Here is a 56723-nt window from a genome sequence, read left to right as displayed (position 1 = left end):
TCGCGGGCGGTGGCGGCGGAGGCGACCAGGACCGCGGGGTCGCCGGCCCGGCGCGGGGCGACGACCTCGGGGATGGGGTGGCCGGTGACCTGGCGGACGGTCTCGATGACCTCGCGGACGGAGAAGCCGTTGCCGTTGCCGAGGTTGCAGATCAGGTGCTCGCCGGGCCGCGCGGCGGCGACGGCGAGCAGGTGGGCCTCGGCGAGGTCGGCGACGTGGATGTAGTCGCGGATGCAGGTGCCGTCCGGGGTGGGGTAGTCGTCGCCGAAGACGGAGATGGCGTCGCGGCGGCCCTGGGCGACCTGGAGGACGAGGGGGATCAGGTGGGACTCGGGGTCGTGGCGCTCGCCCTGCGCGCCGTAGGCGCCGGCCACGTTGAAGTAGCGCAGGGAGACCGCGCCGAGGCCGTGGGCGGCCGCCTCACCGGTGATCATGTGGTCGACGGCGAGCTTCGAGGCGCCGTAGGGGGAGGTGGGGGCGGTCGGGTCGGTCTCGGTGATCGGGGTGTCGACCGGCTCGCCGTAGGTGGCGGCGGTGGAGGAGAAGACGAGCTTGCGCACGCCCGCGTCGCGCATCGCGCCGAGCAGCGCCATGGTGCCGCCGACGTTGTTGTCCCAGTACTTCTCCGGCTTCACCACCGACTCGCCGACCTGGGAGAAGGCGGCGAAGTGCAGGACCGCGTCGTAGGAGGAGTCCAGCCACTTGGCGGCGTCGCGGATGTCGCCCTCGACGAACGCGGCGCTGGCCGGGACGCCCTCGCGGAAGCCGGTCGAGAGGTTATCGAGGACGGTGACCTCGTGGCCGGCCTCCAGCAGGTGCTGGGCGACCACGCTGCCGACGTATCCCGCGCCACCCGTGACCAGGTACTTACCGCTCATGAACTCGCTACCTCTCGCAGTCGCTCGGCCGCGCGCTCCGGCGGCACGTCGTTGATGAACACGTTCATGCCGGACTCGGAACCCGCGAGAAACTTCAGCTTGCCGGAAGTGCGGCGGATGGTGAAAAGCTCGAGGTGGAGCGCGAAATCGTCGCGGCTGACCCCGTCGAACTCCTCCAGCGCGCCGAACGGCGCCTGGTGCCAGGCGGCGATGTAGGGCGTGGGAGGTTCACCTTCGCCGAAGATCCGGTCGAAGCGCCTCAAGACTTCCAGATAGACCTGGGGAAACTCTGTGCGTGCCGGCTCGCCGAGGGCGAGCAGATCGGGGACGCGGCGCTTGGGGTACAGGTGGACCTCGTAGGGCCAGTGCGCGGCGTACGGCACGAAGGCCACCCAGTGTTCACCCTCGAGGACGACCCGCCCGCCGGTGAGTTCCCGTTCCAGGACGGCGTCGAAGAGGTTCTCGCCGCCCGTCGCCTCCTTGTGTGCCGCCACTTGGCGCAGCATCAGGGCGGTGCGGGGGGTGACGAAGGGGTACGCGTAGATCTGCCCGTGCGGGTGGCCGAGGGTCACCCCGATCTCGGCTCCGCGGTTCTCGAAGCAGAACACCTGTTCCACGGAGGGCAGATGCGACAGCTCGGACGTCCGGTCGGTCCACGCGTCCAGCACCAGGCGTGCCTGCTCCTCGTCGAGGTCGGCGAAGGACGACCGGTGGTCGGAGGTGAAGCAGACGACCTCGCAGCGGCCGGAGTCGCCCGCCAGGGAGGGGAAGCGGTTCTCGAAGACGACCACGTCGTAGGTCGAGTCCGGGATCTCGCTGAGCCGGTCGCCCTGTGAGGGGCACAGCGGGCACTCGTCGGCAGGGGGGTGGTAGGTGCGGCCCTGGCGGTGCGAGGCGACGGCGACGGAGTCGCCGAGCAGGGGATCCGCGCGCACCTCCGAGGTGGTGACCGTGGGCTCCAGCGGGCGACGGTCCGCCGCGTCGCGCACCGCGTCGTCCCGCAGGTCGTAGTAGATCAGCTCACGACCGTCGGCCAGTCGGGTCGAGGTCTTCTTCACCGCGCACTCCATCCGTACACCTAGCGAAGCTTCAAACAGAACCAAACACATCGAACCATAAGACCCCACGCAGGTCACCCCCATAATCAAACAAAGAACACCAGGCAAGGTGAGTTCTGGATGCAAACCCCCACATATCTGGCAGCGGGGCTGCGGCTGCCCGTCAATGCGCTCGACTACGCGATCATGGCGATCTACTTCGCCGTCGTCCTGGGCATCGGTTTCGCGGCCCGCCGCTCGGTGCGCACCAGCCTCGACTTCTTCCTCTCCGGAAGATCGCTGCCTGCCTGGATCACCGGCCTGGCCTTCGTCTCGGCCAACCTCGCGGCCACCGAGATCCTGGGCATGGCCGCCAACAGCGCCCAGTACGGCGCGTACACCGTGCACTGGTACTGGATCGGCGCCATCCCGGCCATGGTGTTCCTGGGCCTGGTGATGATGCCGTTCTACTACGGCTCCAAGGTCCGCTCGGTCCCCGAGATGCTGCTGCTGCGCTTCGACAGGTCGGCGCACCTGCTGAGTTCGATCCTGTTCGCCTGCGCCGCGATCCTGATCGCCGGGGTGAACCTCTACGCCCTCGCGATCGTCGTCGAGGCGCTGCTCGGCTGGCCGCAGTGGGTGGCCATCGTCGTCGCGGGCTTCTTCGTGCTCGCCTACATCACCCTCGGCGGCCTCTCCTCCGCGATCTACAACGAGGTGCTCCAGTTCTTCGTGATCCTCGCGGCGCTCATCCCGCTGTCCGTGCTCGGCCTGAAGAAGGTCGGCGGCTGGGGCGGGCTGACCGACAGGCTCACCGCGCAGCACGGCCACCACTTCGTCACCGCGTGGGGCGGCACCGGCATCGGCAGCGCCAACCCGCTCGGCGCCAACTGGCTGACCATCGTGCTCGGTCTGGGCTTCGTGCTGTCCTTCGGCTACTGGACGACCAACTTCGCCGAGGTGCAGCGCGCGCTGTCCGCGAAGAACCTCTCCGCCGCCCGGCGCACCCCGCTGATCGCGGCCTACCCGAAGATCTTCATCGTCTTCCTGGTGATGATCCCCGGCCTGGTCGCGGCGGCGCTCGTGCCGGGGATCGGCACCTCCGGCTCGGACCTCCAGTACAACGACGCCATCCCCTACCTGATGCAGGAGCTGCTGCCCAACGGCGTGCTCGGCATCGCGGTGACCGGCCTGCTGGCGGCCTTCATGGCGGGCATGGCGGCCAACGTGTCGTCCTTCAACACGGTCTTCACCACCGACATCTGGGCCAAGTACGTCGCCCGGGGCCGCGAGGACGCCCACTACGTGCGCTTCGGCCGCCTGATCACCGCCATCGGGGTGCTCGCGTCGATCGGCACGGCCTTCCTGGCCTCGTCGTTCTCGAACATCATGAGCTACCTCCAGACGCTGTTCTCCTTCTTCAACGTGCCGATGTTCGTGGTCTTCATCGTGGGCATGTTCTGGAAGCGGGCGTCGGCGAAGTCGGGCTTCTGGGGGCTGCTCGCGGGCACCGTGACCGCGATGGTCAACTACTTCGTGCTCTACAAGCGGGACATCATCTCCGTCCCCACCGACCAGGGCGCCAACTTCGTCTCCGCCATCGCGGGCTTCGTCGCGGGCGCGGTCGTCATGGTGATCGTGTCGCTGTTCACCGCCCCCAAGCCGGAGCGCGAGCTCCAGGGCCTCGTCTACGGCACCACGTCCCCCGGCACGGCCGAGCCGCCGGCCGCCGGTGACGACGCCTGGTACCGCAGCCCGGCCCTGCTGGGCTGGGGCGCGGTGATCCTGGCCGCCGCCTGCTACGTCCCGTTCTCGATCTGACCGCGCAACGATGGAGGGACCATGTCCGACCACTCCGAGGAAAGCGTCCGGCGCGAGGTCACCGAACTGGAGGGCAGGTCCGCCACCGCCGCGCGGATCTTCGACCTGCGCCGGATCATCGGCGGACTGTTCGTCGTCTACGGCGTCATCGTGACGGCCGCCGGGATCTCGCCGTCCGAGGCCTCCCTGGACAAGTCCGAGGGCGTCGACATCAACCTGTGGACCGGTCTCGGCATGCTGGCGCTGGGCGTGTTCTTCCTGGTCTGGCTGAAACTCCGCCCGGCCGGCCCGCCGCGGGCACCCGAGCGGGAGGAGCGGCCCGATTAGCCCTCCCGCGCACAGGTTGCATAATCATGCGGATCGATGAATACTCTTCCTATGTCCAAGGTTCTCACCTCCCTGCCCACCGGCGAGCGCGTCGGCATCGCTTTCTCGGGCGGCCTCGACACCTCCGTCGCGGTCGCATGGATGCGCGACAAGGGTGCCGTCCCGTGCACCTACACCGCCGACATCGGCCAGTACGACGAGCCCGACATCGCCTCGGTGCCCGGCCGCGCGAAGACCTACGGCGCCGAGATCGCGCGCCTGGTCGACTGCCGGGCGGCACTGGTCGAGGAGGGCCTGGCCGCGCTCGCCTGCGGCGCGTTCCACATCCGCTCGGGCGGTCGCGCCTACTTCAACACCACCCCGCTCGGCCGCGCCGTCACCGGCACGCTGCTGGTGCGGGCGATGCTGGAGGACGACGTCCAGATCTGGGGCGACGGCTCGACGTTCAAGGGCAACGACATCGAGCGGTTCTACCGCTACGGCCTGCTCGCCAACCCGCACCTGCGCATCTACAAGCCGTGGCTCGACGCCGACTTCGTCTCCGAGCTGGGCGGCCGCAAGGAGATGTCGGAGTGGCTGGTGGCCCACGGGCTGCCGTACCGCGACAGCACCGAGAAGGCGTACTCCACCGACGCCAACATCTGGGGCGCCACCCACGAGGCCAAGACGCTGGAGCACCTCGACACCGGCGTGGAGACCGTCGAACCGATCATGGGCGTGCGGTTCTGGGACCCCGAGGTCGACATCGCCGCGGAGGACGTGACGATCGGCTTCGACCAGGGCCGCCCGGTGAGCGTCAACGGCAAGGAGTTCGCCTCCCCGGTCGACCTGGTGATGGAGGCCAACGCCATCGGCGGCCGCCACGGCCTGGGCATGTCGGACCAGATCGAGAACCGGATCATCGAGGCGAAGAGCCGCGGTATCTACGAGGCGCCGGGCATGGCGCTGCTGCACGCCGCCTACGAGCGTCTCGTCAACGCGATCCACAACGAGGACACCCTCGCCACCTACCACAACGAGGGCCGGCGCCTGGGCCGGCTGATGTACGAGGGCCGCTGGCTGGACCCGCAGGCGCTGATGGTGCGCGAGTCGATCCAGCGCTGGGTCGGCTCGGCGGTCACCGGCGAGGTCACCCTGCGGCTGCGGCGCGGCGAGGACTACTCGCTCCTCGACACCACCGGCCCGGCGTTCAGCTACCACCCGGACAAGCTGTCGATGGAGCGCACCGAGGACTCCGCGTTCGGCCCGGTGGACCGGATCGGCCAGCTCACCATGCGCAACCTCGACATCGCCGACTCCCGCGCCCGGCTGGAGCAGTACGCCGGCCTCGGCATCGTCGGCACGACCCACCCCGAACTGATCGGCATCGCCCCGGCGGCGGCGTCCGGTCTGATCGAGACCATGCCGGAGGGCGGCGCCGAGGCCATCGCCTCCCGCGGCGAGGCGTCCGGCGACGACCAGCTGCTGGACCGTGCCGCGATGGAGTTCGGCACCGACTGAGCGCACGCGCCGAAGACAGGCGCAAAGGTCCGCGAACGGCGCGGCCGGTCCGGGGCGATGCCCGGACCGGCCGCGCCGTTCGCGTCACGGCCCCCGCTCGGAACTTCGGAACCACGGCTCCACGCCCGGGTCTACGGCTCCACGCCCGCGCTCTGCGGCGGCAGCGGTCCCGCCCGGTCCAGCAGGCCCGTGCGGGCCGCCAGGGCCGCCGCCTCCAGCCGCGAGCCGACGCCCAGTTTCATCAGGACACGCTGGACATGGGTGCGGGCGGTGGACGGGGCGATGCCCATGCCGGCCGCGATCAGCCGGGTGTCCTCGCCGTCGGCGACCCGGACCAGGACCTCGATCTCCCTCGGGGTGAGCATCTGCAACAGCCGCTGGCCCTCGTCGTCGGGCTGGGCGGCCGGGTTGAGCAGTTCGCTGAACGCCCCCTGGAGAAGCTGGGGGGCCACCGCCGCCTCGCCCGCCCGCGCCTTCATGATGGCCCGCTCCACGCCCTCGATGCGCTCGTCGTGCCGTACGTAGCCCGAGGCGCCCGCGGCGAAGGCCGCCGCGATCCCGCGCGGACTGGGTACCGGGCCGAGAACCAGGACCGCGACCTGCGGACGCTCCCGTTTGATCCGTATCACCGGGTCGAAGATGCCCGGTTCGGCCGGTGCCGCCGTGCCCAGCAGGCACACCTCGGGCGCGCGGGTGATCACCAGTTCCGCCGCACCGGCGGCCGGTGCCGCCGCGGCCAGTACCCGGTGACCCCGCAGCTTCAACGCCGAGGCCAACGCCTCGGCGAGCAGTCGGTGGTCGTCGACCACCATCAGCCGCACTCCCACAGAGCAACCCCCAGTCCCCCCAATGGGTCCCCCTGGGGATGCCCACTGGTCCGCATGGCCGAAGGGCCCCCCGGCTCCCCCGTCCTTCATGCCCCCGGAAGCTACACGCTTGTTCGACGTTGCGCTCCCCCTACTGGTGAGAAGTGCCCCGGATCGTCGAAATTCCTCACATTCGAGGGTGATGAGCGGTACGCGCACGGCCCCGCCCCTGAGCAGGGACGGGGCCGTGCGCTCGGGCCCGGGCGCGCCGGGTCAGCCGCCGGTGCCGAACGCGACCGCCAGGACCTCCTTGCCGCCCAGACCGGACAGGGCCTTGCTGGCGAAGACCTGGGACATGTACAGACGGCCTCCCGTGTAGAGGATCTCGGCGTACTCGGGGAGCATGCTCTGCTCCACGGTGTGCACCTGCGACGTCGCCGGGTTCTCCATCAGCGTCGTCTCCTTGAAGCTGCCGCCGTCGATGCTCACGACCTGGCCGCCCTTGTCGTAGGGCGGGCGCTTGTAGGCGAGCAGGGCGGTGCCGTCCATGCGCAGCGGGGTGATCGTGTAGCCGTCGCCCGCGTCGGCGCGCTGGCCGGTCTGCTTGCCGGTGGCGAGGTCGAAGGCGACGATCTCGTTGGACCGGCTGCCCGACCCGCCGCCCTCGTGCTCCTCGGTCGGCACGTAGATCCGGTCGGCGGCCACGACGACGCCCTTGCAGTACTCGATCCTGCTGATGCCCTCGCACTTCGCCGCGTACTGGTCGCCCGGCGCGGAGATGCGGGTGCGCAGCGCGCCGGTCTTGTTGTCGATGGAGAAGAAGTCCGAGATGCCGCTGCCGTCGCCCGCGCTGTCGCCGACGTCGGCGGCGACGACCAGCGGATCCGTCGACACGACGCTGGCGTACTCGATGCCCTTGGTCATCTTGTACTCCGAGATCACCTTCCCGCTGACCGGGTCGATGGTCTGGATGCTGAGCTGGTGGTTGTCGTAGTCGCCGCACTTGCGGACCGCGACCAGCTTCGCGCCGCCGCCGTAGCCCGCGTCGTAGCAGGTGTCGCCGACCTTGGGGGACCACAGCAGTTTGCCCGAGTCGATGTCGAAGGCGGCGCCGCCCTCGGTGGCGCCCAGGGCGGCCGTGTGGGCGCTGACGGTGACGTTGTCGAAGGTGATCGGCTGGTCACCGGTGTTGACGGTCTTCGTCCACAGCTTCCTGCCCGCGTCGAGGTCGATCGCGGCGACCTGGCTGCATCCGTGCGAGGGATCGGCCTTGGTCGGCATCGCGGGCTCGTAGAGGATCGCCGTGCGGTTGTCCTCGGTGCTGTGGCGGGCGGCCTCGCACACCGGGCCGGGCAGCTTGATCGTCCACAGCCGGGTGCCCTTGGCGGGGTCGTAGCCGACGACCTCGGCGGCGCCGGTCTTGACGTACGTCTTGTCGGTGAGCCAGGAGCCCTGGGTGCTCATGGTGGCGGCGACCGAGGGCATGGGGACCTGGAAGAGCACCTTGGACGCGGTGTCGGCGGGCGCCTTCTCCGTGCCGCCGGAGCCGCCCCCGGTGGTGTCCTTGCCGTCCTTGCCCCCGGTGCCGCCGCTGGAGCCGGCGGTGCCGTGCTTGCCGTCGCCGCCCTTGCCGGACGAGGAGTACCAGATGCCGCCGCCGACGATCAGCGCGATCGCGACCACGGCCGCGACGATGATGAGCAGTTGGGCGTTGGGCTTGCGCCCGCCGCCGGCCGGTCCGCCGGGCTGCTGCCCGTAGCCGTACGGACCCGGCTGGGGGGCGCCCGGGTAGCCGTAACCGGGCTGCGGGACGGTCGGCGGCTGCGGGTAGCCGTAACCCGGCTGTGGCGGCGGAGGTGCCTGCGGGTAGCCGTAGCCGGGCTGCGGCGGCGGGGGCGCCTGCGGGTAGCCGTAGCCGGGCTGCGGGGTGTCCTGCGGCTGCGGCGGCCGGGGCGGGCCGAAGCCGCCCTGCGGCTGCGGGGGCTCGTTCGGGGGCGGGGGCGGCGGCTGGCTCATGGTCTGACTACCTCGGGAACGCGACTGGGACGGGAACGGGGACGGGGACCGGCACCGGTACGGGAACGACGGGAGCGGACGAGGACGGGGGCGGGCGGGAGAAGTCGGGACCGGGGCGGCCGGTCCGGCTCACTTGCCGAAGGCGAGCATCAGCTTCTCCTTCGCGTCGTCCTTCCCGGTCAGATGGGTGGTGGAGAGGTAGAAGCGCCCGTCCACCCAGGCGATCGACTTCGAGAAGAAGCCCGACTCGATCCGGGCGGTGCCCTGCGGGTTCTGGAGCAGCTTCGCCGGGGTGTGGGCCGCGCCCGCGGTCGGGATCGCGACGACCTGCCCGCCCGTGTCGTACGACGGCTCGACATAGGCGACGAGCCGGCCGCCCTCGACCCGGATCGGCTGCATCGAGGTGTCCGCCGGGGACTTCACGCGCCACTTCTCCTTGCCGGTGGAGAGGTCGACGGCGACGATCTCGTTGGCTCCGGTGGTGGCCTTGGTGGGCAGGTAGAGGGTGTTCGCGTCGGCCGCGACGCCCTGGCAGCCCTGGAGGTCCCGGTCGAGCAGGGCCCAGCCGCACTCGGGGGCGAAGTCCTCGTCGACGCCGACCTCCGAGCGGAAGGTGCCGTCGCTCTTGATGGTGGAGATGTTCCAGGCGTTCTTGCCCTCGTTGGTCAGGTAGAGGACGAGCGGGTCGACCGAGTACGCCCGCTGCACCGACCAGCCCTTGTCGAGCTTCTGCGTCCACCGGACGCCGCCGGTCCGCGGGTCGAGACCCTGCACTTCCTCGTGCTCGTCGGCGCCGCCGGCGCCGCAGGACGCCACCGAGACCAACTGCCGCTCGTCACCGGCGAACGCGGTGGGGAAGCAGGCGGTGCCGTACTTCTTCTTGTCGAACAGCTTCTTGCCGCTCTTCAGGTCGTACGCCGTGCCGGACTGCGAGCGGCCGACCATCAGCGTGTCGCCGGCCAGCGTCAGGTCGACGGATATCACGCTGTCGAACAGCGCGCCGTCGGCGACCTGGGCGGTCCAGCCCTTCGCGCCCGTGTTCAGGTCGATCTGCTGGAGCTGGTTGCACTTGGCGCGGCTGCTGCTGCCGCTCATGTACGCCACGACGACCTTGTCGTCGGACGACTTGACGGGCGTGACCGCGCAGATCTTCTGCGGGAAGGTGATCGGGTCCCAGGCCGGCTTCCCGTCCGCGACGCCGTAGGCGACGAGTTCGTTGTAGGCCGCCTTCACCGCGGTCGTGCCGGTGATCCACATGCCGGGGGCGTCGGCTCCGGAGGCGGGCGCGTCGGGTGCCTCCTTGTACCAGAGCACCTTGGCCTCGCCGGGCTTGCGGCCCGCGTTGAGGTCCTGGGACTCCGCGTTGCCGCCGCTGCCGTCGCCCGGGTTGACCGGGGCGTCGGTGCCGGGGCTGTCACTGCCGGACGCGACCGGCTTGCCGCCCTTGCCGTCCTTGCCCGCCTGGTCGTCACCGCCGCCACCGGTCGTGAGCGCCACCACGACGGCGCCGACGACGAGCAGCGCGACGACCGCCGCCCCGGCGGCGAGCGCGGGCCGCCGCTTGAAGGGGTTGCGGGAACCGGCGGACGGCGCGCCCGGGCCGATCGGGTACGGGGACTGCGGCGGGTAGCCGTAGCCGGGCTGCGGGCCGTAGGGACCCGGCTGCTGCGGCTGGCCGTACGGTCCCGCCTGCGGGGACTGACCGTACGGGCCGGGCTGCTGGGCGTACGGGCCCGGCTGCGGCGGCTGACCGTACGGGCCCGGCTGCTGCGGAGCGCCGAAGCCGGGCTGCGGGGCCTGCGGCGGCGGGGGCGGCACGGGAGCGCCGAAGCCCGGGCCGCCGGACGGCGGCTGGTCCTGCGGCGGGCCGAAGCCGCCCTGCGCGGACGGCTGGTCGGGCGGTTGCGTCATCGGTGTGTCTCCCCCTGGCTCACTGATTTCCCGCCACGCCCCGAGCTGTGCGAGGGACGCGGAGACGTCCCGGCGAGATATCAGACGCTCTGTTCTATCACCCGGCACCGACGGCGCACGGGCCTGCGGTCCCCCCTGTTCCCAAGGGAGAACCGGCCCGTGACGCCCTCGTTATGCGCCGTCACGCCCCCTTCACACGACCCGCGCGCCGTACGCCCCTACCGGACCGGGGATCAGACGTCCTCGGCGAGTTCCAGCCAGCGCAGCTCCAGTTCGTCCCGTTCACCCGACAAGTCCCTGAGCTGGGAGTCGAGTTCGGCCACCTTCGCGAAGTCCGTGGCGTTGTCGGCGATCTGGGCGTGCAGCTTGGACTCCTTTTCGGTGATCTTGTCCAACTGCCGCTCGATCTTCTGGAGTTCCTTCTTCGCGGCACGCTGGTCGGCGGCGCTCTTCTCGGTCGCGGCCCGGGCCGGGGCCGCGGGCCCGGCGGCGGCCGCGGCCGCCTCCTCCATGCGCCGGCGCCGCTCCAGGTACTCGTCGATGCCACGCGGCAGCATCCGCAGGGTGGCGTCGCCGAGCAGGGCGAACACCCGGTCGGTGGTGCGCTCGACGAAGAACCGGTCGTGGGAGATGACGATCATCGAGCCGGGCCAGCCGTCGAGGACGTCCTCGAGCTGGGTGAGGGTCTCGATGTCGAGGTCGTTGGTGGGCTCGTCGAGGAAGAGGACGTTGGGTTCGTCCATCAGCAGGCGCAGCAGTTGCAGCCGACGGCGCTCGCCGCCGGACAGGTCGCCCACCGGCGTCCACTGCTTCTCCTTGCCGAAGCCGAACGTCTCGCACAGCTGCCCGGCGGTCATCTCGCGGCCCTTGCCGAGGTCGACGCGCTCGCGCACCTGCTGGACGGCCTCCAGGACCCGGGTGGCGGGGTTCAGCTCGGCGACCTCCTGGGAGAGGTAGGCGAGCTTGACGGTCTTGCCGACGTTGACGCGTCCGCCGGCGGGCTGCGTCTCGCCCTGGCTGCGGGCGGCCTCGGCCATGGCCCGCAGCAGGGAGGTCTTCCCGGCGCCGTTGACGCCGACCAGGCCGATGCGGTCGCCGGGGCCGAGCTGCCAGGTGACGTGCTTGAGCAGCACCTTGGGGCCGGCCTGGACGGTGACGTCCTCCAGGTCGAAGACGGTCTTGCCGAGCCGGGACGAGGCGAACTTCATCAGCTCGCTGGTGTCGCGCGGCGGCGGCACGTCGGCGATCAGCTCGTTGGCGGCCTCGATCCGGAAGCGCGGCTTGGAGGTGCGGGCGGGCGCGCCGCGGCGCAGCCAGGCCAGCTCCTTGCGGACCAGGTTCTGCCGCTTGACCTCCTCGGTCGCGGCGATCCGCTCGCGCTCGGCGCGGGCGAAGACGTAGTCGGAGTAGCCGCCCTCGTACTCGTGCACGTCGCCGCGCTGCACGTCCCACATGCGGGTGCAGACCTGGTCGAGGAACCAGCGGTCGTGGGTGACGCAGACGAGCGCGGAGCGGCGCTCGCGCAGGTGCTGGGCGAGCCAGGCGATGCCCTCGACGTCGAGGTGGTTGGTCGGCTCGTCGAGGACGATCAGGTCCTGCTCGTCGATGAGGAGCTTGGCGAGCGCGATACGGCGGCGCTCGCCGCCGGAGAGCGGGCCGATGACGGTGTCCAGGCCCTGCGGGAAGCCGGGCAGGTCGAGCCCGCCGAACAGGCCGGTCAGCACGTCCCGGATCTTGGCGTTGCCCGCCCACTCGTGGTCGGCGAGGTCGCGGATGACCTCGTGCCGGACGGTGGCGGTCGGGTCGAGGGAGTCGTGCTGGGTGAGCACGCCCATCCGCAGCCCGCCGTTGTGGGTGACGCGGCCGGAGTCGGCCTCCTCCAGCTTGGCGAGCATCCGGATCAGGGTGGTCTTGCCGTCGCCGTTGCGGCCGACCACCCCGATCCGATCGCCCTCGGACACGCCGAGCGAGATGCCGTCGAGGAGGGTACGGGTGCCGTACACCTTGCTGACGTTCTCGACATTGACCAGGTTGACGGCCATTTCACTCCTGCGCAGGGGGGTCGGTCAGCCTTCTAGCCTAGGCCCTGCGGGGTTGCGGCGGCGCGCGAGGAGGCGGTCACTCTTTGTGATGACGTGTTCGGGATATGACGACTACTGTGGAAGGGCAGGCTCCAAGATCTTGCTCCATGGGAGGAACCTTGACTGCCGAGCCGATCTCCGAGGCCGCAGAGCCCGTCGCCGAGCCGACCTCGCGGTGGCCGGTGCCTCCGGCGGACGGCTGGAGCGTGGACGACCTCTTCACCTTGCCTGACCTCCCGCGACACACCGAATTGATCGACGGGAGCCTGGTCTTCGTGAGCCCGCAGCGTCGTTTCCATGCCAACGTGATCGACCTGTTGGTCACCGGCCTGCGCCAGAACCTGCCGAGCGAGTTCAAAGTCACTCGGGAGATGACCGTCGTTCTCGACAAGCGCAATGGTCCCGAACCCGATGTCAGCGTGGTCCTCTCCGAGAACGTCTCGGGTCCGGACCAGACGAGCTTCGAGGCCAGGGACGTGGTTCTGGCCATTGAGGTGGTCTCCCCGGAGTCGGAATCCCGCGACCGCACGACCAAGCCCCACAAATACGCCGCTGCTGGCATCAAGAACTTCTGGCGCGTCGAAGAGGACGGCCGCACCGGCAAGCCCGTCGTCCACGTCTACGAACTCGACCCTGTCACCCGGGCCTACGTCCACGCAGGCATGCACCGCAACCGCGTCAAGGTCGAGAAGCCGTACCCCATCGACATCGACCTGACCGCGATCGACGAGCTCTGAGGGAACCCGCCCTCAGCAGACCACCGTCGCCCCCGCCACCGGCCCCGCCGCCGTCCGTACCGTGCGGCAGGTACCGGAGGCCCCGAGCGCCTCCGCCACCTTCTCCGCCGATTCCGCGTCACGGGTCAGGAAGGCCGTCGTGGGGCCTGAGCCGGAGACCAGCGCGGCGAGCGCGCCCGCCCCGCGTCCCGCCGCCAGCGTGTCGGCCAGTTCCGGGAAGAGGGACAGCGCGGCAGGCTGGAGGTCGTTGGAGACGGCCGCCGCCAGCGCCTCGGGGTCGCCCTTCGCGAGCGCCGCCAGCAGCTCGGCCGAGGCCACCGGCTCCGGGATGTCCCGGCCCTCGGCCAGCCGGTCGAACTCGCGGAAGACCGCCGGGGTCGACAGGCCGCGGGCGGCCATCGCGAACACCCAGTGGAAGGTCCCGCCGACCTCCAGGGCGGTCAGCCTCTCCCCGCGCCCGACGCCGAGCGCCGCCCCGCCGACCAGGCTGAACGGCACGTCGCTGCCGAGCTCGGCGCAGATCTCCAGCAGTTCCTCGCGGGAGGCGCCCGTGCCCCACAGCGTGTCGCAGGCGAGCAGCGCGCCCGCGCCGTCCGCGCTGCCGCCCGCCATGCCGCCGGCGACCGGGATGTCCTTGGCGATGTGGATGTGCACGGCCGCGTCGAGGCCCCGCCGCCCGGCCAGCGCGATCGCCGCGCGCGCGGCGAGGTTGGTGCGGTCCAGCGGGACCTGGGCGGCGTCCGGGCCCGCGCAGGTGACCCGCAGCTCGTCGGACGGGGTCACGGTGACCTCGTCGTACAGCCCGACGGCGAGGAAGACGTTGGCCAGGTCGTGGAAGCCGTCCGGCCGGGCGGCCCCGACCGCGAGCTGGACGTTGACCTTGGCCGGAACCCGTACCGTGACGCTCACTCGCCCGTCCCCTCGGAAGCGTCCTTGTGCTCGGCGATGCGCGCGAACTCCTCGACCGTCAGCGACTCCCCGCGCGCCTGCGGCGAGACACCAGCGGCGACCAGGGCCGCCTCGGCGGCCGCCGCGGACCCCGCCCAGCCGGCGAGCGCCGCGCGCAGCGTCTTGCGGCGCTGCGCGAACGCCGCGTCGACGACCGCGAAGACCTCCGTGCGGGAGGCCGTGGTCTTGATCGGCTCGGTCCGCCGGACCAGGGAGACCAGCCCGCTGTCGACGTTCGGCGCGGGCCAGAAGACATTGCGGCCGATCGCTCCGGCCCGCTTGACCTCGGCGTACCAGTTGGCCTTGACCGAGGGCACGCCGTAGACCTTCGAGCCGGGCGCGGCGGCCAGCCGGTCGGCGACCTCCGCCTGCACCATCACCAGGGTGCGCTCGATGCTCGGGAAGGTCTGGAGCATGTGCAGCAGCACGGGGACGGCGACGTTGTACGGGAGGTTCGCGACCAGCGCGGTCGGGGCCGGACCGGGCAGCGCGCCGACGTGCATCGCGTCGGAGTGCACGAGCGCGAACCGGTCGGCGCGCTGCGGCATCCGCGCGGCGACGGTCGCGGGCAGCGCGGCGGCCAGCACGTCGTCGATCTCCACCGCGGTGACCCGGTCGGCCGCCTCCAGCAGGGCGAGGGTGAGGGAGCCGAGCCCCGGACCGACCTCGACGACCACGTCGTCGGGGCGGACCCCGGCGGTACGCACGATACGGCGGACCGTGTTCGCGTCGATCACGAAGTTCTGGCCGCGCTGCTTGGTCGGGCGCACCCCGAGGGCGGCCGCCAGTTCGCGGATGTCGGCGGGGCCCAGCAGGGCGTCAGGGGTGGGGCTGCTCACGGCACCAGGGTACGGGGCCGCGGGCGGCCCCTCGTCCGGTCACCGGCCGCGCCCGGCACGCGCCCTGCCCCGCCCCGGTCTGCTCACCCGTGCAGCCGTGCCCCGCAGTGCGGCCAGGGGGTCGCCCCCCGCCGTACGTACAGCCGCTTGGCCCGCCGTGTCTGCTCCGCGGCCGGCGCGTCCTGCGGCCGTCCGCTCCCGCCGAGGCTGCGCCAGGTGTGCGTGTCCATCTGGTAGAGCCCGCCGTACGTCCCCGACCGGTCGACGGCGTCCGGCCGTCCGCCGGACTCGCAGGCCGCGAGGCCCTTCCAGTCGAGGTGGTCGGCGCCGCGGACCGACGGCGGCAGCGGCTTCGTGCCCACCCGCACCAGCTGGGACCGGGGCTCCCGGACCCGCTCGGAGCGCTCGCGCCGCGGCTTCTGCCGGACGCCGTTGACGGTCCGCAGGGCGTACGTGATGCGCCGCAGCCCCGGCCGTCCCACCCGTTCGACGACCTCCGTGCCCCGGAACAGCGAGGCGTCGGCGGTGCGCCGCACCTCGAACGGGATCGCCTCCTCCCGCACCTCCCTGCCGCCGGTGATCCGCAGCACGGTCACCGTCTGCCCGTCGCGCGGGAAGCTCCCGGCCGGGACCGAGATCTCGTCCTGGCCGCGCAGGGTGATCCCGGCCTGCTCGACGGCCTCGCCCACGGTCGCGGCGTTGGTGCGCACGGTGCGGGCCCGGCCGTCCGCCATGACCGTGACGGCGCGTTCGGTACGCACGTCCAGCGCGAGCCCCTCCCGCCCGATGCGCCGGTGACGCGCGTCGGACAGATACGCGCCCTCCACCCGCACCCCGAGCTGTTCCAGCGCCTCCTGCACCGTGTGCGCCGTCGTCCACACCTCGGTCCGCCGGCCGTCGACGGTGAGCCGCACCGGCCGTCCGTAGCGCACCGCGACCTCCTGGCCCGAGGCCAGGGGCGTGCCGGGGGCGGGCGCCACCGTGTCGTGCGCTCCGACCCGGACGCCCTCCTTCGCGAGCAGCTCGGTCACGTCGTCGGCGAAGGTGTGCAGGGTGCGCGGTCTGCCGTCGACGTCCAGCTCGACGGCCTTGTCCTTGGCGACGAAGGCGGTGGTGCCGCCGGCCAGGACGGCGACGACCAGCGCCCGCGGCAGCAGCCGGCGCATCCGACCGTCCGTCCGTCCGGCGTACCCGAGCCTGCGCCGGCGCGGGGAACGCCGGTCCGCCGTGACGCGCTCGACGAGCGTGGGCGCCTCCGCACCCGGCGGGCGCAGCGTCTGACGCGGAAGCGTGGCGTCCTCCGCCCCGTACACACCGGGGGACCCGTAGGACCCGTATCCCCCGTACGGTCCGTACGCCTCGTGCGCGTCGTACGCCTCGTGCGCCGTGCCCGCCTCGCGCGATCCGCGCGCCTCGTCGGCCCGGTACACGTCGTGGACCTCGTACGTCCCGGGCCCCTCGTCCGCCCCGTACGGGCCGTACGCGCCGTACAGCTCACGCTCGTCGCGCGTGTCGCTCGTCCCGTGCGCCTCGGGCGTCTCGTAGGCGGGCCGGTACGTGTCCTGGTACACGTCCTGGTACGTGTCCTGGTACATCCCGAAGGGCTCGTACGCCCCCGGCGCCGCGTACACGCCGTACGCCAGCGTCTGGGCGGTGTGGAGGTCGAAGCCGCCACCGGTGTCCGCCTCCGGGGCGGGCGGGGCCGGCGGGCCGGGGTCGGGGCCGCCGTACCCCTCGTACCCCCCGTAGGGCTCGTACGCCTGATACGTCTCGTACTGCGAGTTGCTCACGCCGACACGCTCCACAGGGCCAGACGGGTCCGGATCGGGCCCCCAGAACCTAGCGGAGCATCCGTCACTCTCCAAAGCCGTGCGACTACGCACAGTCGTGCCCAGAGTGAGTGCCGAGCGCCGCGATCACGGCCCGTCGGTCACGGGTCGGTCACATGGCGTAGCCGAAGGCGCGCGCCGTGTTCGCCGCGAGGGCTCCCGCCAGCGCGTCCTCGTCGATGCCCCGCACGGCGGCCAGGGCGCGGACCGTGACCGGAATGAGATACGGGGCGTTGGGCCGTCCGCGGTACGGGGCCGGGGTCAGGAAGGGCGCGTCGGTCTCCACCAGGAGCAGTTCCAGCGGGGCGACGGCGACGGCGTCCCGCAGGTTCTGGGCGTTCTTGAAGGTGACGTTGCCGGCGAAGGACATGAAGTACCCGGCGCGGGCGCAGGTCCGCGCCATGTCGGCGTCGCCGGAGTAGCAGTGGAAGACGGTCCGCTCCGGGGCGCCCTCCTCCTTCAGCACGCGCAGCACGTCGGCGTGGGCGTCGCGGTCGTGGATGACCAGCGCCTTGCCGTGCCGCTTGGCGATCTCGATGTGGGCGCGGAAGGACCGCTCCTGCGCCTCCTTGCCCTCGGGGCCGGTGCGGAAGTAGTCGAGTCCCGTCTCGCCGACGGCCTTGACCTGGGGCAGCCCGGCCAGCCGGTCGATCTCGGCGAGCGCCTCGTCGAGCGCGGCGGTGCCGCCCGGGGTGCGCGCGCCCTGCCGGGACCAGCCGTCGGGGTCGCCGTGGACGATGCGCGGGGCCTCGTTGGGGTGCAGGGCGACGGTCGCGTGGACGCTGTCGTGGGCGGCCGCGGTCTCGGCGGCCCAGCGCGAGCCCTTGATGTCGCAGCCGACCTGGACGACCGTCGTGACCCCCACCGACGCGGCCTTCGCGAGGCCTTCCTCGACGGTGCCGGACTGCATGTCGAGGTGGGTGTGGGAGTCGGCGACCGGCACCCTGAGGGGTTCCGGGAGCGGCGGTGCCGCGTTCTTGTCGTCGTTCGAAGGCATGCCCCGATCCTACGAAAGGGGCATGCCGTCCCGGGCCGTGCGGGGCGTCAGCCCACCCTGCGCTGGAACGGGTGCAGGAGATCGGACAGGTGCCAGTGGTGCCCCTCGGGCTCCGGCACCCCCCGCTGCTCCTGCGTGCCGGGCGCCGCCGGGGGCGGCTGCCGGTGCAGCAGGTCCTGCACGAAGGACACCTGGCCCGCGCGCATGATCCGTACGACGTTGCCGTCGCAGTTCACGCAGGCGGGGCGGCTCAGCGGGGACGGCACGACCCGGCCGCCCGCCACGTAGAGCACGAACTCGTGGCCGTCGGCGTCCGTGTGGTGCTCGATCTCGTACGACTGTTCCCAGCCGTGCCCGCACCTCATGCAGGCGAAGGAATAGGACTCGTTGACGACGGACGTCGCTCCGTCGCGAAGACCGGTCTGCCCTGCGATCTCACTCATGCCAGCTCCCGCTGTCCGCTGGACGAGCGCCCCCGGCGAGGGAGTTCCCCCCGGAACCCCGGTGGAGGCGAGGGACGGGTGCGTCCCTGTATCCAGTGGACGCCTCCACCGGCCCGAATGCATCAGGGCTGTCGAGTGTTGGACCCGATTTGGACCGGTCTTGCCGAAACGGCCTCGGCGGGCGGGCTGGGCTTTGCCTGGCGCGTGCACCCTTTGCCCGCGCATGGGGCGCCCGCTCATGGGAGAAGCGCCCTGCTCAGAGGGTGTACGGCAGCCCGCGTACGCCGTCTCAGCGACCGGCGTTCTTCGCCGCGACCACCGCGTCGAACACCTCACGCTTGGGCAGACCGGCCTCCGCGGCCACCGACGCGATCGCCTCCTTGCGGGGCTCCCCCGCCTCCTCGCGCACCCGCACCCGGCGCACCAGCTCCTCGGCGTCGAGCTCCTGCCCGCCCCGCTCGGGCGCCCCCTCGACGACGACGGTGATCTCGCCCCGCACCCCCTCGGCGGCCCACGCGGCCAGCTCGGCGAGGCCGCCGCGCCGGACCTCCTCGTACGTCTTGGTCAGCTCACGGCAGACGGCGGCGCGCCGGTCGGCGCCGAAGACCTCGGCCATGGCGGCGAGGGTGTCGTCGAGCCGGTGGGGGGCCTCGAAGTACACCAGGGTGCGGCGCTCCTCGGCGACCTCCCGCAGCCGGGACAGCCGCTCGCCCGCCTTGCGCGGCAGGAAGCCCTCGAAGCAGAAGCGGTCGACGGGCAGCCCGGACAGCGCCAGCGCGGTCAGCACGGCGGACGGTCCGGGTACGGCGGTGACCTTGACGTCCTTCTCGACGGCCGCGGCGACCAGCCGGTAGCCGGGGTCGGACACGGACGGCATGCCCGCGTCGGTGACCAGCAGCACCCGGGCGCCGCCCACCAGCGCCTCGACCAGTTCGGGCGTGCGGGCCGCCTCGTTGCCCTCGAAGTACGACACCACCCGGCCCTTGGGCGTCACACCCAGGGCCTGGGTCAGGCGCCGCAGCCGCCGGGTGTCCTCGGCGGCGACGACGTCGGCGTCGGCCAGTTCCGCGGCGAGCCGGGGCGGAGCGTCCTGAATGTCGCCGATGGGGGTGCCTGCCAAGACAAGGGTTCCAGTCACGTCACCATCCTCCCAGGGGCCGGACCGGGGGGACGCATCCGGACCGGTACCGCCCTTGCACGGGACTCGCACAGAAGGGTTCCCTACGATGGCGCGGTGACCAGTACCGCGTCCTCCACGGACATCCGGCAGGGCCGGGCCCCGCACGACCAGCAGCCGTCGTGGCAGCAGCGGCTGCGGCGATTCGGCTACTCGGCGCAGGCGTCGGGACCCGCGAGCGACGTCCGCGAACGGCTCGTGCCGCCGTACGCCGAGCCCAGCCCCCGGCTGTGGGCGGCGCTCGGCCTCCCACCCACCCTCGTCGACCGCCTGAGGCGCTGGTCGGGCTGGGGTGGTCCGCTGCTGGTCACCCTGTTCGCGGGGGTGCTGCGGTTCTGGAACCTGGGCAGCCCGAAGGCGGTGATATTCGACGAGACGTACTACGCGAAGGACGCGTGGGCGCTCGTCCACCGCGGGTTCGAGGTCAACTGGGACAAGAACGCCAACGACCTCGTGCTGTCCTCCGGCGGGCATCTGACCGTCCCGGTGGACGCGGCCTACGTCGTGCACCCTCCGGTCGGCAAGTACGTCATCGGGCTGGGCGAGCTGATCTTCGGGTTCGACCCGTTCGGCTGGCGGTTCATGACGGCGCTGCTCGGCACGCTGAGCGTGCTCGTCCTGTGCCGGGTCGGCCGCCGGATCTTCCGCTCCACCTTCCTGGGCTGTCTGGCGGGCGCGCTGATGGCGGTCGACGGACTGCACTTCGTGATGAGCCGCACCGCGCTGCTCGACGGCGTGCTGATGTTCTTCGTCCTGGCCGCGTTCGCCTGTCTGGTCGTCGACCGCGACCGGGCGCGCGCGAGACTCGCGGCGGCGCTCCCCGAGGACGCGGACGGCCTGGCCCGGCCGGACGCGCACGTCGCCGAGACCACCCGGCTGGGCCTGCGGCCCTGGCGCTGGGCGGCCGGTCTGCTGCTCGGCCTGGCCATCGGCACCAAGTGGAACGGCCTGTACATCATGGCGGCGTTCTGCGTCATGACGCTGCTCTGGGACGTCGGCTCCCGCAAGGTCGCCGGCGCGCGCAACGCGTACACGACGGTCCTCAAGCGCGACACGGGCCTGGCGTTCCTCGCCACCGTGCCGGTCGCGCTCGTCACGTACATCGCGTCCTGGACCGGCTGGATCCTCTCCGCGGACGACGGCTCCGGCGGCTACTACCGCAACTGGGCCGTCACCGACGGCAGGGGCAGCAGCTGGTCCTGGCTGTTCCCGGACTGGTGGCGCAGCCTGTGGCACTACGAGCACGAGGTCTACAACTTCCACGTGCACCTGTCCTCGCCGCACACCTACCAGTCGAACCCGTGGAGCTGGCTCGTGCTGGGCCGCCCGGTCTCGTACTTCTACGAGTCCCCGCTGCCCGGCACCGACGGCTGCCCTTCCGACGCGAGCGAGAAGTGCGCGCGCGAGGTGCTGGCGATCGGCACGCCGATGCTGTGGTGGGTGGGCTGCTTCGCGCTGCTGTACGTGCTGTGGCGCTGGTTCTTCCGCCGTGACTGGCGCGCGGGCGCGATCGCCTGCGGGATCGTGGCCGGATACCTGCCCTGGTTCATGTACCAGGAGCGGACGATCTTCCTCTTCTACGCCGTCGTCTTCGTGCCGTTCCTGTGTCTGGCGGTGGCGATGCTGCTCGGCGCGGTCGTCGGGCCACCGGGCTCGACCGAGACCCGCCGGGTCGCGGGCGCGACCGGCGCGGGCGTCCTGGTCCTGCTGATCGCCTGGAACTTCATCTACTTCTGGCCCCTGTACACCGGCCAGGCCGTCCCGATCGACGACTGGCGGTCGAGGATGTGGCTGGACACCTGGGTCTGAGGACCTGACGGACCTGACGGGAGGGCGCGGCGGACCGCCGCGCCCTCCCGGTCGTTCTCGGCCGTCGCCGCCCGGCCGGCCCGGCTCTCGATTCCGTCAACTCCCGTCACAGCTGTCTCTTTTGGCTTTATGGTGTAACCGGTCGAACGTTCTGAACGCGTTCAGAAAATGCCCCGGAGGGGGCGCGACGGGGAGGGAATCGCACATGCGCAAGGGGGCAAAGTCCGCCGTGGTGGCCACGGTGTTCACCGTGATGGTGGGCGGAGCGGGATACGGCGCCTACAACTTCGTGTCCGCGCTGAACGAGAGCGCGGAAGGCGGGGTGTCGGCGAAGGCGGGCGAGGCGACCCCCGTGCGGACCGGCCCGCCGAGCGGAGCCGAGGTGAAGGAGACCACCGCGGCCTTCTTCGCGGCCTGGGAGAAGGGGGACGCGGCCAAGGCGGCGGGGTTCACGAACAACGACACCAAGGCCGAACCGCTGCTGACCTCGTACGGCCAGGACGCCCACATCACGGGGGTGCGGATCACGCCGGGCACCGCGAGCGGCGCCACGGTCCCCTTCAGGGTCAGGGCGACGGTGTCGTACGACGGGAAGTCCGAGCCGCTCGACTACGGCAGCAGGCTGACGGTGGTGCGCGGGGTCACCACCGGGCGGGCACTGGTCGACTGGCAGCCCTCGGTCGTGCACCCGCAACTGACCGGCATGGACGACACCCTGGTCACCGGCGAGTCGGCGAAGCCGCCGATCGAGGCCGTGGACCGGAACGGGAAGGTCCTGACGAAGGAGAAGTACCCCTCCCTCGGGCCGATCCTGGACGAGCTGCGCGACAAGTACGGCGCGCAGGCGGGCGGCACGCCGAGCGTGGAGCTGAGCATCCGGCACGCCGACGGCAACGCCGCCGACACCACGCTGCTGACCCTGGCCAAGGGCAAGGCGGGACGGCTGCCGACGACGCTCAGCGCGAGCGCGCAGGCCGCGGCCGAACGGGCGGTCGAGAAGTACGCCGAGTCGTCCGTGGTGGCCGTGCAGCCGAGCACCGGCGAGGTGCTGGCCGTCGCCAACCACCGGGGCGACGCCTTCAACGCGGCCTTCCTGGGCCGGCTGGCCCCCGGCTCCACCATGAAGATCATCAGCGCGGCGACCCTGATCGACAACGGGATCACGACCGCGAACGGTCCCGCGCCCTGCCCTGACAACGCTGTCTGGCAGAGCCAGACCTTCCACAACCTGAAGAACATGCCGCCGGACGAGCACGCCACCCTCTCCGACAGCTTCTCGCGCTCCTGCAACACGGCGTTCGTGAAGTACGCGGACGAGGTCAAGGTCGACTCCCTGACCCAGGAGGCCCAGAACCGGTTCGGGCTCGGGCAGGACAACTGGAAGACCGGCATCCCGTCCTTCGACGGCTCCGTCCCGGCCTCCGGCGGCCCGGACACCGCCGCCAACCTGATCGGCCAGGGCCAGGTCCAGATGAGCCCGCTGAACATGGCCTCGGTGACGGCGACCGCGATGACGGGCGCCTTCCACCAGCCGGTGATCGTGCCCCGCAGCCTCGACGACCGCGAACTCGCCACCGCGCGGGGTCTGCCGGCCGGCACGGTCCAGCAGCTGCGTTCCATGATGAACCGCACGGCCACCAGCGGCACCGCGGCCCGCGCGATGTCCGGCCTGAGCGGCCGCATCGGCGCGAAGACCGGCTCCGCCGAGGTCGACGGCCAGGCGAAGTCGAACAGCTGGTTCACCGGCTACCGCAACGACGTCGCGGCGGCTGCCATGACCCAGGAGGGCGGCCACGGCGGCGACGCGGCGGGCCCGATCGTGGCGGCGGTGCTGGGCGCGGCCGGCTGAGGCGGCCCGCACGGCCGGACAGCGCCCCCCCGGCCGGGCCCGCGCGGCCGGTGCGCCGCCCCCACGGCCGGTGCGCCGCCCCCACGGCCGGTGCGCGGCCGCTCGTGCGGGTGGTCCACGTCACGCGCACAGGACGGGACTCTAGGCTGGTCGCGTCGTTGGGTTGTGTGAGGGAAACGTGGACGGCGGGGCGAGGGGCCCTGGGAAGCGCGGAGGGCAGGGCTGTGGGCAAGCGGAGACGGGTCGCCGAGCAACGGCGGCGTACGAGACCTGCGGTGGTCGGCGGGATCGTCGCCGTGGTGGTGGCGGGCGCAGGCCTCGGGGGGTACGCGCTGTTCGGCGGCGGCGCCTCGGCCGAGGACGGGGCGACGGCCTCGTCCGACAAGCCGAAGGTCAAGACCGGCCCGCTGTCGGCGACCGAGGTCACCACCACGGCCGGGCGGTTCCTGACGGCCTGGCAGCAGGGCAGTCCCACCCTGGCCGCGGCGGCCACGGACGACTCCGCGGCCGCGACCGCCCTGCTGACCGGCTACACCAAGGACGCCCATGTCACCGGCGTCACCCTCACCGCGGGCACCCGCGTCGGCGACAAGGTGCCGTTCTCGGTGAAGGGCACGGTGACGTACAAGGGCGTCAGCAAGCCGCTCGCGTACGACAGCGCGCTCACCGTCGTGCGCCGGGCCTCGGACGGCAAGCCGCTGGTCGGCTGGCACGCCTCCGTCGTCCATCCCGACCTCCAGGACGGCGACACGCTCGTCACCGACGACTCCGACACCCCTCCGGTGACGGCCCTGGACCGGAACGGCGGGGAGATCACCACCGCCAAGTACCCGTCGCTGGGCCCGGTGCTGGACGGACTGCGCGAGAAGTACGGCAAGATCGCGGGCGGCAGGGCGGGCATCGAACTGCGGGTGGCGCGCGGGAAGGCCTCGAAGGCCGGCAAGGCCTCCGACAAGACCCTGCTGGAGCTGAGCAAGGGCACCCCGGGCACGGTGAAGACCACGCTGAGCCCGACCCTCCAGGCGGCGGCCGAACAACAGGTCACCAAGCAGGCCCGGGCGTCGGTGGTCCTCATGCGCCCGTCCACCGGCGAGATCCTCGCGGTCGCCAACACCAGCCACACCTTCAACACGGCGTTCCAGGGCTCCCTCGCGCCCGGCTCCACGATGAAGGTCATCACCTCCTCGCTGCTGATCGAGAAGAACCTCGCGTCGGCGGACAAGAAGCACCCCTGCCCCAAGACCTTCAGCTACGGCGGCTGGAAGTTCCACAACGACGACGACTTCGAGATCAAGGACGGCACGTTCAAGGCGAGCTTCGCGCGCTCCTGCAACACGGCCTTCATCAGCCAGGCGGGCAAGCTCTCGGACTCCGACCTGACCAACCAGGCACAGCAGGTCTTCGGACTGTCGATGAACAACTGGGCGGTCGGTGTGCCCACCTTCGACGGTGAGGTGCCGCCGCAGAGCAAGGCGCAGAAGGCGGCCGAGCTGATCGGCCAGGGCGGGGTGCGGATGAACCCGCTGAACATGGCCTCCGTCGCCGCGACGGTGAAGTCGGGCACCTTCCGCCAGCCCTACCTGGTCTCCTCGAAGACCGACGGCCGCACACTGGCCACCGCCACGCGCACCCTGTCCGGCGGGACGCTGGCGCAGCTGCGCGAGCTCATGCAGTACACCGCCGCCTACGGCACCGCCGCGGAGGCGATGTCGGGGCTCGGCCCGGACTACGGCGCCAAGACCGGCTCGGCCGAGGTGGACAACCAGGAGAAGCCGAACGGCTGGTTCACGGCGTACCGCGGGGACCTCGCGGCCGCCGGCGTCGTCCAGGCGGGCGGCCACGGCGGCGACACGGCCGGCCCGATCGTGGCGGCACTGCTGCGGATGGGCGGCTGAGCCGACCGGACCCCGGGCCCGCCGCCGTCCTGGAGCAGGGGGTGGAGCGGTCCGGGGGCGAGGCGTCCCACGGACGGCCGCCGTCCCGCCGGGGCGGTGGCCGCCCTCAGTTGGACAGGGGCATGGGCACGGCCGTGTACGTGTGGCGCAGGAAGCGGATCAGCGTCTTCGTGTCGAACTGCACCACCGAGACCCCCTGCGGCGAGTGGAACTCGACGACGGTCTGGACCCGGCCGCACGGCCACACCCGTACGTCCCCCGACCCCGCCGGGGCACGCAGCCCCTCCTCCAGCAGCGACCGGGAGAACGTCCACTCGCGCCGGCCGGCGAGGGCGATGCGCACGACCCGGGGATCGGCGTCCGGGTCGTAGCGCAGCCGCACGGGGGCCGCCTCGGGCTCCGCCCGGTCGTTCTCGTCGGTGACGATGTGGGCTCGCGCGTACTGCTCGACTACAGACATCGACGACCCCTCACCATGCGTGACCGAATCGGAATCTACTTCTCCGCCTCCTCTCCAATGTCGCATATTTCATGGAATGCGCCCCTCGGGGCGGGTGTCCCGTTCAAGCGATGCACGATGCACGAGCATCTCGCTCTTGCAACTCGTTCGCATTAAGCCACTATCATCGAACGGTGCATGTGCCTGACGGATTCATCAACGCCCCCACCTCCGCCGTGACCGGAGTCGTCGCCGCGGGAGCCGTCGCCGTGAGCCTGCGCGGCGCCCGCCGCGAGCTCGACGAGCGCACGGCCCCGCTGGCCGGACTCGTGGCCGCGTTCATCTTCGCCGTGCAGATGCTGAACTTCCCGGTCGCGGCCGGGACCAGCGGACATCTGCTGGGCGGCGCGCTCGCCGCGATACTCGTGGGCCCCTTCACCGGGGTCCTGTGCGTGTCCGTGGTCCTGCTCATGCAGGGCATCCTCTTCGCCGACGGCGGCCTGACCGCGCTCGGCGTCAACATCACCGACATGGCGATCGTGACGACGGTGGTCGCCTACGCCGTCTTCCGCGGCCTGCTGCGGGTGCTGCCGCGCAAGCGGCGGTCGGTGACGGTCGCCTCCTTCGTCGCCGCCCTGCTCTCCGTCCCGGCCGCCGCCGTGGCGTTCACGCTGGTGTACGCGGTCGGCGGCACCACGGACGTCTCCCTCGGCAAGGTCGCCACCGCCATGGTCGGCGTGCATGTGCTGATCGGCATCGGCGAGGCCGTGATCACCGCGCTGACCGTCGGCGCCGTGATCGCCGTACGCCCCGACCTCGTCCACGGCGCGCGCGGGCTCGAACAGCGGCTGAAACTGCGCGTGAACGGCGACCTGGTCGACGTCCCCGCCGCCACGCCGGCCCCGGTGGCCGCCCGCACCTCCCGGCGCACGCTGTGGATCAGCGGTCTCGTCGCCTCCCTCGCGCTGGCCGGCTTCGTCAGCTTCTACGCCTCCGCCGCCCCCGACGGCCTGGAGAAGGTCGCCCACGACCAGGGCATCGACCGCAAGGCCGAACGGCACGCGTCCGACGGCTCCCCGCTGGCCGGCTACGGCGTCAAGGACGTCGACGACGCGCGCCTGTCCGGCGGTCTCGCGGGCGTGATCGGCGTCGGCGTCACCGTCGTCGCGGGCAGCGCGGTGTTCTGGACGGTGCGCAGGCGCCGTACGGCCGACGCGTCGCCCGCCTCCGTGTCCGCGGGCGCCTGAGGTGGGGGCGGGACACGCGCACCGGCTCTACCGGCACGGCCACTCCCCCGTGCACGGGCTGCCGCCGCACACCAAGCTGGCCGCCGCGTTCGCCTTCGTGGTGGTCGTGGTGTCGACCCCGCGGGAAGCGATGTGGGCGTTCGGCCTGTACGCCGCCCTGCTGGCCCTGGTCGCGTACGCCGCGCGCGTACCGGCCGGGTTCCTGCTGAAGCGACTGCTGATCGAGGTGCCGTTCGTCGCGTTCGCCGTCCTGATGCCGTTCGTGGCGGAGGGCGAACGGGTGGACGTGCTCGGCCTGTCGCTGAGCGTCTCCGGCCTGTGGGGCGCCTGGAACGTGCTCGCCAAGGGCACCCTCGGCGTCGCCGCCTCCGTCCTGCTGGCCTCCACCACCGAGCTGCGCGAACTCCTGCTCGGCCTGCAACGCCTGAAGCTCCCGCCGCTGCTGGTGCAGATCGCCTCCTTCATGATCCGGTACGGCGACGTCATCACCGACGAGATGCGGCGGATGCGCATCGCCCGGGAGTCGCGCGGCTTCGAGGCGAAGGGCGTACGGCACTGGGGAGTGCTCGCGAAGTCCGCGGGCGCCCTGTTCATCCGCTCCTACGAACGCGGCGAGCGGGTGCACCTGGCCATGGTCAGCCGCGGGTACGCCGGCGCGATGCCGGTCATCGACGAGGTGACCGCTTCCCGGGCGCAGTGGTCGTACGCACTCGCCCTCCCCTTCGCCGCCCTCGTCGTATGTCTGCTGGGATGGACGCTGTGACACCTTCACTGGACGTGGCCGGACTGGCCTTCGCGTACCCCGACGGCCACCAGGCCCTGTTCGGCGTGGACTTCAGCATCGCGCGCGGCGAACGGGTCGCGCTGCTCGGGCCGAACGGCGCGGGCAAGACGACGCTCGTACTGCACCTCAACGGCATCCTGACCGGCGGCGCGGGCACGGTGACGGTCGCGGGGCTGCCGGTCGGCAGGAAACACATGGCCGAGATCCGCCGCCGGGTGGGCATCGTCTTCCAGGACCCCGACGACCAGCTCTTCATGCCGACCGTCCGGGAGGACGTGGCCTTCGGTCCCGCCGCGGCCGGGCTGAAGGGGGCGGAACTGGAGCGGCGGGTGGACCGCGCGCTGGAGCAGGTCGGCATGGCGGGGTTCAAGGACCGCCCGCCGCACCACCTCTCCTTCGGGCAGCGCCGCCGGGTGGCCGTGGCGACCGTGCTGGCGATGGAGCCCGAGATCCTGGTCCTGGACGAGCCCTCGTCGAACCTGGACCCCGCCTCCAGACGCGAACTCGCGGACATCCTGCGGTCGTTGGACGTGACCGTGCTGATGGTCACGCACGACCTGCCGTACGCGCTCGAACTGTGCCCGAGAGCGCTGGTCCTGAGCGAGGGCGTGATCGCGGCCGACGGGCGCACCGGCGAACTGCTCTCGGACGACGCGCTGATGCGTTCCCACCGCCTGGAACTCCCCTTCGGCTTCGACCCGCGCTCGGTGACAATGGGCGCGTGACGCACCAAGAGGACGCCGGGCCGGGCACCGGTCCGGACGCCGAGCCGCTGCTGCTGGACGACCAGTTGTGCTTCGCGCTGTACGCGGCCCAGCGCGCGGTGACGGCGGCCTACCGTCCGCTGCTCGACGAACTCGGCCTCACCTATCCGCAGTACCTGGTGCTGCTGGTGCTCTGGGAGCGGGGCGAGCTCACCGTCAAGGAGCTGACCGAGGCGCTGCGGCTCGACTACGGCACGGTCTCGCCGCTGCTGAAGCGGCTGGAGTCGGCGGGCCTGGTGCGCCGGGAGCGCTCCGCGCACGACGAACGCTCGGTGTCCGTCGCCGTCACCGGGCGCGGGGAGGCGCTCAGGGAGCGTGCGGCACGGGTGCCGGGCGCCCTGCTCACGGCGACGGGGCTCGACGCGACGGCGGTGGCGAGGCTGCGCGAGGAGCTGCGGGAGCTGACCGGACGGGCGCTCGACGCGGCCGGCCGGCTCCGCTGAACCCTCGCCCGCGAGTATTACCCGCGGTTACTCCCCCCGTCCCCCGGCCCGCCCATACCGGCCGGTACCTTGTGCACGATGCATCTGTAACTTCCGTGCCGTCTGCCGTTTGTGCAACGCCCTGGGGGAGGTCCGCCGTGATCGAAGGCGCCGCTGTCGACACCCGCCCGACAAAGATCATGTATGTCGCCGAGGCCACCGCGCACGGCGGCCGCAACGGCTATGTCACCAGCCAGGACGGCCAGATCGACCTGAAGGTCGCGATGCCCCCGGCGCTGGGCGGCGACGGCGACGGCACCAATCCGGAGCAGCTGTTCGCGGCCGGCTACAGCTCCTGCTTCCACAACGCGCTGATCCTCGTCGGCAACCGCGCGGGCTACGACCTGGCCGGCTCCACGGTCGCCGCGAAGGTCGGCATCGGCCCCAACAAGACCCACGGCTACGGCCTCGCGGTCGCCCTGAGCGTGTCCCTCCCGGTGCTCGACGCGGAGATCGCCGCGAAGCTCGTGGACGCGGCCCACCAGGTCTGCCCCTACTCCAACGCCACCCGCGGCAACATCGACGTGACCATCGTCCTGGGCTGAGACGCCCCCGCCGGCCGCCCCGGCCGGGGCCACCCCGTGGAATCGAAGGCCGGACGGGTGTGTTGCACTGACTGTCGTAAGTCAGTGCAGGGAAGGGGCTCCGGACGTGATCGTGAACGGCACAGTGGCCGAGGGCTTCGAGCCGGTCGGGGAAGCGTTCGCACGGAACTTCGAGGTGCTCGGGGACCGGGGCGCGGCGGTGGCCGTCTACCGGGACGGGCACCGGGTCGTGGACCTGTGGGGCGGCACCCGGGACGTCGACGGCACGGCGCCCTGGGAGCGGGACACCGCCCAGATAGTGCGCTCGGCCACCAAGGGCGTGGCCGCCGCCGCGCTCCTGCTGCTGCACCAGCGCGGTGAGCTGGACCTGGAGGAGCCGGTCGGCACCTACTGGCCCGAGTACAAGGCGGCGGGCAAGGAGCGGACCCGCGTCGCGGACGTGCTGGCGCACCGCGCGGGCGTGCCGGTGCTGGACCGGCCGCTGAGCCCCGCCGAGGCGGCCGATCCCGACCTCGGGGCGGCGGCGGTCGCCGCGCAGGCGCCGGTCTGGGAGCCGGGCACGGCGCACGGCTACCACGCACAGACCTACAGCTGGCTGACCGGCGAACTGGTCCGGCGGATCACGGGCCTGCCGGTCGGCGAGTGGATCGCGGCCGAGATCGCCGGACCGGCCGGCGCCGACCTGCGGCTCGGGCTCACCCCGGCCGAGGCCGGCCGGGTGGGCCGGGTCGGGCAGATCGAGCCCCCGGCGGGCGCGGGCGCCCTGCGGGTGCGGCCCACGCGGGCCGTCGCCGACGCCTACGCCGACCCCGAGTCCCTGACCCGCCGCGCCTTCGCCGCGATCACGCCACAGCCGGACGAGAACGACCCGGCGTACCGGGCGGCGGCGCTGCCCGCCTCCAACGGCATCGCGACGGCCGACGGACTGGCCCGCTTCTACGCCTCCCTGATCGGCGAAGTCGACGGCGGGCAGCGGCTGTTCACCCCGCGGACGATGGAACTGGCCCGGGGCGAGCGGTCCGCGGGCGCCGACCGCGTCCTGGTCGTCGGCACCCGCTTCGGCCTGGGCTACATGCTGCACGGCGCGGCCTCGCCGCTGCTGTCCCCCACCTCCTTCGGCCACCCCGGCCGCGGCGGCGCGCTCGGCTTCGCCGACCCCGAGTCGGGTCTCGCCTTCGGCTATGTGACGAACGGGTTCAGGACGAGCGTGACGGCCGATCCGCGGGCACAGGCCCTGGTACGGGCGGTACGCGAGGCACTGCCCCGCTGACCGGCGACGGCCGCGGCCGGGTCGCGGAACCCGGCCGCCCGGCCACAGACGCGTCCTAGACGTGGATCGCGTGCGAGATCCGCCCCGACTCGGCGTCGATCTCCCCGTGCGCCTTGCTCAGCAGTTGCATGGCCATCTCGTTCAGCGCACGGGCGGCCGCCACCTCCTCCCCCACTCTCGGCTGATTGGAGTCGGAGTGGTGACGGCTGGCGTGACCGTGCCCGCGTACCTCGGTGCCGTCGGGCAGGCGCACCATCGCGACCGCGCGCGTGTGCTGGTCGTCCTCCATGAACTCCATCTCGACATGCCATCCCACTGCGGTGTGCATCATGACGATCACCTCCACAAACACCTGCTTCCAGGGTGCCCCTCCCCACGCCCCACCGCACCCACGGAGCCCCACGGGTCCCCGTTTCCACAACCGGGTCGCCCGCCCGCACCGACCCGGGGCCGGCTAACCGGCGTGCAGCATCAGCCCGATGCCCACCACCAGCAGTCCGGCCGCCGCGATCCGCGGCACCCCGAAACGCTCCTTGAAGAACAGCGCACCGATCCCCGCGCCGACGATGATCGACGATTCGCGCAGCGCCGCGACCGGGGCCAGGTCGGCCTTCGTCTGCGCCCACAGCACCAGCGCGTACGCCGCCACGGACAGGGCCGCGCCGAGCAGCCCGAGCGCGGCGAAGGGGCGCAGCAAGGAAGGGAGTTCGCCGCGGCGGCGGCCGAGGGCGTACAGCGGGACGACCCCGCCCTGGAGGGCCATCAGCCACGCGATGTAGCCCAGGGGCGAGCCCGAGGCGCGTACCCCCAGCCCGTCGACGACCGTGTACCCGGCGATGGTCAGACCCGTCGCCAGCGCGGCGCCGATCGCCACCCAGGGGGGACGGCGCCCGCGCAGCCCCCACAGCGCGACCCCGGTGAGGCCCGCGCAGGACACGAGGACGCCCGCGGCCGCCCAGCCGTCCGGCACCTCGTGCGCGAAGGCGGCGGCGAGCACGGTGACCACGAGCGGCGCGCTGCCCCGGGCGATCGGATAGGCCTGGCCGAAGTCGCCCAGCCGGAACGAGGTCATCAGCAGCGCGGTGTAGGCGATGTGGATGGCGGCGGACGCCAGGAGGTACGGCCAGGCCCGTGCCTGCGGGAACGCCGTGAACGGCGCCACCGTCAGTCCGATCAGCAGGCCGCCGCCCGCGATCAGCGTGAACCCGACCAGTTTGTCGGTGATCCGGTGCGCGATCGCGTTCCAGGACGCGTGCGTGACCGCGGCCAGGAGGACGGCCGCGGTCACGAGCGGGGTCACCGAGCGAGCTCTCGCACGTCCACCAGGGTGGCGCCGGCGTGGGCGATCAGGGCCTTCGGCTCCATCGGAAAGACGCTGTACGGGGTGCCGGCGGCGGCCCAGACCACGTCGTGCGCGAGCAGGGAGCGGTCGGCGAGCACCCGGGTCGCCGTGCGGTGCCCGAAGGGCGGTACGCCTCCGATGGCGTACCCGGTCGTCTCGCGCACCACGTCGGCCCTGGCCCGGGTCACCTTCGCGGCCCCGAGCTCCTCGCGCACGAGCTCCAGGTCCACCCGGGAGGCGCCGTCCATGAGCACCAGCACCGGCACGCCTCCCCCAATCTCTCGGCTCCGCTCGAGCAGGGGGGACCCCCATGCCGCGAAGATCAACGACTTGCAGATCTGGCTCAGCTCGCAGCCGATCGCGGCGGCCGCCTCCTCCGCGGTGCGGGTGGCGTCCGGGAAGCGCCGTACCCGCCCGTGCAGTTCGGCGAGTCCCGTCTCGCGCAGGGCCTCGGCGAACCGGGGGTGTGCTGCGGAGCCTTCTGCGGCCGTGCCGTCGGTCGTCGTCATGAACGGCACGCTAGCGGTCCGTGTACCGGGCAGGCGAACGGGTTCCGCGGGCCGGGCGCGCGCCGGACCGGCCGAGGGCCGGGTCCCGAACGCATGCGCGAGGCCGGTGAGGGCACCCCGTCCCCACGGAGCCCTCACCGGCCGGTCCTTCGGCGCGGCGGCGTCAGACGTGCGCCGGCTCGCGGTGCGCGTCCGGTTCCGTGTCGCCGGAACCGCCGGCGCGGCTCAGGCCCTCGCCCTCCACGTCCATGTTCGGCAGGGCACGGTCCAGCCACCGCGGCAGCCACCAGGCCTTGCGGCCGAGCAGCGCGAGCACCGCCGGGACGACGGCCATCCGGACGACGAACGCGTCGAAGAAGACCGCGATCGCCAGGCCGAAGCCGATCATCTTGATCATCGACTCGCTGGAGCCGATGAAGCCGGAGAAGACGGCGATCATGATGACGGCCGCGGCGGTGACCACCCGGGCGCCGTACCGGAAGCCGGTGACGACGGCCTGGCTCGGCTTCTCCCCGTGCACGTACGCCTCACGCATCCGGGTCACGAGGAAGACCTCGTAGTCCATGGCCAGTCCGAAGACCACGCCCACCATGAAGATCGGCATCATCGACATGATCGGGCCGGTCTGCTCGACGCCCAGCAGGCCGGACAGCCAGCCCCACTGGAAGACCGCGACCACGGCGCCCAGCGCCGCCATCACGCTCAGCAGGAAGCCGAGCGCGGCCTTCAGCGGGACCAGGATCGAACGGAAGACCATGATCAGCAGGAGGAAGGCGAGACCGACCACCAGCACCAGGTAGGGGATCAGGGCGTCGTTCAGCTTCTGCGAGAAGTCGATGTTCATCGCGGTCGAGCCGGTGACCAGCACCGTCGCGCCGGTGTCCGCCTTGATCCCGGCGCCCGTGTCGCGGATGCCGTGCACCAGGTCCTCGGTGGTGACGGAGGACGGCTTGGAGTCCGGGATCACGGTGATCGTCGCGGTGTCGCCGGCCTCGTTGAACGTCGCCGGGGTGACCGTCACGACGTCGTCGAGCCCCTTGATCTCGTCGCTCACCTCGGCGACGGCCGCCTTCGGGGAGTCGCTCGCGCCGGCGTCGACGACGACCATCAGCGGGCCGTTGAAGCCGGGCCCGAAGCCGTCCGACAGCAGGTCGTACGCCCGGCGCTGGGTGGTCGACACCGGCTGGGAGCCGTCGTCGCCGAGGCCCAGTTCGAGGGAGCCGGCCGGGACGGCCGCCGCGCCGAGTCCGATCACGCCCAGCAGCAGCACGGCCACCGGCCGCCGTACGACGAAGCTGGCCCAGCGCGCGCCCATGTTGGGCCGGCCCGGACGCTCGGCCGCCTTGCGGGCGGCGCGGGCGCCGCCCAGCAGCCTGCTCTTCGTCCCGGCGGGCTGCACCTTGCGCCCGACGTAACCGAGCAGCGCGGGGATCAGGGTCAGGGCGATCAGGACCGCGATCGCGACCGTGCCCGCCGCCGCGACACCCATCTTGGTCAGCATCGGGATGTTGACGACCGAGAGGCCGACCAGCGCGATGACCACCGTCAGGCCCGCGAAGACCACCGCGGAGCCCGCCGTGCCGACGGCCCGTCCGGCCGCCTCCTCGCGCTCCCGGCCCTCGGCCAGCTCGGCCCGGTAGCGGGAGACGATGAACAGCGCGTAGTCGATGCCGACCGCGAGGCCGATCATCATGGCGAGGGTGGACGTGGTGGAGCCCAGGTCCAGCGCGTTCGCCAGTGCCGTGATCGTGGACACGCCGATGCCGACGCCGATCAGGGCGGTCAGCAGGGGCAGACCGGCCGCGATCAGCGAACCGAAGGTGATGACCAGGACCACCGCGGCGATCGCGATGCCGATGACCTCCGTGGAGCCGGTCTCGGGCGCCGCGGTCAGCGCGTCACCGCCGATCTCGACGGTCAGCCCGCCGTCGCGGGCGTGCTGCGCCGCCTCGTTCAGGGCGTCCTTGGCGGCGTCCTTCAGTTCCATGCCGGAGACGTCGTACTTCACGGACGCGTAGGCGATCGTGCCGTCCTGGCTGACCGCGTGGGTCTTGAACGGGTCGGCGACGGAGGTGACCTCGGAGCCGGTGGACAGCTCCTCGACCGCCTTGCCGACGGTGGCCTTGTTGCCGGCGTCCGTGATCTTCTCGCCGCCGGGCGCCTTGAAGACGACCCGTGCGGTGGCGCCGTCGGCGCTCATCCCGGGGAAGCGCTGTTCCAGCAGGTCGAAGGCTTTCTGCGCCTCGGTGCCGGGGATGGAGAACGACGTGCTGCCGGCCGCGGGGGCGTTGGCCGCGCCGACACCGGCGAGGGTCAGCAGCGCGACCCATATCAGGGCGACGAAGTGCCGTCGCCGAAAGGCGAACCGGCCGAGTCTGTAGAGGAAAGTGGCCACGAGGGCGAACTCCCGGTCAGTCGTGGGGGTTTTCGGGGCAGGGTTCATCAGCCCGACGACATGAGCGGATACGTCAGGTGGAGCCTGGCTCGGGGATGCGTCAGACGGTGGGAACGCCGAGGGCGGGGAGGACCACGGCGTCGATGTACGAGGCGAGGAATTCCTGCGTCGGTGGATGGTCGTCGATCAGCGCCCGGGTGGCGAAGGCGCCGATGAGCATGTGCACCACGTACTCCAGCGCGGGGCAGTCGGCGCGGATCTCACCGCGGTCGATGGCCCGTCGCAGCAGCGTGCGGAACTCTTCCATCTCCGGCTCGACGAGCAGTTCCTTGAACGCCCGCAGCAGGTCCGGGTTGGTGTGCACCGCCATGAACAGGCCCCGCATCAGCGCGGAGTTCCGTTCCATGGTGCAGTCGTCCTCGCGCGAGACGAGCATACGGAAGTCGCCTCTGAGGGACCCGGTGTCGATGTCGCCCGCGCGGCCCGGCTTGCTGTGCCGGATCGCCTTGGCGACGAGTTCCGGCTTGCCGCCCCACTGGCGGTAGAGCGTCGCCTTGCTGGACCGGGTGCGGGCGGCCACGGCGTCCATGGTGAGGGCGTCGTAGCCGACTTCCCGGAGCAGGTCGAGCACGGCCTCGTACAACTCGGCCTCGCGCTCGGGCGTGATCCGACTGCGCCGCGCGGTCGCGACCTCGGTCATGCCACTCACCACTTCCCGCTCCGGCGTGCGCTTCGGACGACATTCTTCCGTACGACGTCGTTCCGTACGTCGTCCTCGTACACGACGAATGTAGCGCAGCCTTCGTGCGAAACGAAACCGTTTCGTACGTGTGCTGAGTCACCCTCGGGCGACACGCACCCTTTTTCACGAGTTGCCCGGGGCCATTCGGCGGAAAAGCATGGGGAGGTGAGCTATCTGCGTCTGCCCCATCTCCACGAAGACCTGCTGTGCTTCGTCGCCGAGGACGACCTCTGGCTGACCTCGCTCGACGGGCCCGGCCGCGCCTGGCGCCTCACCGTCGACCGCACCAAGGTCGGCCACCCCCGCTTCTCCCCCGACGGCCGCGACATCGCGTACACGACCTGGCGCAGTCTCGTCCCCGAGATCCACCTCGCGCCGGTGGACGGCGGGCCCGGCCGAAGACTCACCTACTGGGGCAGCGCCGACACCCAGGTCTGCGGCTGGACCCCGGACGGCGACATCCTCGCCGTCGCCTCCCACGGCCAGCCCTTCCCCTACTTCACCTGGGCCTACAAGGTGCCCACCGACGGCGACCCCGGCGGCCGGATGCCCTGGGGCCCGGTCTCCGACATCCAGGTCGCCGACCTCGACGGGGACCGCAAGACCCTCCTGCTGACCGGCACCCCGCCGCACGAACCCGCCGTCTGGAAGCGCTACCGCGGCGGGGCCATGGGCCGCCTGTGGCTGCACGGGAAACAACTGGTCCCCGACATCGGCGGCCACCTCCAGTCCCCGGTGTTCGCCGACGGACGGATCGCGTTCCTCTCCGACCACGAGGGCATCGGCAACCTCTACTCGTGCGCCTACGACGGCTCCGACCTGCGCCGCCACACCGACCACGACGCCTTCTACGCCCGGCACGCCTCCAGCGACGGCACCCGCGTGGTGTACCAGTGCGCGGGCGACCTGTGGATCGTCGACGACCTGAGCCCGCGCTCCGTCCCGCGCAGGCTCGACATCCGGCTGGGCGGGCCGCGCGCCGGCCGCCGCCCCTACCAGGTACCCGCCGCCCAGCACGTGGACGGCATCTCCGTGGACGAGACCGGGCGGGCCGGCGCCGTCGTGGTGCGCGGCAGCCTGTACTGGCTGACCCACCGGGACGGCCCCGCCCGCACCATCACCGACACCCCGGGCGTACGGGTGCGGCTGCCGGAGATGCTCGGCTCCGGCGGACAGGTCGCGTACGTGACGGACGCGGAGGGCGAGGACGCCGTCGAGATCGCCTACCTGCCCAGGGCCACCGGCGACCGCCCGCCCAGGCGGCTGGCCTCCGGGGAACTGGGACGGGTCCTGGAACTGGTCTCCGACCCGGAGGGCGAGCGCATCGCCATCGCCTCGCACGACGGACGGCTGCTGCTGATCGACGCCACCGAGGAGTCCAACGAAGAGGCGACCGAACTGATCCGGTCCGTCAACGGGCCGGTGCGCGACCTCGCCTTCTCCCCCGACGGCGCCTGGCTGACCTGGTCGCACCCGGGCATCGGGCGGTCGCTGCGGCAGATCAAGATGGCCCGGATCGCCCACAACGGCGGGACCGGCCTCGTCGTCGACGTCACCAACGGCCGCTTCGAGGACGAGAACCCGGTGTTCACCCGGGACGGGCGGTATCTGGCCTTCCTGTCCTGGCGCGGCTTCGACCCGGTGTACGACGTGCACACCGGCGACCTGTCCTTCCCGCTGGGCTGCCGCCCCTACCTGGTGCCGCTGTCGTCGGCGACCCCCTCCCCGTTCGCCCTGACCCCGGAGGGCCGCCCGGCCGCCGGCGGGCTGGACCCGATGGAGGACGAGGGCGGCGACGGCGCGGTGACCGTGGAGGTCGAGGGGCTGGAGAGCCGGGTGACACCGTTCCCGGTGACCGCCTCCAAGTACTCGGCGCTGTACCCGGTCGCGGGCGGCGGCCTGGTCTGGCTGCGCTGGCCGATCTCGGGCGCGCTGGGCGAGACCTTCGCCAACCCCGACGACACCAGCGGGCGGCCCACGCTGGAGCACTTCAACATCACCAAGGCCAAGAAGTCCGAACTCGTCGACCACCTGGACTGGTTCGCGGTGAGCGGGGACGGGACCCGGCTGGTCGTGGTCGACGAGGGCGAGCTGCGCGCGGTGCCGTCCGGCGAGGCCGGCGACAGCGACAGCACCGTCTGGATCGACCTGCGGCGCATCCTGCACGAGGTCGACCCGGCCGCCGAGTGGCGTCAGGCGTACGACGAGGCCGGCCGCCTCATCCGCGCCTACTTCTGGGACCCGGGGATGTGCGGCGTCGACTGGGACGGGGTGCTGGATCAGTACCGGCCGCTGGTCGAGCGGGTCGCCTCCCCGGACGAGTTCGCCGACCTGCTGCGCGAGGTGCTGGGCGAACTCGGCACCTCGCACGCCTACGTCACCCCCTCGCGCCGCAACGAGGGCCCGCCGCACTACCAGCGCCGCCAGGGCCTGCTGGGCGCCAACCTGGTCTGCCGGGACGGCGGCTGGATGGTCAAACGGATCCTGCCCGGCGACTCCTCCGACTCCAAGGCCCGCTCCCCGCTGGCCGGCACCGGCATCCGCCAGGGAGCCGTCCTCACCCATGTGGACGGGCGGCCGGTGGACCCGGTGACCGGCCCGTACCCGCTGCTGGCGGCCGCGGGCGGCACGACGGTGGAACTCACCTTCGCCCCCGCGGAGGGCAAGGCGGGCCGGTCCCGGCGGGTGGCCGTGGTGCCGCTCACCGACGACCGGCCGCTGCGCTACCAGGACTGGGTGACCAAGCGCCGCGAGGTCGTGCGGGAACTGGGCGCCGGACACTGCGGCTATCTGCACATCCCCGACATGGGCGGCTCCGGCTGGGCCCAGTTCAACCGGGACCTGCGCATGGAGGTCTCCCGGCCCGCGCTCATCGTGGACGTACGCGGCAACGCCGGCGGCCACATCAGCGAACTGGTCGTGGAGAAACTCACCCGCCGGATCCTCGGCTGGGACCTGACGCGCGACGCCCAGCCGGTGTCGTACGCCTCGAACGCCCCCAGGGGCCCGGTGGTCGCCCTCGCCGACGAGGCCACGTCCTCCGACGGCGACATGATCACCGCGGCCTTCAAGCTGCTGAACCTCGGCCCGGTGGTCGGCCAGCGCACCTGGGGCGGAGTGGTCGGCATGACCGGACGGCACCAGCTGGGCGACGGCACCGTGATCACGGTGCCGATGAACGCGGCCTGGTTCGACGCCTACGGCTGGTCCATCGAGAACCACGGCGTGCTGCCCGACCTGGAGGTGCTGCGCACCCCCCTGGACTGGGCGGAGGGACGGCACGCCCAGCTCGACGACGCCGTGCAGCTCGCCCTGGACCTGCTGGAGACCAACCCGCCGGCGACCCCGCCGGACCGCAGCCGGGTACCGGACCGGTCCCGGCCGAAGCTGCCGCCGCGGAGCTGAGAACGCCGGAGCGGAGCGCCGGCCGGGCACCGTCCGGTCGGCGCGCCGGCGAGCGGCCGGCCGCAGGGAACCCGAGGACGCGAGGAAGGGGTGCCCCTCGTCAGGGGCACCCCTTGCTCATTCAGCTTGGTTCAGCGAGGAAGTCCGCTTCAGGCGTCGTAGTCCTGGTTGAAGCGGTCCTCCTGCTCACGGACGCTGCGCTCCGTGTCACGCTGCGGCTCACGACCCCGCTGTTGCGACTGCTGGGCGCGCTGCTTGGCCTCGTCGGCCTTCTGCTTGCCCTTCTGCTGCATCTGCTGGGCCTGGTCCTGGAACTTGTCCTTCATACCCATGTGGGTTCACTCCCGTGTTGGGGGGGGAAGGCCCTTGATCGGGCCTCGACCAGATTCACACGGCCGGACACGGAGCGCATGTCGATCAGTCACGGTGCGTGACGCGGGCCTGTTCGTCGGCCGCTCCACCCGCTCCCACCAGGCCCGATCGCATCCCCTGCAACCTGGGCGCGAACCGGCGCATCTCCCGCTGCCCGACGCTCCCGATGAGCCCCGGCAGATATCCGCGCACCCCCTGCATCCCGCGCAGCCACCACTGCCCGTACACATGGGCCGACCGCCGTTCGATGCCGGCCACCAGCCGGTCCACCGCCGGGCCCAGCGGGTAGGTCTTGTTCGACGGCCACGGCAGCCGCTGCCGCAGCTCCCGCATCACCTCGTCCTGGTCGGCCCCGCGCACCATGTCCGTGTCGGTCCAGGACAGGTACCCCACCCCGACCCGGACGCCCTGGTGGCCGACCTCGGCGCGCAGGCTGTGCGCGTACGCCTCCACGCCCGACTTGGACGCGCAGTACGCGGTCATCATCGGGGCGGGGGTGATGGCGGCCAGGGAGGCGATCTGGAGCAGATAGCCGCGGCTGGCCACCAGCGCCGGGAGGAAGGCGCGGGCGGTCACCGCCGAGCCGATCAGGTTGACCTCGATCACCCGCCGCCAGGCGCCCGGGTCGGAGTCGGCGAACGGCCCGCCGGTGGCGACCCCGGCGTTGGCGACGACGATGTCGACCTTCCCGAACCGCTCCACGACCTCCCGCGCGACCCGGGCCATGGCCTCGTCGTCGGTCACGTCGGCGCACCAGTGGGCGCTGTCGCCGTGCAGCCGCTCCGAGACCTGCTTGAGGGCGTCCGGCTCCAGCCCCACCAGCGCCACCTCGGCGCCGCGCGCGGACAGCTTGCGCGCGAGCTGCTCCCCCACGCCGCGCGCGGCTCCCGTGACGACCGCGACCTGTCCCTCGAGACCGACCCTGCTCATGCGCCCTCCTTGACCTGTACGTACGTGGTGACGAGTGCCCGGATCCGCCCGGTGACCAGCTCGGGCGCCTCGACGGGCGTCATGTGGCCGAGGCCGGGGAGTTCGGTGAGGCCGACGCAGTGCGGCAGCGCGGCGGCCAGCGAGCGGGCGTGCACCGGCGGGGTCAGCCGGTCGGCGGTGCCCACGACCACCTCGGCCGGCGCCGTCAACTCCGTCACCCCGTGGTCGAGGTCGAGCAGGTCGAGCACCTGCGACCAGGCGTGCCTGACCCGGCGCGGGCACGCGTGCACGATCCGCGCGCAGGCGTCGACCATGTGCGGCGCGGAACCGGCGCCCATGGTGGCGTACTTGAGGATCCGGCGGGCGACCGGCGTGACCGGTCCGAGCGGCGCCCTCGACCCGAGGACGTGCCGGGTCAGCCAGGTCCGCAGCGCACCGGCCCGGATCGGTACGACGGTCGCCTCGGCGACCAGCCGCGAACTGCCCGTGCTGCACAGCAGGACGGCCGCCGCGTGCGCGCGGAACCCCGGGCGGGCGGCGGCGGCCAGCACCGTCATGCCGCCCATGGAGTGCCCGACGATCACCGCCTTCTCGCCGGGCGCGAGGGTCGCCTCCAGTACGGCTTCCAGGTCGTCGGCGAGCGCGTCCGTGCCGCAGTCCCGGCTCGCCGGACTGCGTCCGTGGCCGCGCTGGTCGTAGGCGATCACCCGGTGGTCGACGGCCAGGTCGCGGATCTGGGCCGCCCAGAACGCGGTGGAGCAGGTCCAGCCGTGGGCGAGGACGACGGGCGGGGCACCCTCGGGGCCGTGCACCTCGACATGGAGTGCGGCGCCGTCGGCGGAGACGGCGGTCAGCTCGCGGGCGGGGACGGGCGGGGCGTAGACGTCCACGGCGGCGGGGGCGGGACGGCTCATGCGCTCGCCTCCGACTTCCGGGCGGCGCCGGACTTCCCGGGCTTCCCGGACTGCCCGGCGGATTCGGCGAGTTCGACGGCTTCGACAGGTTCGGCGGCGCCGGACCGCACGGACCGCCGGTCGGCCGGGGCGCGCAGCACCTCGTACTCCGTGAGGTCCACCCGTCGGGTCTCGCGCCGGAACTCGCTCGTCGTCCCCGGCCAGATGGTGGTGTTGCGCCCGCTCGCGTCCAGGTACCAGCTGGTGCAGCCGCCGGTGTTCCACACCGTGCGCTTCATCCGGTCCTGCACCCGGCGGTTCCAGGCGTTCACCGCGCTCGGCCGGGCGACGAGGGCCGCGCGCCCGCCGAGCACGTCCAACTGCCGCATGTAGTCGGCCAGGTAGTTCAGCTGGGACTCGATCATGAGGATCATGGAGGAGTTGCCCAGGCCGGTGTTGGGCCCGATGATCGTCATCCAGTTGGGGAAGCCGGCCGCGGAGGCGCCCCGCAGGGACTGCATACCGCCCTTCCACGACTCGGCGAGCGTGCGCCCGTCGGCCCCGACCACCCGCTCGGCGATGGGCATGTCGGTGACGTGGAAGCCGGTGCCGAAGACGATCACGTCGGCCTCGGTCTCGGTGCCGTCGACGGCGACCAGGGTGGAGCCGCGGACCTCGCGCAGCCCGCTCGCCACCACGTCCACGTTGGGCCGGGCGAGGGCCGGGTAGTACTCGCTGGACAGCAGGATCCGCTTGCAGCCGATCCGGTAGTCGGGGGTCAGCTTGGCCCGCAGGGCCGGGTCCTTGATCGCACGGGTCATGTTGCGCCGGGCCAGCCGCTCGACGAAACCGAGTTCGTCCGGGTGCTTGGTGAACGCCTGGACCTGCAACTCCCTTATGCCCCACAGCAGTCCGCGGCGCAGCCGCGAGGTGAGCGGCACGGCCCGGTGCAGCGCCCGCTCGGCCCCGGTGATCGCGCGGTCGACGCGGGGCATCACCCACGGCGGGGTGCGCTGGAACAGGGTGAGCCGGCCGACCTCGGGCTGGACGGCGGGCACGATCTGGATCGCGGACGCCCCCGTGCCCACCATCGCGACCCGCTTGCCGCGCAGTTCCTGGCCGTGGTCCCAGCGGGCCGAGTGGAAGACCGCGCCGGGGAAGGAGTCGAGCCCCGGGATGTCCGGGATCCTCGGGTCGGACAGCGGTCCGGTGGCGGAGACGACGACGTCGGCGCGCAGCCGCCCGCTCGTGGTCTCGATCTCCCAGTACAGCCCCTGCGGGTCCCAGGTCATCCTCGTCACTTCGGAGTCGAAGCGGATGTGGGGCCGCAGGTGGAAGAGGTCCGTCACGTGCTCCAGGTAGGCGCGGATGTGCTCCTGCCCGGAGAAGGTGCGCGGCCAGTCCGGGTTGGGCGCGAAGGAGAACGAGTACAGGTGGGACGGGACGTCGCAGGCACAGCCGGGATAGCTGTTGTCCCGCCAGGTGCCGCCGACGCCGCCGGCCCGCTCCAGGACGACGAAGTCGGTGATCCCCTCGCGTCGCAGCCGTACGGCCGCCCCGAGTCCGCCGAACCCGGACCCGATCACCGCCACCCGTACATGCTCGTGCTCGTGCTCGGCCATCCCTGAGCCTCCACGCATCGCCTCGGACTCCGCCAGTGAACACTGGCGCAATGGGGAGAGTAGAGCAGTGGCGTACCGATGGGTAGGGGGCGTGGGCAGGACGTCCGAACCGGTCGGCCGGCCCCGGCCGGCGCCGGCTCGGCATAGGCTTCCGACGTGGCAGAAGACGGCGCACGACGCGAGTACCGCATGGAGGAGCTGGCCGGGCTGGCCGGCATCACCGTCCGCACCCTGCGCTTCTACCGCGAGCGCAAACTCATCCCGCCACCCCGCCGCGAGGGCCGCATCGCCTGGTACGACGACCATCACCTGGCCCGGCTGCGCACCATCTCCGCGCTGCTGGAACGCGGCCACACCCTGAACGGCATCGCCGAACTCGCGGAGGCCTTCGACCACGGCCGTGACGTCGGCGAACTGCTCGGCCTCGACGCCCCCACCGAGGAGGAGCCGGTCCGCCTCACCCCCGAGGAACTCGCCGCCCGCTTCGAGGGCGAGGTCACCCCGGAGAACCTCGCCGCCGCGCTGGACCTCGGCTACCTCGGCACCGACGGCGACGAGATCGTCCACATCAGCAGCCGCCTGCTGGACGTCTCCTCGGCCCTGGTCCGCGAGGGCATACCGCTCGCGGAGGTCCTGGCGGCGGGCAAACAGGTCCGCGAACACGCGGACGCCCTCGCGGAACTCTTCCGCTCCCTGGTCCTGCGCCACGCCCCCGAGGAGGACCTCCAGCGCCTGCGCCCCCTGGCCCGCAGCGTGGTCGAGGCGGAACTCTCCCTGGCCCTGGACCGCCACCTGCGCAAACAGGACTGAGCAACAGGCAGGTTCACTCGATCGAGGCACTTCCCGGTGAACGGCATACGAAATTCGGTTCGCACTCCGAGAGTGAGATCGAAAGGACCCCGGCGGCTGTCCTACCAGCCCCGGGGCGTGGCCGACACTGCACAGGAGCGTCAGCGTGCCCGAGCATAGCCCTCGACCGTCCCAGCCCACTTCCGCGCGCACCGGATCACCACGAGCTCTCGGCGTGGTGCGTCTCAGCAACGTGACCGAGGTGACCACGTCACCCGGCAGGCAACGTTCCGCGATCCGGCTGTGTGCCCAGCGACTGGGCCTGACCCTGATCGCCGAAGCCGCAGATCTCGGCGTGTCCGCACGCAGGACCTCGCCCTTCGAAAGGCCGTCCCTGGCACCTTGGCTGCAACGCCCTGCCGAGTACGACGTCATCGTGTGGTCACATGTGGACCGCGCTGTGCGATCCGTGGCTCACATGTCCCAAATGATCGAGTGGGGGCAGAGGAACTCGACGACACTCGCCTTCGGAATGCCCGAGGACGAGTCTCCACTCGTTGTCGTACCCCAGGCGGACAGCAGCGTCGTCCGACGTTGCATCGACCTGGCCTACGCCGCCGAGCAGGAAGCCCACGCCATTTCCGCCCGGCTCACCAGCGCCCATGAAGCGCTCCGTGCCAAGGGCCGATACGGAGGCGGCCGTCTCCCTTCGGATACCGAAAGGCTCCGCATTCCTCGGGCGTCGGTTGGTGTCTCGCACCCGATCCAGAGTCCACGGACGTCGTCCGTATGGTCGTGGACGACGTGCACTCGGGGCTGTCCCTGGTCGCCATCGCCCACAAACTCGAAGCGGCAGGCATTCCGGTACCTCGCGATCGCCACGCCCAGCTTCAAGGACGCCCATGGGCGGGCGGCGTCACGGACGGGACTTCGAGCGATTCCGCTGGACAGCCGGCAGCCTGTCCAAGATCCTCCGCACCCCGGCGCTGATGGGGCACCGGGTGCACAAAGGGGAGACCGTCCGCGACGCCGGGGGCTCGCCCGTACTGATCGGCCCCCCGCTTGCTCACCGAGGAGGAGTTCCGAGCGCTCCAGGGCATCCTCGACGCCCGCTCCAACGGGATCCGCTCCAAGCGCCGGGAGACGTCTCTGCTGATCGGGGTCGCGCACTGCACTGGGTGCGGCGGCCGCATGCACTTCGCCACCCGGAAGGCCTACCCGTACGGCGACTACGCTTGCCGCGCCTCAGCCCGCGGCTCAACCTGTGCCGCTCCCGCCGCCATCCGCGCCAGCTGGTCGGACGAGTACACCATCAGCCGCTACCGCGAGGCATTCGCCACGGACGGCGAGGTGACCCGAGAACAACTCCTCAGGGACGGAGTCCGCGTCACCGTCGCCAAGGGGCGGTCCGGCGGAGGGCCGGACCGCCTGGCCGGGCCGGACACCTCACGGCTGACGTTCACCATCGGCGACGCCCTGTCTCATCAGCCGCAGCGTTAAAAGAGACATGGAGGGGCGCAGAACCTCTGGCGCCCCTCCGTCCTCCTCACAGATCGAAAACCACCGTCACCGGAGCATGGTCCGACCAGCGCTCCTCATGGCTGGCAGCCCGCTCCACGTACCCCTTGACCGCTCGCCGAGCGAGCCCGGGCGTCGCGACGGCGAGGTCGATCCTCCATCCCGAGTCGTTCTCGAAGGCCCGCCCCCGGTAGGACCACCACGAGTACGGGCCGTCCACGTCCGGATGCAGTTCGCGTACGACGTCGACGTAGCCGCCGTCGGCCGGGTCGAGGACGTCGCCGAGCCACTCCCGCTCCTCCGGCAGGAAGCCGGAGCTCTTGCTGTTGGCCCGCCAGTTCTTCAGGTCGGCCTGCCGGTGGGCGATGTTCCAGTCGCCGCAGACGACGACCTCGCGCCCGTCGGCGGCGGCGCGCTCGCGCAGGCCCTTCAGATAGGGCAGGAACTCGTCCATGAACCGGACCTTCTCGTCCTGCCGCTCCGTGCCGACCTCGCCGGAGGGCAGATAGAGCGAGGCGACCGTCACGCCCGGCAGGTCCGCCTCGACATAGCGCCCGCTGCCGTCGAACTCGGCCGACCCGAAGCCGACCCGGACCGCGTCGGGCTCGCGCCGGGTGTAGAGGGAGACGCCCGCGCGCCCCTTGGCCGCGGCCGGAGCGTGCACGACGTGCCAGCCCTCCGGGGCGCGCACCTCCTCCGGCAACTGCTGCGGCTCGGCCCGCACCTCCTGGAGGCAGAGCACCTCGGCGGAGGTCTCCGCCAGCCACGGGACGAAGCCCTTCTTGGCGGCGGCCCGCAGTCCGTTCACATTCACCGTGGTCACAGTCAGCACCAGGGCACGATACCGGCACACTGGACGGAGTCCCGATTTCGGTTCTGCATACACGTACAGTGAGCGACATGAACATACGTCCCGTCCCGTTCGATCACCCCGACGCCGTCCGGCTCAACGACGAGGTCCAGGCCGAGTACCACGTGCGCTACGGCGACGGCGGTGACGCCACTCTCCTGGCCCCCTCCGACTTCGAGTCGCCGAACGGCGTCTACCTGATCGCGTACGACGAGACCGACCGGCCCCTCGCCACCGGCGGCTGGCGCGCCCAGGACAAGAACGGCGAGGGCAACGAGGACGGCGACGCCGAGCTCAAGCGCATGTACGTCGTCGCGGACGCCCGCGGCCGTGGGCTCGCCCGCCGGATGCTGGCCGCCCTGGAGGAGCACGCCCGCGCGGCCGGCCGGGCCCGCATGGTGCTGGAGACCGGCCTCAAGCAGCCCGAGGCCATCGCCCTCTACTCCTCCAGCGGCTACGAGCCGTGCGTCAAGTTCGGCTTCTACCGCTTCCACGAGTCGAGCCGCTGCTACGCCAAGGCACTGTGACCGGCAGGCGGGTGCCGGTCACAGCCGTACGACGCCTCCGCACAGACCTCCGCACAGACCTCCGTACAGACCCTCTGTACGACATGCCGAAGCCCCGGCCGGGAGATCCGGTCGGGGCTTCGCGCCGCACGGAACGGCCCGTGTCCGCGCTCTGCGCTGTCCACGAAATGGCCAAAGCCCCGGTCGGTTTCCCGACCGGGGCTTTGAGCTGCAGTGGACCTGAGGGGATTCGAACCCCTGGCCCCCTCGATGCGAACGAGGTGCGCTACCGGACTGCGCCACAGGCCCTTGCAACGAGTGAAACTCTAGCATCCCGATCGCCGTGCTTGGAAATCCGTTCCCGGGCCCCCCGGGTTCCGCCGACCGGGGGCGACGTCGCAGGTGGGACGGGGAGCGCACCCGTCCCACCGCGAAGCGTCACTCGTTGGCCGCCCGGGGGCGCCCGCCGTCGTCGTACTGGTCGAACAGCGGCGTACGTCCGCGTTCGCGCGAGCGGCGGGCGGACGCCGCCCGGCGGGCGTCGCTCCGGCCGCCCGCGCCGTCCCGCTCGTCCGCCTGTCCGCCGTCGGCGCCGTCCGCGCCCGGGGCTGCGGCGTCGTCGGCCGTCGCGGCCCCCTCGGCCGTCCCGGCCTCGGGCTCCGGCTCCCGGGCGACGGAACTGGACCGCGCGGAGCTCCACGCGTCCGGCCCGCCGAGATCCACGTCGGAGGTGGCCCGGGGGGCGACCGGCGCGGTCACGTAGGTCGGCAGCGGCACCGGCACCGGGTCCCAGCTCTCGCCCGGGCCCGGCCGCCGCTGCCGCTCCCGCTGCTGGTCGACCCACTCCGCGTGGTCGGTCTGCTCGACGAGCGCGCGCCGGTCGGCGGCGAGCGCCGCCGAGAGGGCGGAGTCGGTCTCCGGGTCGTACGCCTCCCCGGGTTCGCCGGCGTCCGGCTCGACCCGCGAACCGGTCTCGACCGCCGGGCGCCGACGCGGCTGGCGGCTGCGCTCGCGCAGCCGCTGGGCCGCGACCTCGGCGCGCTGCCGGTCCATGTGGAAGGCGAAACGCCGGCGCTCCTGGGTGCGGAGGTAGGCGATGTAGCCGCTGAGCAGCACGGCGGGCACGCCGGGCGCCCAGAGGAACGCCAGGCCTCCGACGGCCGCGACGATCGCGCCGAACGTGAAGGCGACGAAGAGCAGGACGGTCGTACGCCTGCGGCGTGCCAGTGCCTTCGAGCGCTTGGCGCGGGCGGCGGCCGCCTGCGCCGAGGCGGCGCGCCTCTCGTCCGTCGCACGGGTGCGCCTCGGGGTGCCGCGGGGTTCGGGGGCCGGCGCGCCGTGTCGGTCGTGCGCCGGTTCCTGCGCCGCTTCGCGCACCGGCTCGCGGCCGGGTTCGTGCGCCGCGTCGCGCGTCGGTTCGCGTGCCGGTTCCGGGTGCTGCGGTGCCTGTGCCGGTACCACCGCTTCCGTCCGCGGGCGGGTCGGGGGCATGGCGAAGGCCCGGACGTCCACCGAATCGGTGACGACGTCCGGATCGCCGGCGTCGGGCTCCCCCTCCTCGGCGGAGCGCGCCTGCAGGTCCTTGGCGTATCGGCGCTCCATACCCGCCCTTCCGGACAGCAGCCGGATGGCGGTGCTGAAGCGTTCCGTCGGACGGGCCTCGTTCAGCTCGTCCTGCCTACGGAGCCACATCGGCACCAAGTAGGCGGCCCAGGCCCCGACAATGACTGCGTAGATGAGGCCGCTGCTGCTCACGTCTCACACGGTAGAGGGGTTTACGTGAGGCCATCCGCCAATTGAGCCGGTGTGTCGCACGATCTGGCTGATATTTCGAGCTTTTTTTGCGACCGATGCGATCAGCAGGCCGCTGCGGGCGCGTATTTAATGCCCGAGACGGTCAGCCTGCGATCAATTTCGAACATTTATTCAATTACCCGGGCCGTGCGGGATTCCCTGGTCCCGGGGCACGCTCGGGGGACGGGTCCGCCGCCAACGGCTCAGCAGCCCCTCCGGCACCTCCTCCGCCGTGAGCGCGAAGACGAGATGGTCCCGCCACGCTCCGTCGATGTGGAGATAACGGGGCCGCAGCCCCTCCTCACGGAATCCGAGTTTCTCCACGACCCGGCGGCTCGGCCTGTTCTCGGGCCGAATGCAGACCTCGACCCGGTGCAGTCCGACCGTGCGGAAGGAGTGGTCCACCACGAGCGCGACCGCCGTCGGCATCACCCCGCGCCCGGCCACGGACTGGTCCACCCAGTAGCCGATGTGGCCCGAGCACATCGAGCCCCAGGTGATGCCCGCGACCGTGAGCTGCCCGACCAGTCGGTCCTGGTACTCGATGACGAACGGCAGCATCCGGCCCGCCCTCGCCTCCGCGCGCAGATGCCGGACCATCTGACGGTAGGTCGGCCGGTGCGTGATCGGACCGCTGGGCGTGGGCGGCGGAATGGTCGCCTCCCAGGGGCGCAGCCAGTCACGGTTGCGCCGGTTGACCTCGCGCCACATCCGCTGGTCGCGCAGCTTTATCGGCCGGAGCACGACATCGCCGTCCACCAGCTCCACCGGCCAGGACGCGCTGTTCAGCTCGCACCCCCACTACTGGCGCCGGGTCCGGGATGGTCGCCGCCCCGGATCTGGTCGACGGCGTGCACCAGCAGGGGCTCCAGCACGGCCAGGCCGTCCTTCACCCCGCCGGTCGAGCCCGGCAGATTGACGATCAGGGTCCGGCCGGCCACTCCGGCCAGGCCCCGGGAGAGCGCCGCGGTCGGCACCTTCCGCCGTCCGTACGCCCGGACGGCCTCCGCGATGCCCGGCACCTCCCGGTCGATCACCCGGCGGGTGGCCTCGGGGGTCCGGTCGGTGGGCGAGATCCCGGTGCCGCCGGTGGTGACCACGACGTCGTACCCGGCCTCGACGGCGGCGCGCAGCGCGCTCTCCACCGGGTCCCCGTCGGGCACCACCCGCGGTCCGTCCACGGTGAACCCGAGGCCGCGCAGGCCGGCCGCGATCAGCGGGCCGCCCCGGTCCTCGTACACCCCGGCGGCGGCCCGGTTGGAGGCGGTCACGACCAGGGCGGCGTACGGCGCCGACCCGGTGCCGCCGGGCGACGGCGCGCCGCTCATGAGCGGCTCCAGTCGCCCGACTTGCCGCCCGTCTTCTCCTCCACCCGCACGTCCGTGATGACCGCTCCCTTGTCGACGGCCTTGACCATGTCGACCACGGTGAGCCCGGCGACACAGACCGCGGTGAGGGCCTCCATCTCGACGCCCGTGCGGTCCGTGGTGCGCACCGTGGCCACGATCTCCACGGCGTCGTCCGCGACCGACAGGTCCAGTTTCACACCGGACACCGCGAGCGGGTGGCACAGCGGGATCAGGTCGGGGGTGCGCTTGGCGCCCATGATGCCCGCGATCCGCGCCGTGGCCAGGGCGTCGCCCTTGGGCATCCCCTCACCGCGCAGCAGTTCGACCACGCGCGGCGAGACCAGGACCCGGCCGGCGGCGCGGGCGGTGCGCGCGGTCACGGCCTTGTCGGACACGTCGACCATACGGGCGGCGCCCGCGTCGTCGAGGTGGGTCAGTCGGTCCTGCACAGGCGGTCCGGGGGTCTCCCCCCGGGAAGGCACAGTCATGGTGTGGCGCGCTCCCGGTCCGGGCCCGTCGCGGTGCGGCGCACGGGCCTGTTGTGCGCGACACGGTACCGCCAAGCCGGGGCGCGCAGCGGGCCAGGACCGTCCTGCGAACAGGTACCCGGGCGGGGCTCAGCCGAGCAGGACGACCTCGACCTCGGTGCCGGGCTCGACGGAGGTCACGTCCTCGGGGACGACGATCAGGGCGTCGGCGTGCGCGAGGGCGGCCACCAGATGGGATCCGGAGCCGCCGACCGGCCGCACGGTGCCGTCGGTGTGGCTGCCGCGCAGGAACTGTCTGCGGCCCGCCGGGGAGGTCAGCGCCTTGTCCGCGGTCAGGGTCGCGCGCGTGGTGGGCCGGTGGACGTCCGCGAGCCCCATGAGGGTGCGGATGGCCGGCCGGACGAACAGCTCGAAGGAGACGTACGACGACACCGGGTTGCCCGGCAGGGCGAGCAGCGGGATGTGGTCGGCGCCGATGGCACCGAAGCCCTGGGGCTTGCCCGGCTGCATGGCGAGCTTGCGGAACTCGATGCCGCTGCCCGGCTCGTCCTCGTCGCCGACGTGCGCCAGCGCCTCCTTGACCACGTCGTACGCCCCGACGCTGACGCCGCCCGTGGTGACCATGAGGTCGGCGCGCACGAGCTGGTCCTCGATGGTGGAGCGGAGGACGTCGGCGTCGTCGGCGACGGCGCCGACCCGGTAGGCGATCGCGCCGGCGTCGCGCGCGGCCGCGGTGAGCGCGAAGCTGTTGGAGTCGTGGATCTGGCCGCTGCCCAGCTGCTCGCCGGGCTGGACCAGCTCGCTGCCGGTGGACATGACGACCACGCGCGGGCGGGGCCGCACCCGCACGGTGCCGCGGCCGATGGCGGCGAGCAGGGCGATCTGCGGGGGCCCCAGGACGGTGCCCGCCTCCAGGGCCAGGTCGCCCGCCCTGACGTCGCTGCCCTTGGCCCGCACATGGGCGCGTGCCTCGGCGGGCCGGTGCACCCGCACCAGTCCGCCGGCGCCCCCGGGGTCGAGGGCGGCGGCCCGCATCCCGCTGACCGGTCCCTCGCCGAGTCCGCCGTCGGTCCACTCCACGGGGACGACGGTCTCGGCACCGGGCGGCAACGGCGCGCCGGTCATGATGCGGGCGGCCTGGCCGGGGCCCACGTGGAGCAGGTCGCGCCGGCCGGCCGCGACGTCCCCGACGACGTCCAGGACGGCCGGGAACTCCTCGCTCGCGCCCGCGACATCCGCCACCCGTACCGCGTACCCGTCCATGGAGCTGTTGTCGAACGGCGGCAGGGAGCCCGGCGCCAGGACGTCCTCCACCAGGACGCAGCCCTGGGCGTCGAGGAGTTGGAGCTCGATCGGTTCCAGGGGGCGGACGGTGGCGAGGATGTCCTGAAGGTGCTCGTCCACCGACCAGACGCGGTCCTGGTCTGCGGTGCGGGGCGCGGCGGTGCTCAACGTTGTTACATCTCCTCGGCTACGTAACTGCGAAGCCAGGTCCGGAACTCCGGGCCCAGGTCTTCACGTTCGCACGCGAGTCTGACAATGGCACGCAGGTAGTCGCCTCGGTCGCCGGTGTCATAGCGGCGGCCCTTGAAGACGACGCCGTGCACGGGTCCGCCGACCTTCTCGTCCTGCGCCAACTGCTGGAGCGCGTCGGTGAGCTGGATCTCGCCGCCGCGGCCCGGCTCGGTGGTGCGGAGTATGTCGAAGATGTGCGGGTCGAGGACATAGCGGCCGATGACCGCGTAGTTCGACGGGGCGTCCGCCGGGTCGGGCTTCTCGACCAGGCCGGTCACCTTGACGACGTCGCCGTCCCCGGTGGTCTCCACGGCCGCGCAGCCGTAGAGGTGGATCTGCTCGGGCGCGACCTCCATGAGCGCGATGACGCTGCCGCCGCGCTGTTCCTGGACCTCGACCATGCGCGCCAGCAGCGGGTCGCGGGGGTCGATGAGGTCGTCGCCGAGCAGGACGGCGAAGGGTTCGCGGCCCACGTGCGGGGCCGCGCACAGCACGGCGTGACCGAGTCCCCTGGGGTCGCCCTGACGCACGTAGTGCATGGTCGCGAGGTCGCTGGACTCCTGCACCTTGGCGAGCCGCGCGGCGTCGCCCTTCTTCTGGAGGGCGGACTCGAGCTCGTAGTTGCGGTCGAAGTGGTCCTCGAGCGGGCGCTTGTTGCGGCCCGTGATCATGAGGACGTCGTCGAGGCCGGCGGCCACGGCCTCCTCGACCACGTACTGGATCGCCGGCTTGTCGACGACCGGCAGCATCTCCTTGGGAGTGGCCTTGGTGGCCGGCAGGAACCGGGTGCCGAGGCCCGCTGCGGGGATGACAGCCTTGCTGATCCTGGGGTGCGACTGGGTCATGGCCGACACCTTATCGGGTGCCTTTGTGAAGAATCTGTGGTCCGGATTAATTTCGGCTCACATGAACGTATTGAGTCCATATGGGAGTACTTTATGCATCACCGCAGGCCTCCATCCCATTCTGACAAGCGGATGTTGCGACGCGAGCTACTTCAGGTGAGAAACAGGTTTACCGCGGATGACGTGGAGGCGGCCTCGCGCGCGCTGGCGGAGCGGGCACTGGAACTGCCCGAACTGGCCCGCGCGGGCACGGTGGCCGCCTATGTCTCGGTGGGGAGCGAACCCGGGACGCTCGCGCTCCTGGACGCGCTGCGCGCGCGGGGGACGCGGGTGCTGCTTCCGGTGCTGCTGCCCGACAACGACCTGGACTGGGGCGAGTACGCCGGAGCGGAATCCCTCGCGAGCGTGCGGCACGGCGGGAAGATGGCGCTGCTGGAACCGTCCGGCGAGCGCCTGGGCCCGGACGCGGTGACCGCGGCGGACGCGGTGCTGCTGCCCGGCCTCGCCGTCGACGCGCGCGGCATGCGCCTGGGGCGCGGCGGGGGGTCGTACGACCGGGTGCTGGCCCGGCTGGAACGCGCGGGCGCCCACCCCGCGCTCGTGGTGCTTCTCTACGACCCGGAGGTCGTCGGGCACGTTCCCGAAGAAGCGCACGACCGGCCGGTCCACCTGGTGGTGACACCGTCGGCCGTGCGCCGCTTCGGGAACGTCTGACTCAGCGTCGACCCGGTCAGATGGGTCGGCTCACGGCTTGAGCACCAGCGTGTCGCCCGTGCTCGCGTCGACCGCCTTCTGCGAGAACGCCCAGGGCAACAGCTCGCCGGCGGCCCACTTGTCCGTCTGGTCGGTGTAGTGGGAACTGTAGGCGTGCCCGGAGGCACCCGTGAGGTTGATCCACTTCGACTTGTCGAGATCGGCGAGGTTGACCACCATCCGCATCGACGGCACCCAGACGACGCCGTAGCCGCCGGCCGCGTTCCAGCCGGTCGCGTCCACCGCCGCCTCGCCGCCGCCGAGCTCCCAGGGACCGCGGTTGAGGACGTACTGGAGGAAGGCCGGACCCGCGGTGCCCAGGGTCTGGTTCTTCAGGAACAGGCGGTGCAGCCGGCCCCAGCTCCAGGTGTCGATGTCCTTGCCGAGCTTGGCGGTCAGCTCCCAGCGGCCGTCGATCATGGCGCGTTCGAACAGCTTGTCCCGGTCGTTGTGCGCCCCGGGGCGGGTGCCCGACGCGGGCGTCGTCCACCAGTCGCTGTTCTTGTTCTTGTCGTCCATCAGGATGCGCACGACCTCGAACCAGCGGTCGCCGCCGTCGGGCTGCGCCTGGTCGGCCTCCCGCTGGCCGCACTCGCGCACCTTGTCGGTGTCGTCCACCGCGCTGGTGCTCTTCGTCGGGGCCACGTACAGGCACTGGCCCTCGACCCGCAGCTCCTTGGGCAGCTTGTTGCCGAAGGCGAGCTTGAGGATGTTGCGCCAGACCGAGTTGAAGTAGGCGGCGGCCGCCGAGTCGGGGTCCTGGGTGTAGTCCCAGCCCTCCAGGAGCTTCTGCGCCTGGCGGACGTCCGGGTCGTCGATGTCGATCTTGAGCAGCGCCGGGACGAGCAGCTTGGCGATCTCGCTGGAGTTGTCCAGCTGCATCTGGCGCATGTCGTCGGTGGAGATCTTGCCGCCGCCGTCGATCTTGCCCTTGATCAGGCTGTTGATCCGCTGGCTGCGGGTGCCGTAGCCCCAGTCCGTGGTCAGCGTGTAGGGGTAGCTGTCCTTGTCGACCACGGCCTGGTTGGCGGTGACGATGTAGCCGCGCCTCGGGTTGTACTCGTAGGGCAGCTCGGAGGACTTGATGTAGCCGGTCCACTTGTACTTGGAGTCCCAGCCCGGCGCCGGGACCGAGCCGTCCTGCCCCTTCGCGCGGGTGGGGATCTTCCCGGGCAGGGTGTAGCCGATGTTGCCGGAGCTGCCGCTGCCGTCGGCGTAGATGAGGTTCTGCGAGGGCACGTCGAACTTCTTCGCCGCGGCCCGGAAGTCGCCCCAGTCGGCCGCCTTGTCCATGGCGAAGACGGCGTCCATGGAGTTGCCCGGGTCGAGGGCGGTCCACCGGAGCGCGATGCCGTAGCCGTCGCCGCGGTCGGGTGCCTCGGTGCCGACACCGGCCTTCTTGCCGACCTCGACGAGCTCGTCGTCGCGGTCGGACAGCAGGGGGCCGTTGTTGGTCGTACGGACGACGATCTTCTTCGAGGGGCCGCCGGCGACCTTGATGGTCTCCTCGCGGGTCTCGAAGGGCAGCACCTTGTGGTCGTACTCGTAGCCGTCGCCGCTGAGCTTCTCCAGGTAGAGGTCGGTGACGTCGACGCCGGAGTTGGTCATGCCCCAGGCGATGTCCGCGTTGTGGCCGATTATCACGCCGGGCATGCCCGCGAAGGTGTAGCCGGCGACGTCGTACTGGCACTTGGCGGAGACCGTGCGGCAGTGCAGGCCCATCTGGTACCAGACCGAGGGCAGCGCGGCCGACAGGTGCGGGTCGTTGGCCAGCAGCGGCTTGCCGGTGATGGTGTGCTCACCGGAGACGACCCAGGAGTTGGAGCCGATCCCGTTGCCGTTCACGCCGACCGCCGCGGGGAGGTCGTCCAGGAGCTCGTACAGGCCCGAGAGCTGGCTCTGGAGAGCGGTCCCGTCGGCGGCGGAACCGGAGGTGCCGCTCGCGGCGGTGCCGCCCGAGCCGCTCGCGGAACCGCCCTGCTCGAACGTCCCGGACTGCTCGTCGTACTTACCCTCCTGGACGATCGTCCGGTTCCGGTCGTACGGGTACTCCGGGTACAGGTCGGCGATCTGCTTCGGGCCGAGGCGGCTGGTCATCAGGGACCGGTCGATCTCGTCCTGCATGTTGCCGCGCAGGTCCCAGGCCATCGCCTTGAGCCAGGCGACCGAGTCGACGGGGGTCCACTCGGTGGGCTTGTAGTCGTTGGTGAACCCCAGAGCGGCGTACTCCAGGGAGATGTCCTTGCCGTCCTTGCCCTTGAGGTAGGCGTTGACCCCCTTGGCGTACGCCTGGAGGTACTTCTTCGTCTCGGGCGACAGGGTCTTGTCGTACTCCTGCTTTGCGACCCGGTCCCAGCCCAGGGTGCGCAGGAACTCGTCGTTCTTGACCTGGCTCTGACCGAACATCTCGGAGAGGCGGCCGGAGGTCAGGTGCCGGCGCACGTCCATCTCGTAGAACCGGTCCTGCGCCTGGACGTAGCCCTGCGCCATGAACAGGTCCTCGTCCGTGGAGGCGTAGACCTGCGGGATCCCGTTGCCGTCGCGTTTGACGTCGACCGGTCCCGAGAGGCCGTCGAGGGTTATCGAACCCGTGGTCTGCGGGAAGGAGGCCCGGACCGTGCTGATGGACCAGTACGCCCCGTAGGCCACGCCACCAATGATGGCCAGCACCAGGACGAGCACGATGAGGCGCAGTTTGCGCCCCTTCTTCCTGCCGGACTTGCCGGGCTTGTCACCCGTTGTGGCGGTGGTGTTGGGGGGCATCGCTGTCCTTGCTGTCCTAACGCGAGCGGCAGGCGGTCCTGGAGTGCTGGAGCAACCATAGGCGCAGGGCCCCGAGCCGCTTGACGCGGAGTCGGGAACTGGCACGGACGGACGTTCGACCCCGAGCCGGTGAGCGTCAAGAAATCGTCAAGAGTTAGGTAAGGTAACGAAGTACTTGGGGACGCGGCGCGCGAGCGTTGTGTCCGATATACGTGTGCGCCCCTCGCGCTGCCGCGCGTGAGCCAGGGAAGGGAACGGCCACTGACTGTCCACCACCTCAACCAGCTCCTGCTCGCCTGCTCGCTCGTCCTGCTCGTCGCCGTGGCCGCGGTCCGGATCTCCTCGCGCAGCGGGCTCCCCAGCCTGCTCGTGTACCTGGGGATAGGCGTCCTCATGGGCCAGGACGGCATCGGCCACATCAACTTCGCCAGCGCCGAGATGACCCAGGTCATCGGCTATGCGGCGCTCGTCGTGATCCTGGCCGAGGGCGGTCTGGGCACGAAGTGGAAGGAGATCAAGCCGGTCCTTCCGGCCGCCACCGCGCTGGCGCTGGGCGGGGTGGCGGTGAGCGTCGGGGTGACGGCGGCCGGCGCGCACTACCTGGTCGGGCTCGAATGGCGGCAGGCGCTCATCATCGGGGCGGTGGTGTCCTCCACGGACGCGGCGGCGGTCTTCTCCGTGCTGCGCAGGATCCCGCTGCCCGCGCGCGTGACAGGCATGCTGGAGGCGGAGTCCGGCTTCAACGACGCCCCGGTGGTCATCCTGGTCGTCGCCTTCTCCACCGCGGGCCCCTTCGAGCACTGGTACGTGCTGGTCGGCGAGATCGTGCTGGAACTGGCCATCGGCGCCGCCATCGGCCTCGCGGTGGGCCTGCTGGGCTCCTGGGGCCTCAGGCATGTCGCCCTGCCCGCC

General features: G+C 71.9%; 50 protein-coding genes and 1 tRNA gene (2 of these 51 only partly in view). 20 read left to right on the top strand and 31 right to left on the bottom strand.

What is annotated here, in order from left to right; translation table 11 throughout:
- Window positions 1–878: the 5' portion of a UDP-glucose 4-epimerase GalE gene (gene galE / locus ACZ60B_RS15155; protein WP_469386969.1), read on the bottom strand. 100 nt of this gene lie to the left of the window's left edge; only the first 878 of its 978 coding nucleotides appear in the window; the start codon lies at window positions 876–878; the stop codon falls past the left edge of the window.
- Entirely contained in the window at window positions 875–1936 is a 1062-nt protein-coding gene (galT, locus tag ACZ60B_RS15150) for a galactose-1-phosphate uridylyltransferase (RefSeq protein WP_469386967.1), read from the bottom strand. Before galT ends, galE begins: the two co-directional genes overlap by 4 nt.
- Window positions 1937–2056: 120 nt before the next feature.
- Here galT and ACZ60B_RS15145 point away from each other — a divergent pair, with 120 nt between their 5' ends.
- Genes ACZ60B_RS15145 through argG form a run of 3 tightly spaced genes read left to right on the top strand, consistent with a single transcriptional unit; the run spans window position 2057 to window position 5563 of the window.
- Entirely contained in the window at window positions 2057–3736 is a 1680-nt protein-coding gene (locus ACZ60B_RS15145; protein WP_469386965.1) for a sodium:solute symporter family protein, read from the top strand.
- 21 nt (window positions 3737–3757) lie between these two features.
- Complete coding sequence (locus ACZ60B_RS15140; protein ID WP_469386963.1) at window positions 3758–4063, top strand: hypothetical protein; 306 nt, start codon at window positions 3758–3760, stop codon at window positions 4061–4063.
- Between the two features lie 51 nt (window positions 4064–4114).
- Window positions 4115–5563: an argininosuccinate synthase gene (gene argG / locus ACZ60B_RS15135; protein WP_469386961.1), complete on the top strand. Its 1449-nt coding sequence runs from the start codon at window positions 4115–4117 to the stop codon at window positions 5561–5563.
- Between the two features lie 131 nt (window positions 5564–5694).
- Here the strand turns inward: argG and ACZ60B_RS15130 are convergent, their stop codons facing one another.
- From ACZ60B_RS15130 to ACZ60B_RS15115, 4 genes are all read right to left on the bottom strand, one after another.
- A complete protein-coding gene (locus ACZ60B_RS15130; RefSeq protein WP_450663187.1) occupies window positions 5695–6390 on the bottom strand; it encodes a helix-turn-helix transcriptional regulator in 696 nt (231 codons plus the stop codon).
- A gap of 252 nt (window positions 6391–6642) precedes the next feature.
- Window positions 6643–8385: an outer membrane protein assembly factor BamB family protein gene (locus tag ACZ60B_RS15125; protein ID WP_469386958.1), complete on the bottom strand. Its 1743-nt coding sequence runs from the start codon at window positions 8383–8385 to the stop codon at window positions 6643–6645.
- Window positions 8386–8514: 129 nt separating this feature from the next.
- Entirely contained in the window at window positions 8515–10296 is a 1782-nt protein-coding gene (locus tag ACZ60B_RS15120; RefSeq protein ID WP_469386956.1) for an outer membrane protein assembly factor BamB family protein, read from the bottom strand.
- Between the two features lie 233 nt (window positions 10297–10529).
- On the bottom strand, window positions 10530–12338 hold the full coding sequence (locus ACZ60B_RS15115) for an ABC-F family ATP-binding cassette domain-containing protein (RefSeq protein WP_469386954.1): 1809 nt from the start codon (window positions 12336–12338) through the stop codon (window positions 10530–10532).
- 146 nt (window positions 12339–12484) lie between these two features.
- Between ACZ60B_RS15115 and ACZ60B_RS15110 the strand changes: the two genes are divergently transcribed.
- Window positions 12485–13114: a Uma2 family endonuclease gene (locus ACZ60B_RS15110; protein WP_469386952.1), complete on the top strand. Its 630-nt coding sequence runs from the start codon at window positions 12485–12487 to the stop codon at window positions 13112–13114.
- A 12-nt stretch (window positions 13115–13126) separates the two neighbouring features.
- On the opposite strand, the gene ACZ60B_RS15105 is transcribed toward ACZ60B_RS15110, so the two are convergent.
- From ACZ60B_RS15105 to rsmI, 6 genes are all read right to left on the bottom strand, one after another.
- Entirely contained in the window at window positions 13127–14023 is an 897-nt protein-coding gene (locus tag ACZ60B_RS15105; RefSeq protein ID WP_469386950.1) for a 4-(cytidine 5'-diphospho)-2-C-methyl-D-erythritol kinase, read from the bottom strand.
- Window positions 14020–14901, bottom strand: coding sequence for a 16S rRNA (adenine(1518)-N(6)/adenine(1519)-N(6))-dimethyltransferase RsmA (gene rsmA, locus ACZ60B_RS15100; protein ID WP_469386948.1), 882 nt, complete (start codon window positions 14899–14901; stop codon window positions 14020–14022). Before rsmA ends, ACZ60B_RS15105 begins: the two co-directional genes overlap by 4 nt.
- Before the next feature lie 83 nt (window positions 14902–14984).
- Entirely contained in the window at window positions 14985–16496 is a 1512-nt protein-coding gene (locus tag ACZ60B_RS15095) for a ubiquitin-like domain-containing protein (protein WP_469387038.1), read from the bottom strand.
- Window positions 16497–16842: 346 nt separating this feature from the next.
- Window positions 16843–17727, bottom strand: a complete 885-nt coding sequence (locus tag ACZ60B_RS15090; RefSeq protein ID WP_469386946.1) for a TatD family hydrolase — start codon at window positions 17725–17727, stop codon at window positions 16843–16845.
- A 47-nt stretch (window positions 17728–17774) separates the two neighbouring features.
- Window positions 17775–18170, bottom strand: a complete 396-nt coding sequence (locus ACZ60B_RS15085; protein WP_469386944.1) for a hypothetical protein — start codon at window positions 18168–18170, stop codon at window positions 17775–17777.
- A gap of 289 nt (window positions 18171–18459) precedes the next feature.
- Window positions 18460–19308 (bottom strand): 16S rRNA (cytidine(1402)-2'-O)-methyltransferase, encoded by an 849-nt coding sequence (rsmI, locus tag ACZ60B_RS15080; protein ID WP_469386942.1) that lies wholly within the window; start codon window positions 19306–19308, stop codon window positions 18460–18462.
- 96 nt (window positions 19309–19404) lie between these two features.
- On the opposite strand from rsmI, the gene ACZ60B_RS15075 reads away from it, so the two are divergent.
- The 3 genes from ACZ60B_RS15075 (at window position 19405) to ACZ60B_RS15065 (ending at window position 24900) form a co-directional block, all read left to right on the top strand.
- Window positions 19405–21156 (top strand): dolichyl-phosphate-mannose--protein mannosyltransferase, encoded by a 1752-nt coding sequence (locus ACZ60B_RS15075; RefSeq protein ID WP_469386940.1) that lies wholly within the window; start codon window positions 19405–19407, stop codon window positions 21154–21156.
- Window positions 21157–21361: 205 nt separating this feature from the next.
- The gene (locus ACZ60B_RS15070; RefSeq protein WP_469386937.1) at window positions 21362–23005 is read left to right on the top strand and encodes a penicillin-binding transpeptidase domain-containing protein; all 1644 of its coding nucleotides are present in this window, start codon (window positions 21362–21364) and stop codon (window positions 23003–23005) included.
- 224 nt (window positions 23006–23229) lie between these two features.
- On the top strand, window positions 23230–24900 hold the full coding sequence (locus ACZ60B_RS15065) for a penicillin-binding transpeptidase domain-containing protein (RefSeq protein WP_469386935.1): 1671 nt from the start codon (window positions 23230–23232) through the stop codon (window positions 24898–24900).
- Window positions 24901–25006: 106 nt separating this feature from the next.
- Here ACZ60B_RS15065 and ACZ60B_RS15060 read toward each other — a convergent pair whose 3' ends face one another.
- Window positions 25007–25360 carry an SsgA family sporulation/cell division regulator gene (locus ACZ60B_RS15060; protein ID WP_469386933.1) on the bottom strand — a complete coding sequence of 118 codons (354 nt, stop codon included), beginning with the start codon at window positions 25358–25360 and terminating at the stop codon, window positions 25007–25009.
- A gap of 173 nt (window positions 25361–25533) precedes the next feature.
- Here ACZ60B_RS15060 and ACZ60B_RS15055 point away from each other — a divergent pair, with 173 nt between their 5' ends.
- From ACZ60B_RS15055 to ACZ60B_RS15030, 6 genes are all read left to right on the top strand, one after another.
- Window positions 25534–26586 carry an energy-coupling factor ABC transporter permease gene (locus ACZ60B_RS15055; RefSeq protein WP_469386931.1) on the top strand — a complete coding sequence of 351 codons (1053 nt, stop codon included), beginning with the start codon at window positions 25534–25536 and terminating at the stop codon, window positions 26584–26586.
- Window position 26587: 1 nt separating this feature from the next.
- The gene (cbiQ, locus tag ACZ60B_RS15050; protein ID WP_469386928.1) at window positions 26588–27349 is read left to right on the top strand and encodes a cobalt ECF transporter T component CbiQ; all 762 of its coding nucleotides are present in this window, start codon (window positions 26588–26590) and stop codon (window positions 27347–27349) included.
- Window positions 27337–28095, top strand: coding sequence for an energy-coupling factor ABC transporter ATP-binding protein (locus ACZ60B_RS15045; RefSeq protein WP_469386926.1), 759 nt, complete (start codon window positions 27337–27339; stop codon window positions 28093–28095). The genes cbiQ and ACZ60B_RS15045 overlap by 13 nt, the downstream gene beginning before the upstream one ends.
- Complete coding sequence (locus tag ACZ60B_RS15040; protein WP_469386924.1) at window positions 28092–28577, top strand: MarR family winged helix-turn-helix transcriptional regulator; 486 nt, start codon at window positions 28092–28094, stop codon at window positions 28575–28577. The genes ACZ60B_RS15045 and ACZ60B_RS15040 overlap by 4 nt, the downstream gene beginning before the upstream one ends.
- 179 nt (window positions 28578–28756) lie before the next feature.
- The gene (locus ACZ60B_RS15035) at window positions 28757–29161 is read left to right on the top strand and encodes an organic hydroperoxide resistance protein (RefSeq protein ID WP_202919796.1); all 405 of its coding nucleotides are present in this window, start codon (window positions 28757–28759) and stop codon (window positions 29159–29161) included.
- A 106-nt stretch (window positions 29162–29267) separates the two neighbouring features.
- On the top strand, window positions 29268–30431 hold the full coding sequence (locus tag ACZ60B_RS15030; protein ID WP_469386922.1) for a serine hydrolase domain-containing protein: 1164 nt from the start codon (window positions 29268–29270) through the stop codon (window positions 30429–30431).
- Window positions 30432–30486: 55 nt separating this feature from the next.
- Here the strand turns inward: ACZ60B_RS15030 and ACZ60B_RS15025 are convergent, their stop codons facing one another.
- From ACZ60B_RS15025 to ACZ60B_RS15005, 5 genes are all read right to left on the bottom strand, one after another.
- Entirely contained in the window at window positions 30487–30762 is a 276-nt protein-coding gene (locus ACZ60B_RS15025) for a DUF1876 domain-containing protein (protein ID WP_469386919.1), read from the bottom strand.
- Window positions 30763–30885: 123 nt separating this feature from the next.
- A complete protein-coding gene (locus ACZ60B_RS15020; RefSeq protein ID WP_469386918.1) occupies window positions 30886–31731 on the bottom strand; it encodes an EamA family transporter in 846 nt (281 codons plus the stop codon).
- Window positions 31728–32282: a YbaK/EbsC family protein gene (locus ACZ60B_RS15015; protein WP_469386916.1), complete on the bottom strand. Its 555-nt coding sequence runs from the start codon at window positions 32280–32282 to the stop codon at window positions 31728–31730. Before ACZ60B_RS15015 ends, ACZ60B_RS15020 begins: the two co-directional genes overlap by 4 nt.
- Window positions 32283–32445: 163 nt before the next feature.
- A complete protein-coding gene (locus ACZ60B_RS15010) occupies window positions 32446–34677 on the bottom strand; it encodes an MMPL family transporter (protein WP_469386913.1) in 2232 nt (743 codons plus the stop codon).
- A gap of 100 nt (window positions 34678–34777) precedes the next feature.
- A complete protein-coding gene (locus tag ACZ60B_RS15005; RefSeq protein WP_469386911.1) occupies window positions 34778–35377 on the bottom strand; it encodes a TetR/AcrR family transcriptional regulator in 600 nt (199 codons plus the stop codon).
- 207 nt (window positions 35378–35584) lie between these two features.
- Here ACZ60B_RS15005 and ACZ60B_RS15000 point away from each other — a divergent pair, with 207 nt between their 5' ends.
- Window positions 35585–38824 (top strand): S41 family peptidase, encoded by a 3240-nt coding sequence (locus ACZ60B_RS15000; protein ID WP_469386909.1) that lies wholly within the window; start codon window positions 35585–35587, stop codon window positions 38822–38824.
- 149 nt (window positions 38825–38973) lie between these two features.
- Here the strand turns inward: ACZ60B_RS15000 and ACZ60B_RS14995 are convergent, their stop codons facing one another.
- The 4 genes from ACZ60B_RS14995 to ACZ60B_RS14980 form a co-directional block, all read right to left on the bottom strand.
- Window positions 38974–39156 (bottom strand): hypothetical protein, encoded by a 183-nt coding sequence (locus ACZ60B_RS14995; protein ID WP_469386907.1) that lies wholly within the window; start codon window positions 39154–39156, stop codon window positions 38974–38976.
- Between the two features lie 85 nt (window positions 39157–39241).
- Window positions 39242–40126, bottom strand: a complete 885-nt coding sequence (locus tag ACZ60B_RS14990) for an SDR family oxidoreductase (RefSeq protein WP_469386906.1) — start codon at window positions 40124–40126, stop codon at window positions 39242–39244.
- Window positions 40123–41040, bottom strand: coding sequence for an alpha/beta fold hydrolase (locus tag ACZ60B_RS14985; RefSeq protein WP_469386903.1), 918 nt, complete (start codon window positions 41038–41040; stop codon window positions 40123–40125). The genes ACZ60B_RS14990 and ACZ60B_RS14985 overlap by 4 nt, the downstream gene beginning before the upstream one ends.
- Entirely contained in the window at window positions 41037–42641 is a 1605-nt protein-coding gene (locus tag ACZ60B_RS14980; protein WP_469386901.1) for a flavin-containing monooxygenase, read from the bottom strand. Before ACZ60B_RS14980 ends, ACZ60B_RS14985 begins: the two co-directional genes overlap by 4 nt.
- 189 nt (window positions 42642–42830) lie before the next feature.
- Between ACZ60B_RS14980 and ACZ60B_RS14975 the strand changes: the two genes are divergently transcribed.
- From ACZ60B_RS14975 to ACZ60B_RS14965, 3 genes are all read left to right on the top strand, one after another.
- A complete protein-coding gene (locus ACZ60B_RS14975; protein WP_469387036.1) occupies window positions 42831–43451 on the top strand; it encodes a MerR family transcriptional regulator in 621 nt (206 codons plus the stop codon).
- Between the two features lie 145 nt (window positions 43452–43596).
- Window positions 43597–44586 (top strand): recombinase family protein, encoded by a 990-nt coding sequence (locus tag ACZ60B_RS14970; RefSeq protein WP_469386899.1) that lies wholly within the window; start codon window positions 43597–43599, stop codon window positions 44584–44586.
- The gene (locus ACZ60B_RS14965; RefSeq protein ID WP_469386897.1) at window positions 44493–44930 is read left to right on the top strand and encodes a recombinase zinc beta ribbon domain-containing protein; all 438 of its coding nucleotides are present in this window, start codon (window positions 44493–44495) and stop codon (window positions 44928–44930) included. The genes ACZ60B_RS14970 and ACZ60B_RS14965 overlap by 94 nt, the downstream gene beginning before the upstream one ends.
- A gap of 46 nt (window positions 44931–44976) precedes the next feature.
- Here the strand turns inward: ACZ60B_RS14965 and ACZ60B_RS14960 are convergent, their stop codons facing one another.
- Window positions 44977–45780: an exodeoxyribonuclease III gene (locus ACZ60B_RS14960; protein WP_469386895.1), complete on the bottom strand. Its 804-nt coding sequence runs from the start codon at window positions 45778–45780 to the stop codon at window positions 44977–44979.
- 68 nt (window positions 45781–45848) lie between these two features.
- Here ACZ60B_RS14960 and ACZ60B_RS14955 point away from each other — a divergent pair, with 68 nt between their 5' ends.
- On the top strand, window positions 45849–46325 hold the full coding sequence (locus ACZ60B_RS14955; RefSeq protein WP_469386893.1) for a GNAT family N-acetyltransferase: 477 nt from the start codon (window positions 45849–45851) through the stop codon (window positions 46323–46325).
- A gap of 214 nt (window positions 46326–46539) precedes the next feature.
- On the opposite strand, the gene ACZ60B_RS14950 is transcribed toward ACZ60B_RS14955, so the two are convergent.
- The 7 genes from ACZ60B_RS14950 to galU all read right to left on the bottom strand — a co-directional run bounded on the left by ACZ60B_RS14950 (window position 46540) and on the right by galU (window position 52295).
- Window positions 46540–46613 (bottom strand) — tRNA-Ala (locus ACZ60B_RS14950).
- Between the two features lie 129 nt (window positions 46614–46742).
- A complete protein-coding gene (locus ACZ60B_RS14945) occupies window positions 46743–48059 on the bottom strand; it encodes a hypothetical protein (RefSeq protein ID WP_469386891.1) in 1317 nt (438 codons plus the stop codon).
- Window positions 48060–48230: 171 nt separating this feature from the next.
- Complete coding sequence (locus tag ACZ60B_RS14940; protein WP_469386889.1) at window positions 48231–48866, bottom strand: GNAT family N-acetyltransferase; 636 nt, start codon at window positions 48864–48866, stop codon at window positions 48231–48233.
- Between the two features lie 17 nt (window positions 48867–48883).
- Window positions 48884–49426 carry a MogA/MoaB family molybdenum cofactor biosynthesis protein gene (locus ACZ60B_RS14935; RefSeq protein WP_469386887.1) on the bottom strand — a complete coding sequence of 181 codons (543 nt, stop codon included), beginning with the start codon at window positions 49424–49426 and terminating at the stop codon, window positions 48884–48886.
- A complete protein-coding gene (gene moaC / locus ACZ60B_RS14930; RefSeq protein WP_450663143.1) occupies window positions 49423–49935 on the bottom strand; it encodes a cyclic pyranopterin monophosphate synthase MoaC in 513 nt (170 codons plus the stop codon). Before moaC ends, ACZ60B_RS14935 begins: the two co-directional genes overlap by 4 nt.
- 129 nt (window positions 49936–50064) lie before the next feature.
- On the bottom strand, window positions 50065–51387 hold the full coding sequence (glp, locus tag ACZ60B_RS14925; RefSeq protein ID WP_469386885.1) for a molybdotransferase-like divisome protein Glp: 1323 nt from the start codon (window positions 51385–51387) through the stop codon (window positions 50065–50067).
- Between the two features lie 5 nt (window positions 51388–51392).
- A complete protein-coding gene (gene galU, locus ACZ60B_RS14920) occupies window positions 51393–52295 on the bottom strand; it encodes a UTP--glucose-1-phosphate uridylyltransferase GalU (protein WP_469386884.1) in 903 nt (300 codons plus the stop codon).
- 93 nt (window positions 52296–52388) lie between these two features.
- Here galU and ACZ60B_RS14915 point away from each other — a divergent pair, with 93 nt between their 5' ends.
- Window positions 52389–53009: a 5-formyltetrahydrofolate cyclo-ligase gene (locus ACZ60B_RS14915; protein WP_469386883.1), complete on the top strand. Its 621-nt coding sequence runs from the start codon at window positions 52389–52391 to the stop codon at window positions 53007–53009.
- A 30-nt stretch (window positions 53010–53039) separates the two neighbouring features.
- Here ACZ60B_RS14915 and ACZ60B_RS14910 read toward each other — a convergent pair whose 3' ends face one another.
- A complete protein-coding gene (locus ACZ60B_RS14910; RefSeq protein ID WP_469386882.1) occupies window positions 53040–55811 on the bottom strand; it encodes a penicillin acylase family protein in 2772 nt (923 codons plus the stop codon).
- A gap of 228 nt (window positions 55812–56039) precedes the next feature.
- On the opposite strand from ACZ60B_RS14910, the gene ACZ60B_RS14905 reads away from it, so the two are divergent.
- A protein-coding gene (locus ACZ60B_RS14905; protein ID WP_469387034.1) for a potassium/proton antiporter crosses the window boundary here: on the top strand, window positions 56040–56723 show its 5' end (the start). The gene runs 879 nt beyond the window's last position; only the first 684 of its 1563 coding nucleotides appear in the window; the start codon lies at window positions 56040–56042; its stop codon lies beyond the right edge, outside the window.

The sequence above is a fragment of the Streptomyces sp. NPDC104096 genome (assembly GCF_055584385.1).
This window is presented reverse-complemented; position numbering and strand designations above follow the sequence as displayed.

Bases quoted from the DNA above. Each gene is read 5' to 3' on its own strand.
- ACZ60B_RS15145 (WP_469386965.1), top strand. From the start codon at position 2,057: ATGCAAACCCCCACATATCTGGCAGCGGGGCTGCGGCTGCCCGTCAAT.
- ACZ60B_RS15140 (WP_469386963.1), top strand. From the start codon at position 3,758: ATGTCCGACCACTCCGAGGAAAGCGTCCGGCGCGAGGTCACCGAACTG.
- argG (WP_469386961.1), top strand. From the start codon at position 4,115: ATGTCCAAGGTTCTCACCTCCCTGCCCACCGGCGAGCGCGTCGGCATC.
- ACZ60B_RS15125 (WP_469386958.1), bottom strand. From the start codon at position 8,385: ATGAGCCAGCCGCCGCCCCCGCCCCCGAACGAGCCCCCGCAGCCGCAG.
- ACZ60B_RS15120 (WP_469386956.1), bottom strand. From the start codon at position 10,296: ATGACGCAACCGCCCGACCAGCCGTCCGCGCAGGGCGGCTTCGGCCCG.
- ACZ60B_RS15115 (WP_469386954.1), bottom strand. From the start codon at position 12,338: ATGGCCGTCAACCTGGTCAATGTCGAGAACGTCAGCAAGGTGTACGGC.
- ACZ60B_RS15110 (WP_469386952.1), top strand. From the start codon at position 12,485: ATGGGAGGAACCTTGACTGCCGAGCCGATCTCCGAGGCCGCAGAGCCC.
- ACZ60B_RS15095 (WP_469387038.1), bottom strand. From the start codon at position 16,496: ATGTACCAGGACACGTACCAGGACGTGTACCAGGACACGTACCGGCCC.
- ACZ60B_RS15090 (WP_469386946.1), bottom strand. From the start codon at position 17,727: ATGCCTTCGAACGACGACAAGAACGCGGCACCGCCGCTCCCGGAACCC.
- ACZ60B_RS15085 (WP_469386944.1), bottom strand. From the start codon at position 18,170: ATGAGTGAGATCGCAGGGCAGACCGGTCTTCGCGACGGAGCGACGTCC.
- ACZ60B_RS15070 (WP_469386937.1), top strand. From the start codon at position 21,362: ATGCGCAAGGGGGCAAAGTCCGCCGTGGTGGCCACGGTGTTCACCGTG.
- ACZ60B_RS15060 (WP_469386933.1), bottom strand. From the start codon at position 25,360: ATGTCTGTAGTCGAGCAGTACGCGCGAGCCCACATCGTCACCGACGAG.
- ACZ60B_RS15045 (WP_469386926.1), top strand. From the start codon at position 27,337: ATGGACGCTGTGACACCTTCACTGGACGTGGCCGGACTGGCCTTCGCG.
- ACZ60B_RS15035 (WP_202919796.1), top strand. From the start codon at position 28,757: ATGTATGTCGCCGAGGCCACCGCGCACGGCGGCCGCAACGGCTATGTC.
- ACZ60B_RS15025 (WP_469386919.1), bottom strand. From the start codon at position 30,762: ATGATGCACACCGCAGTGGGATGGCATGTCGAGATGGAGTTCATGGAG.
- ACZ60B_RS15015 (WP_469386916.1), bottom strand. From the start codon at position 32,282: ATGACGACGACCGACGGCACGGCCGCAGAAGGCTCCGCAGCACACCCC.
- ACZ60B_RS15005 (WP_469386911.1), bottom strand. From the start codon at position 35,377: ATGACCGAGGTCGCGACCGCGCGGCGCAGTCGGATCACGCCCGAGCGC.
- ACZ60B_RS14995 (WP_469386907.1), bottom strand. From the start codon at position 39,156: ATGGGTATGAAGGACAAGTTCCAGGACCAGGCCCAGCAGATGCAGCAG.
- ACZ60B_RS14990 (WP_469386906.1), bottom strand. From the start codon at position 40,126: ATGAGCAGGGTCGGTCTCGAGGGACAGGTCGCGGTCGTCACGGGAGCC.
- ACZ60B_RS14985 (WP_469386903.1), bottom strand. From the start codon at position 41,040: ATGAGCCGTCCCGCCCCCGCCGCCGTGGACGTCTACGCCCCGCCCGTC.
- ACZ60B_RS14980 (WP_469386901.1), bottom strand. From the start codon at position 42,641: ATGGCCGAGCACGAGCACGAGCATGTACGGGTGGCGGTGATCGGGTCC.
- ACZ60B_RS14975 (WP_469387036.1), top strand. From the start codon at position 42,831: ATGGAGGAGCTGGCCGGGCTGGCCGGCATCACCGTCCGCACCCTGCGC.
- ACZ60B_RS14955 (WP_469386893.1), top strand. From the start codon at position 45,849: ATGAACATACGTCCCGTCCCGTTCGATCACCCCGACGCCGTCCGGCTC.
- ACZ60B_RS14935 (WP_469386887.1), bottom strand. From the start codon at position 49,426: ATGAGCGGCGCGCCGTCGCCCGGCGGCACCGGGTCGGCGCCGTACGCC.
- moaC (WP_450663143.1), bottom strand. From the start codon at position 49,935: ATGACTGTGCCTTCCCGGGGGGAGACCCCCGGACCGCCTGTGCAGGAC.
- galU (WP_469386884.1), bottom strand. From the start codon at position 52,295: ATGACCCAGTCGCACCCCAGGATCAGCAAGGCTGTCATCCCCGCAGCG.
- ACZ60B_RS14915 (WP_469386883.1), top strand. From the start codon at position 52,389: ATGCATCACCGCAGGCCTCCATCCCATTCTGACAAGCGGATGTTGCGA.
- ACZ60B_RS14910 (WP_469386882.1), bottom strand. From the start codon at position 55,811: ATGCCCCCCAACACCACCGCCACAACGGGTGACAAGCCCGGCAAGTCC.